The 46,341-nt window shown below is 57.0% G+C and carries 46 protein-coding genes and 1 riboswitch; of the genes, 32 read left to right on the forward strand and 14 right to left on the reverse strand.

What is annotated here, in order from left to right; genetic code table 11:
• Positions 1 to 1,420: copper amine oxidase N-terminal domain-containing protein (locus ABEV74_RS17400; RefSeq protein ID WP_430147932.1), on the forward strand; the 1,420-nt coding region annotated here is incomplete at its 5' end.
• Positions 1,421 to 1,439: 19 nt separating this feature from the next.
• Positions 1,440 to 1,787, forward strand: a complete 348-nt coding sequence (locus tag ABEV74_RS17405; protein WP_062491509.1) for a thioredoxin family protein — start codon at positions 1,440 to 1,442, stop codon at positions 1,785 to 1,787.
• A 119-nt stretch (positions 1,788 to 1,906) separates the two neighbouring features.
• Here ABEV74_RS17405 and ABEV74_RS17410 read toward each other — a convergent pair whose 3' ends face one another.
• Positions 1,907 to 2,074 carry a hypothetical protein gene (locus ABEV74_RS17410; protein ID WP_430147935.1) on the reverse strand — a complete coding sequence of 56 codons (168 nt, stop codon included), beginning with the start codon at positions 2,072 to 2,074 and terminating at the stop codon, positions 1,907 to 1,909.
• A gap of 405 nt (positions 2,075 to 2,479) precedes the next feature.
• Between ABEV74_RS17410 and ABEV74_RS17415 the strand changes: the two genes are divergently transcribed.
• The 3 genes from ABEV74_RS17415 to ABEV74_RS17425 are packed head-to-tail and all read left to right on the forward strand — an operon-like array spanning position 2,480 to position 4,970.
• A complete protein-coding gene (locus ABEV74_RS17415) occupies positions 2,480 to 3,394 on the forward strand; it encodes a COX15/CtaA family protein (RefSeq protein ID WP_430147937.1) in 915 nt (304 codons plus the stop codon).
• A gap of 41 nt (positions 3,395 to 3,435) precedes the next feature.
• On the forward strand, positions 3,436 to 4,143 hold the full coding sequence (locus ABEV74_RS17420) for a Cthe_2314 family HEPN domain-containing protein (RefSeq protein WP_062491513.1): 708 nt from the start codon (positions 3,436 to 3,438) through the stop codon (positions 4,141 to 4,143).
• 56 nt (positions 4,144 to 4,199) lie between these two features.
• Positions 4,200 to 4,970 carry an SDR family oxidoreductase gene (locus tag ABEV74_RS17425; RefSeq protein ID WP_062496591.1) on the forward strand — a complete coding sequence of 257 codons (771 nt, stop codon included), beginning with the start codon at positions 4,200 to 4,202 and terminating at the stop codon, positions 4,968 to 4,970.
• 88 nt (positions 4,971 to 5,058) lie between these two features.
• Here the strand turns inward: ABEV74_RS17425 and ABEV74_RS17430 are convergent, their stop codons facing one another.
• Complete coding sequence (locus tag ABEV74_RS17430; protein ID WP_062491515.1) at positions 5,059 to 5,304, reverse strand: NifU family protein; 246 nt, start codon at positions 5,302 to 5,304, stop codon at positions 5,059 to 5,061.
• Between the two features lie 80 nt (positions 5,305 to 5,384).
• Here ABEV74_RS17430 and ABEV74_RS17435 point away from each other — a divergent pair, with 80 nt between their 5' ends.
• A complete protein-coding gene (locus ABEV74_RS17435; RefSeq protein ID WP_062491517.1) occupies positions 5,385 to 5,657 on the forward strand; it encodes a YuzB family protein in 273 nt (90 codons plus the stop codon).
• 17 nt (positions 5,658 to 5,674) lie between these two features.
• On the opposite strand, the gene ABEV74_RS17440 is transcribed toward ABEV74_RS17435, so the two are convergent.
• Positions 5,675 to 6,742: an NAD(P)/FAD-dependent oxidoreductase gene (locus tag ABEV74_RS17440; protein ID WP_062491519.1), complete on the reverse strand. Its 1,068-nt coding sequence runs from the start codon at positions 6,740 to 6,742 to the stop codon at positions 5,675 to 5,677.
• 62 nt (positions 6,743 to 6,804) lie between these two features.
• The gene (mqnE, locus tag ABEV74_RS17445; protein ID WP_430147940.1) at positions 6,805 to 7,908 is read right to left on the reverse strand and encodes an aminofutalosine synthase MqnE; all 1,104 of its coding nucleotides are present in this window, start codon (positions 7,906 to 7,908) and stop codon (positions 6,805 to 6,807) included.
• Between the two features lie 243 nt (positions 7,909 to 8,151).
• Here mqnE and erpA point away from each other — a divergent pair, with 243 nt between their 5' ends.
• The 7 genes from erpA (at position 8,152) to sda (ending at position 14,738) form a co-directional block, all read left to right on the forward strand.
• Entirely contained in the window at positions 8,152 to 8,511 is a 360-nt protein-coding gene (gene erpA / locus ABEV74_RS17450) for an iron-sulfur cluster insertion protein ErpA (RefSeq protein WP_062491523.1), read from the forward strand.
• A gap of 209 nt (positions 8,512 to 8,720) precedes the next feature.
• Positions 8,721 to 9,434, forward strand: a complete 714-nt coding sequence (locus ABEV74_RS17455; RefSeq protein WP_062491529.1) for a response regulator transcription factor — start codon at positions 8,721 to 8,723, stop codon at positions 9,432 to 9,434.
• Positions 9,431 to 10,750, forward strand: coding sequence for a sensor histidine kinase (locus ABEV74_RS17460; RefSeq protein WP_430147944.1), 1,320 nt, complete (start codon positions 9,431 to 9,433; stop codon positions 10,748 to 10,750). Before ABEV74_RS17455 ends, ABEV74_RS17460 begins: the two co-directional genes overlap by 4 nt.
• Positions 10,747 to 11,523 (forward strand): ABC transporter ATP-binding protein, encoded by a 777-nt coding sequence (locus tag ABEV74_RS17465; protein ID WP_430147947.1) that lies wholly within the window; start codon positions 10,747 to 10,749, stop codon positions 11,521 to 11,523. The genes ABEV74_RS17460 and ABEV74_RS17465 overlap by 4 nt, the downstream gene beginning before the upstream one ends.
• A complete protein-coding gene (locus ABEV74_RS17470; protein ID WP_430147949.1) occupies positions 11,498 to 13,441 on the forward strand; it encodes an ABC transporter permease in 1,944 nt (647 codons plus the stop codon). Before ABEV74_RS17465 ends, ABEV74_RS17470 begins: the two co-directional genes overlap by 26 nt.
• Before the next feature lie 225 nt (positions 13,442 to 13,666).
• Complete coding sequence (locus ABEV74_RS17475; RefSeq protein ID WP_430147990.1) at positions 13,667 to 14,329, forward strand: YheC/YheD family protein; 663 nt, start codon at positions 13,667 to 13,669, stop codon at positions 14,327 to 14,329.
• Positions 14,330 to 14,594: 265 nt separating this feature from the next.
• Positions 14,595 to 14,738, forward strand: a complete 144-nt coding sequence (gene sda / locus ABEV74_RS17480) for a sporulation histidine kinase inhibitor Sda (RefSeq protein ID WP_062491536.1) — start codon at positions 14,595 to 14,597, stop codon at positions 14,736 to 14,738.
• Between the two features lie 370 nt (positions 14,739 to 15,108).
• Here the strand turns inward: sda and ABEV74_RS17485 are convergent, their stop codons facing one another.
• Positions 15,109 to 16,107 (reverse strand): NAD(P)/FAD-dependent oxidoreductase, encoded by a 999-nt coding sequence (locus tag ABEV74_RS17485; RefSeq protein ID WP_256364511.1) that lies wholly within the window; start codon positions 16,105 to 16,107, stop codon positions 15,109 to 15,111.
• 351 nt (positions 16,108 to 16,458) lie between these two features.
• On the opposite strand from ABEV74_RS17485, the gene ABEV74_RS17490 reads away from it, so the two are divergent.
• Positions 16,459 to 17,652: an NAD(P)/FAD-dependent oxidoreductase gene (locus ABEV74_RS17490; RefSeq protein WP_062491540.1), complete on the forward strand. Its 1,194-nt coding sequence runs from the start codon at positions 16,459 to 16,461 to the stop codon at positions 17,650 to 17,652.
• The gene (locus ABEV74_RS17495) at positions 17,652 to 17,915 is read left to right on the forward strand and encodes a hypothetical protein (RefSeq protein ID WP_062491542.1); all 264 of its coding nucleotides are present in this window, start codon (positions 17,652 to 17,654) and stop codon (positions 17,913 to 17,915) included. The genes ABEV74_RS17490 and ABEV74_RS17495 overlap by 1 nt, the downstream gene beginning before the upstream one ends.
• Before the next feature lie 100 nt (positions 17,916 to 18,015).
• Here the strand turns inward: ABEV74_RS17495 and hemQ are convergent, their stop codons facing one another.
• On the reverse strand, positions 18,016 to 18,768 hold the full coding sequence (gene hemQ, locus ABEV74_RS17500) for a hydrogen peroxide-dependent heme synthase (RefSeq protein WP_430147952.1): 753 nt from the start codon (positions 18,766 to 18,768) through the stop codon (positions 18,016 to 18,018).
• 176 nt (positions 18,769 to 18,944) lie between these two features.
• Here hemQ and ABEV74_RS17505 point away from each other — a divergent pair, with 176 nt between their 5' ends.
• From ABEV74_RS17505 to ABEV74_RS17545, 9 genes are all read left to right on the forward strand, one after another.
• Positions 18,945 to 19,232 carry a YuiB family protein gene (locus ABEV74_RS17505; RefSeq protein ID WP_430147954.1) on the forward strand — a complete coding sequence of 96 codons (288 nt, stop codon included), beginning with the start codon at positions 18,945 to 18,947 and terminating at the stop codon, positions 19,230 to 19,232.
• Between the two features lie 2 nt (positions 19,233 to 19,234).
• The gene (locus ABEV74_RS17510) at positions 19,235 to 19,438 is read left to right on the forward strand and encodes a hypothetical protein (RefSeq protein WP_430147957.1); all 204 of its coding nucleotides are present in this window, start codon (positions 19,235 to 19,237) and stop codon (positions 19,436 to 19,438) included.
• Positions 19,439 to 19,479: 41 nt separating this feature from the next.
• A complete protein-coding gene (locus ABEV74_RS17515; RefSeq protein WP_430147960.1) occupies positions 19,480 to 21,003 on the forward strand; it encodes a replication initiation and membrane attachment family protein in 1,524 nt (507 codons plus the stop codon).
• A 14-nt stretch (positions 21,004 to 21,017) separates the two neighbouring features.
• Positions 21,018 to 21,992 (forward strand): primosomal protein DnaI, encoded by a 975-nt coding sequence (gene dnaI, locus ABEV74_RS17520; protein WP_062491554.1) that lies wholly within the window; start codon positions 21,018 to 21,020, stop codon positions 21,990 to 21,992.
• 504 nt (positions 21,993 to 22,496) lie between these two features.
• Entirely contained in the window at positions 22,497 to 24,281 is a 1,785-nt protein-coding gene (locus ABEV74_RS17525; protein ID WP_430147963.1) for a cache domain-containing sensor histidine kinase, read from the forward strand.
• Positions 24,259 to 25,896: a response regulator gene (locus ABEV74_RS17530; protein WP_430147966.1), complete on the forward strand. Its 1,638-nt coding sequence runs from the start codon at positions 24,259 to 24,261 to the stop codon at positions 25,894 to 25,896. The genes ABEV74_RS17525 and ABEV74_RS17530 overlap by 23 nt, the downstream gene beginning before the upstream one ends.
• A 102-nt stretch (positions 25,897 to 25,998) precedes the next feature.
• Positions 25,999 to 27,321, forward strand: a complete 1,323-nt coding sequence (locus ABEV74_RS17535; RefSeq protein ID WP_430147969.1) for an ABC transporter substrate-binding protein — start codon at positions 25,999 to 26,001, stop codon at positions 27,319 to 27,321.
• 30 nt (positions 27,322 to 27,351) lie between these two features.
• Positions 27,352 to 28,299, forward strand: a complete 948-nt coding sequence (locus tag ABEV74_RS17540; RefSeq protein ID WP_430147972.1) for a carbohydrate ABC transporter permease — start codon at positions 27,352 to 27,354, stop codon at positions 28,297 to 28,299.
• A 9-nt stretch (positions 28,300 to 28,308) separates the two neighbouring features.
• Positions 28,309 to 29,142: a carbohydrate ABC transporter permease gene (locus ABEV74_RS17545; protein ID WP_430147975.1), complete on the forward strand. Its 834-nt coding sequence runs from the start codon at positions 28,309 to 28,311 to the stop codon at positions 29,140 to 29,142.
• Between the two features lie 76 nt (positions 29,143 to 29,218).
• On the opposite strand, the gene ABEV74_RS17550 is transcribed toward ABEV74_RS17545, so the two are convergent.
• Positions 29,219 to 29,371 carry a YqzM family protein gene (locus ABEV74_RS17550; RefSeq protein ID WP_145977158.1) on the reverse strand — a complete coding sequence of 51 codons (153 nt, stop codon included), beginning with the start codon at positions 29,369 to 29,371 and terminating at the stop codon, positions 29,219 to 29,221.
• A 160-nt stretch (positions 29,372 to 29,531) separates the two neighbouring features.
• On the opposite strand from ABEV74_RS17550, the gene uvrC reads away from it, so the two are divergent.
• A complete protein-coding gene (gene uvrC / locus ABEV74_RS17555) occupies positions 29,532 to 31,397 on the forward strand; it encodes an excinuclease ABC subunit UvrC (RefSeq protein WP_082655115.1) in 1,866 nt (621 codons plus the stop codon).
• On the opposite strand, the gene ABEV74_RS17560 is transcribed toward uvrC, so the two are convergent.
• The gene (locus ABEV74_RS17560) at positions 31,369 to 33,012 is read right to left on the reverse strand and encodes a CPBP family intramembrane glutamic endopeptidase (protein WP_430147980.1); all 1,644 of its coding nucleotides are present in this window, start codon (positions 33,010 to 33,012) and stop codon (positions 31,369 to 31,371) included. The two genes, uvrC and ABEV74_RS17560, sit on opposite strands and share 29 nt — an antisense overlap.
• Before the next feature lie 265 nt (positions 33,013 to 33,277).
• A riboswitch (cyclic di-AMP (ydaO/yuaA leader) is annotated at positions 33,278 to 33,472 on the forward strand.
• An 85-nt stretch (positions 33,473 to 33,557) separates the two neighbouring features.
• On the opposite strand from ABEV74_RS17560, the gene ABEV74_RS17565 reads away from it, so the two are divergent.
• Positions 33,558 to 34,901 carry a TrkH family potassium uptake protein gene (locus ABEV74_RS17565; protein ID WP_062491566.1) on the forward strand — a complete coding sequence of 448 codons (1,344 nt, stop codon included), beginning with the start codon at positions 33,558 to 33,560 and terminating at the stop codon, positions 34,899 to 34,901.
• Between the two features lie 16 nt (positions 34,902 to 34,917).
• Positions 34,918 to 35,583, forward strand: a complete 666-nt coding sequence (locus ABEV74_RS17570) for a potassium channel family protein (RefSeq protein ID WP_062496604.1) — start codon at positions 34,918 to 34,920, stop codon at positions 35,581 to 35,583.
• Between the two features lie 3 nt (positions 35,584 to 35,586).
• Here ABEV74_RS17570 and ABEV74_RS17575 read toward each other — a convergent pair whose 3' ends face one another.
• The gene (locus ABEV74_RS17575; protein WP_430147984.1) at positions 35,587 to 36,204 is read right to left on the reverse strand and encodes a C40 family peptidase; all 618 of its coding nucleotides are present in this window, start codon (positions 36,202 to 36,204) and stop codon (positions 35,587 to 35,589) included.
• Between the two features lie 268 nt (positions 36,205 to 36,472).
• On the reverse strand, positions 36,473 to 37,375 hold the full coding sequence (locus ABEV74_RS17580; RefSeq protein WP_062491568.1) for a LysR family transcriptional regulator: 903 nt from the start codon (positions 37,373 to 37,375) through the stop codon (positions 36,473 to 36,475).
• A gap of 198 nt (positions 37,376 to 37,573) precedes the next feature.
• Between ABEV74_RS17580 and ABEV74_RS17585 the strand changes: the two genes are divergently transcribed.
• From ABEV74_RS17585 to sdhB, 3 genes are read left to right on the forward strand one after another with little or no spacing between them, the layout of a single operon-like run.
• Positions 37,574 to 38,245, forward strand: coding sequence for a succinate dehydrogenase cytochrome b558 subunit (locus tag ABEV74_RS17585; RefSeq protein WP_062491570.1), 672 nt, complete (start codon positions 37,574 to 37,576; stop codon positions 38,243 to 38,245).
• A gap of 24 nt (positions 38,246 to 38,269) precedes the next feature.
• On the forward strand, positions 38,270 to 40,021 hold the full coding sequence (gene sdhA, locus ABEV74_RS17590; protein ID WP_062491572.1) for a succinate dehydrogenase flavoprotein subunit: 1,752 nt from the start codon (positions 38,270 to 38,272) through the stop codon (positions 40,019 to 40,021).
• Positions 40,022 to 40,041: 20 nt separating this feature from the next.
• On the forward strand, positions 40,042 to 40,800 hold the full coding sequence (gene sdhB / locus ABEV74_RS17595) for a succinate dehydrogenase iron-sulfur subunit (RefSeq protein ID WP_062491574.1): 759 nt from the start codon (positions 40,042 to 40,044) through the stop codon (positions 40,798 to 40,800).
• 118 nt (positions 40,801 to 40,918) lie between these two features.
• Here sdhB and ABEV74_RS17600 read toward each other — a convergent pair whose 3' ends face one another.
• The gene (locus ABEV74_RS17600) at positions 40,919 to 41,227 is read right to left on the reverse strand and encodes a winged helix-turn-helix transcriptional regulator (protein WP_062491576.1); all 309 of its coding nucleotides are present in this window, start codon (positions 41,225 to 41,227) and stop codon (positions 40,919 to 40,921) included.
• 225 nt (positions 41,228 to 41,452) lie between these two features.
• Here ABEV74_RS17600 and ABEV74_RS17605 point away from each other — a divergent pair, with 225 nt between their 5' ends.
• Together ABEV74_RS17605 and ABEV74_RS17610 are read left to right on the forward strand one after the other, a co-directional pair.
• On the forward strand, positions 41,453 to 42,169 hold the full coding sequence (locus ABEV74_RS17605; protein WP_062491578.1) for a pirin family protein: 717 nt from the start codon (positions 41,453 to 41,455) through the stop codon (positions 42,167 to 42,169).
• A 268-nt stretch (positions 42,170 to 42,437) separates the two neighbouring features.
• Positions 42,438 to 43,292 (forward strand): DUF695 domain-containing protein, encoded by an 855-nt coding sequence (locus ABEV74_RS17610; RefSeq protein WP_062491580.1) that lies wholly within the window; start codon positions 42,438 to 42,440, stop codon positions 43,290 to 43,292.
• Between the two features lie 12 nt (positions 43,293 to 43,304).
• Here ABEV74_RS17610 and ABEV74_RS17615 read toward each other — a convergent pair whose 3' ends face one another.
• From ABEV74_RS17615 to ABEV74_RS17625, 3 genes are all read right to left on the reverse strand, one after another.
• Positions 43,305 to 44,189 carry a DMT family transporter gene (locus ABEV74_RS17615; RefSeq protein ID WP_062491582.1) on the reverse strand — a complete coding sequence of 295 codons (885 nt, stop codon included), beginning with the start codon at positions 44,187 to 44,189 and terminating at the stop codon, positions 43,305 to 43,307.
• A gap of 180 nt (positions 44,190 to 44,369) precedes the next feature.
• The gene (locus ABEV74_RS17620) at positions 44,370 to 45,179 is read right to left on the reverse strand and encodes a histidinol-phosphatase (RefSeq protein ID WP_062491584.1); all 810 of its coding nucleotides are present in this window, start codon (positions 45,177 to 45,179) and stop codon (positions 44,370 to 44,372) included.
• Positions 45,180 to 45,205: 26 nt separating this feature from the next.
• The gene (locus ABEV74_RS17625) at positions 45,206 to 46,108 is read right to left on the reverse strand and encodes a LysR family transcriptional regulator (protein ID WP_062491586.1); all 903 of its coding nucleotides are present in this window, start codon (positions 46,106 to 46,108) and stop codon (positions 45,206 to 45,208) included.
• Positions 46,109 to 46,341: the final 233 nt, after the last annotated feature.

Consider the following 46,341-nt stretch of genomic DNA (forward strand, 5'->3'; position numbering starts at 1 on the left):
ACATTCCGATTTCATGTTGAAGGTAACCTCGGCGGAAGGGAAGCAAACCGTCGAGTTTCGGATGCTGCTTGACGAAGAGGAATTGGCCGGGCAAGACCCCGAGGACGTCCGGTTAATCCGTCTGCTGTCCGACATCCGGCTGGAGATGGACAGCTTCAGGATGGAGAACGAGAATCGGTTGTCGGCGCAAGGCTCGTTGTCGTTCGGAGACCGGCGCGTCGGATATTCGTTATATATTGACGATGAACGGCTGACCGTCGAGCTCGAAGGGGCCAAAAAGCCGTTCGTGCTCGATCTTTCGTCCCTGGAAGAGGACGTTGACGGCACGGCAGCCGATCAGGAAACGATGACCGAGCTGGCGCATCGGCTGATCGATGAGGCAAGCGGCTACTTGGTCGGCAATCTTCCGAATCCCGAGCGGCTGACGGTCGCTCCCGCGACGGAAACGATCGGCGGCGAACAGCTGTCATTGCTGCGCGCCGAGATGGAGATGAACGTACAGGAGCTGTGGCCGTGGTTGATGAAGTACTTCGACGCGCTCATTGCAGACAAGGAAGGGCTGCGCGACATGCTGCTGAGCGTCGTCGGGGCGATGCGGGATTATCCGGAGCTGTGGGGCGGCGAAAATCCGTTCGACAGCGACGGATTGAGCGACGAAGAAGCGGCGGAGCAAGCGGCCGACGAACTGATGGCCGTGTTGGAATCGCTGCGCGACGAGTTGAATGCGGCGAAGGAAGAAGGAATGTTTCCGCTGGAGATGTTTAGCGACGAGACGTATCTGAAAGCCGTCCTGTATGTCGACAGCAAGCTCGATATCCGCAAATCGGAGGTAGAGGCGAAAATCGCCCCGAATCTCGAAGATACGGGCGGCGTCAAGGCGATCGTCATCCGTTCCGTGTCGGAGATGTGGAACATTGGCGGCAGCGCGAAGGCCGATACGCCGGATTTGGCCGGCGGTTCGCTGGACGCCATGAAATTGGCGGACATGCAGCCGTATCAGCTGCTGCGCCAGTTCGACGAAGGCTCGACCCTGTACGGCCTGCTGAAAAACGATTTTCATATCGGCCGTCAGAGCGTGATGTTTTTCCCGTTCGACGACAATCCGCCGATCGCGCTGCCTTCCGGCGTGACGCTCGTGCCGTTGCGCGAAACGGCCAGACAGTTCGGAGCGACCGTAACGTACAAAAACAAGACCGTTACGGTAAGCGATGAGGCGACCGGCACGACGATCGCGATCAAGCCTGGGAGCAATCAGGTGAAGATAAACGGGAAGACCGTGAAATGGGCGGTGCCGGCAACGGCGGTCCAAGGCGCCATCTACGTTCCGGCGAGAGATCTTGCCAAAGCGCTTGGAGGTACGGTAAAATGGGAATCCTTATATGGTGATGAAAAGCTTCTCGTTCTGGAGCGGGAAGTATAATCGTACTGGAGGGATGACGATGCGCCGTATTCATACGGAAGAGGCATTCCGCGAAGCGATTGCCGGCGAAGGGGTGACGGTTGCCGTATTCAAGGCGACCTGGTGCAAGGATTGCCATTTTATCGAGCCGTTTATGCCGGAAGTGGAAGCGAAATATGAAGGGAAAATCGAATTTGTCGAAATTGACCGCGACGAACTGCCCGATCTGTGTTCGGAATTGAACATTCTGGGTATCCCGAGCTTTATTGCTTACCGGGACGGCAAGGAGCTGGTCCGTTTCGTCAGCAAGCTGCGCAAAACGCGCGAGGAGATCGAAGAATTCCTCGATCGGGCGCTGCAGGTTGCCGAAGCGTTGCCGCGTTCCTGAAATCAGGACCCGGAAGCGCACGAATTGACCGCAGGAACCGCAGGAAGCGGCTAACAGGCCGCTCCTGGCGGTTCTTGTTCACATTAGAGAAAGTATGAAACTCACTTCCTATTTGCTGTCTAACTGTCCGCGCTTTCCGTCAAATCGTCTCCCGTCCGTTGGCCCGCTCCGCCATTCGTCCAATCGTCCAGCGTCCGTCGATGCGCCTCTTTTTCCGTCAAAACGTCTCCGGTCCGTCGGTGCGCCCCGCCTTCCGTCATCGTCGCCCGTCTGGCGGTGAGTCCCACCTTCAGCGCCCCTGTCTCCCGGCAGATTGCTTTGGAGAAAATCCTGCAAAAGTGCAGGAATTTTGGCCCGAATAGATGACTATGGCGCAAAATTCTGCAAAAATACAGCATTTTTTGGAAATTTTCGTTTATCTGGCTTGAACGAATCAAAAAAACTGCACTATCGCAGCAATTTTCACATTTTGGTTATTTCCCCCCCGAAAATGCTGCACTTTTGCAGCTTTGTTCTTTTATTGGGTTTCTATGTCGGGACTGGTGTCAGTTCACCGCGGGAATGGTGTGAACGAATAAGGGCCGAAGTGTCACATTTTCAACATGGCTTTTGCCCGTATTTATCGCTATAATTGAAAGACAATTTGCAATCCTTCTGAATATAACCATTACGTAAAGCAAAAGGTGATTAAGATGATAACCAGTCGTTACCGAACCCTCGTCGTTGCGACATGTATCGGGATGCTGCTCGTGCTGCTGGCCGGCGCTCTCGTCACCAATACCAATTCCGGCAGAGGATGCGGAGACGACTGGCCGCTCTGCAACGGCAAGTTTATTCCGGCTTACACGCTCGAGTCGATGATCGAATATTCGCATCGTCTGATCAGCGGTATCGTCGGCATACTGGTGTTGGCCGCATTCGTCATGACGTTGCGCCGTTACAAGCAGCGCGAGCCTCTTACCTATGCCGGCGGGGCGCTGCTGTTCACCGTCGTGCAGGCGTTGCTGGGCGCTGCCGCGGTTCTGTGGCCGCAAACGCCGCCCGTGATGGCGCTGCATTTCGGCATCTCGCTGTTCGCGTTCGCCTGTACGCTGCTGCTCGCCGTCTGGGCGCACCGGACAAGCCGGGGCATCAGCGTCAAGCCCGCCTCGCCGGTGCCGAAATCCGTTTATCCGCGCGTCGTCGCCGTCGTCCTGTTTTGTCTCGTCGTCATCTATTTGGGCGCGTTCATCCGGCATACCGATTCGTCCGGCGGCTGCATCGGCTGGCCGCTCTGCAACGGGGCGGTCATTCCCGAGCTGGAAGGGGCGACGCTGATCGTCTTCCTCCATCGCGTTGCCGCGCTGCTGCTCGCCTTCGCCATTGCCGGCATGTACCTTCATATCCGCCGGACAAGCGAAGCATTGCGGAATGCGGCCGGTTGGGCGCTTGGGCTCGTCGTCGCGCAGGTGCTTAGCGGCGCGCTGGTGTCGTTTACCGTCACGAACGGCGATGTGTTTATTTTCACAAGCTTGCTGCACAACCTGATTATTGCCGGCCTGTTCGGCATTCTGCTGGATATCGCCATCCGTGCGCGGCGGTACCGGGAAGGAAGTGCCGCGGACTGACCTTGCGCCGGCGCTGCTGACACCGATGAAGGAGGCTGTCGATGCTGCGGATGATGTTCGGAGAGCCGCCCCGCCGGGCGGACGGCCCGCTCGCCGAAACGATGCGGGAGATGGACCGTTATATTGAAATATTGCAAAAGGCGATTGCCCGTGGGGAGGATCGGGATCGCAAGCTGCGGAAATATGAAATCTGGACGCAGGGACTGAAGCGTGCGCTCGACGAGCTGGAGCAAAGCCATTACGCGGCCTGCCGCTTCGGCTCGAAGGTGACGAGCGAATTCGAGGACGACATGTCGCCCGAGGAGCATCTGGACTATTGCCGCCACGTCTATTTTGACAAAAACGGGTTTATCCGCCTGTTTTCCATTCTCGACAAGCTCGGCACCTTTTTGAACGACTGCCTCGGTCTGGAAACAGAGCGGCTGAAGCCGCATTTCTCCTATTTTACGGTGCTGCGCCGCATGCGCCAGGAAGGACTGCATCCGAAGCTGCTGATGCCGCTCGACGAGCTGAAGAAACGGTACCGGCAGCCGGTCGACCGGCTGCGGGAGAGGCGGAACATCGAGATTCACAACATGAATGCGGAGCTGCAGGACGATCTTGTGCATAGCGTGCGCGCTTACGGCGAGGACGTCCGGCTGGAAAATATACGGCAGCATATGGAAGATTTGACCGAAGGTTTGACATTCGCCATCGAGTCGCTGCGCATCGCTTTTCAATATGTCGCCCGTTCGGCAAACGCGGAGTGAAAATGGTACAATAAACGGGATACCAGCATTCCACACGGGAGGGAGCGGGCTTGGAGCTGCAGGGTAAAACGGCTCTGATTACCGGAAGCGCCAAAGGGCTCGGCAAGCGCACCGCGCTGGAGTTGGCCGGGCAAGGCTGCAACATCGTGCTGAATTATGTAAGAAGCGAGGACGAGGCGCTCAGCCTGAAAGCGGAATTGGAAGGGCTCGGCGTTCGGGCGACGGCGATCCGGGCCGACATATCGTCGGAGGAGGATGTGAACCGGCTGGCCGAGCAGGCGACAGCCTGGTCCGGGGGCATTGACATTCTCATCAACAATGCCGGACCGTTCATTCGCGAGCGCAAGCGGTTTGCCGATTACGAGCGGGCGGATATCGTCCGCATGCTGAACGGCAATCTGGTCGGCGTGATGCTGCTCGATTATTTGCTGCTGCCGGGCATGCGCCGGCGCCGTTGGGGGCGCATCATCCATTTCGGCTTCGGCCATGCCGGAGAAGCGAGAGCGTGGCCGCATCGGGCCGCTTACGCGACGGCGAAGACTGGGCTCGTCTCGTTTACGAAGACGCTCGCGGTCGAGGAAGCGGAAAGCGGCATTACGGTCAATATGATTTGTCCGGGCGACATTAGGGGAGCATACAAGGAGAAGTCGATCGACGAGGTGGAAGGCGTGACCGACGAGGAGTCGCCGCGCGGCAGGCCGGGTACGGGCGAAGATGTCGCGCGCGTCATTGCGTTTCTGTGCGCCGAGCGGTCGGATTTTTTGACGGGCAACATTATCGACGTGACCGGCGGCTTCGACCCGATCAAGCCGTCGATCAAAGGGTAGCGCGAAACGCAAAAAAAGAATCCTGCCGCGTCATGTCTGGCAAGACAAGCGACTGCGGCAGGATTCTTATGTCTAAAAGAGCCGTTCCTTAAAATACTTGTACGACCTCTTGAATGCCTTCGACTTCTTCCAGCAGCGCACGCTCGATACCCGCCTTCAGCGTAATGGTCGAGCTCGGGCAGCTGCCGCAGGCACCCATGAGACGAAGCTTGACGACGCCGTCCTCGACATCGACCAGCTCGACGTCTCCTCCGTCGCGCTGCAGAAACGGACGAAGCTTGTCGAGAACGTCAAGCACCTCGTCGTACATGGACGTTTGTACGTTGTCGCTCATTGCAATCAACTCCTTTCTTCTCTATTATAATACAAAGCGGTCCGATTGAAAACGGACGGTTGAAGGCTGGGTGAAGCATCATGTACAAACCGATCATCGAGTTTTGCGCAAGCAATATGCATCACGGCACCGACAAGGTGCTCGAGAAGCTGGAGCAGCTGCCGGATGTCGATGTGATCGAATACGGCTGTCTCGGCCACTGCGGAGAATGCTTTATGTTCCCGTATGCGCTTGTCAACGGCGAATTCGTTTCGAGCGAAACGGCTGACGAGCTGTACGACCGGATTATGGAAGAGATCGAGAAGCAGCGCGCCGACCAGGAAGCGCTGGACAAGCTGCTGGACGATCTGTAAACGAAACCGGGCCGGCTTCAGCCAAAATGATTTTTCGACATCCAGAGCACGCCGCTCTTCAGCACGCGCGGCACCCGTCCCAAAATGGCGGTGCGGCCCATAAGACCGAAGCCGGCTTTTTTGCCGAGCGAGCCGAGAATGCCTTTGAGCTTGATTTTGCCAAGCCGGGGCGTTCTGCCTTCCCATATCGCCTGCAGCACTTCGGCCACCTGCCGTCCCTGGGCTTCCGCGGCCTGTCCGCTCGGCGAGAAAGGAAGCGAAGCGCAATCGCCGACGACGAACACATTTTCGTAATCCGGAAGCTGGTGGTAAGGATTAATGATCAGCCGCCCTTGCTTGTCTTTCGGCAGCTGCAACTTTTGCACGATCGGAACCGGCTGAATGCCGGCTGTCCAGACCGTGGCGTCGGTTGTAATCGGCTCCGGATTGTTGGCGTCGTGCAGCACGCCTTCCTCCAGCCGGAAAAGCGACACATGGCCGCGCATTTCCACTTCGTGCTCGATGAACCATTCCGCCACGTATCGCTGCAGCTTGTCGGGGAAGGATGACAGGATGCTCGGTCCGCGGTCGAGAATGCGGATGTTCAGATCCGGACGGCTCTCCCGCAGCTCGGCAGCGACTTCGACGCCGCTCAGTCCGCCGCCGACGATCGTAACCTGGCCGTAGGGCTTGACATCGTTCAGCCGCTGGTAGGTCCGGCGGGTCCCGGACAAAGTTTGGAGGCTCAAGGAATGCGCTTCGGCGCCCTCGATGCCGTGGTAATTGTCCGTGCATCCCAGCGCCAGAACAAGCCAGTCGTACGCTAACGGATCGCGGCCTTCGATATGAACGAGCTGCCGTGCCGGATCGACGGCGGTCACTTCACCGTATGTAACGGAAAGTCGCGGATCGACCGGAAAGGCGACGCGGATTTCCGATTCCGCGACCGTTCCGGCGGCAAGCGCGTAATATTCCGTCTTGAGCCCCTGAAAGGGCATCCGGTCGACAAGCACGAGCGAAACGTCGTCCGGCAGTTCGCCTTGAAGCAAATCGTGGGCAACGGTCAATCCGCCGTAACCGCCGCCCAAAATAACTACTGTTTTCACGTATATCCCAACCTTAGATGACACGTTTGTCGTTTTTACAGTATGCGTCGGCCGGAACCGGATTAGTCGTACACGCGAATCTCGTTGTAGAACGTGTCCCGTTCGACCGGTATGCGGCCTGCGCCCTTGACGAGCCAGATCAGCTCTTCGCGCGTTATTCCTTCCGGCGTCAACGCACCTGCGGCGTGGCTGATCCGCTCCTTGACGATCGTGCCGTGGACGTCGGAGGCGCCCATCGCCAGCGACACTTGCGTGAGCTGCAAGCCGATGTTGATAAAATACGCCTTGATATGATTGAAGTTGTCCAGCATAAGGCGGCTGATTGCGATCGTCTTCAAATCTTCGAAAGCCGAATTGCGGCGGCGAATGCCGGCTTTCGGACTTTTCGGCTGCATCGACAGCGGGATGAAGACGAGGAAACCGTTCGTTTCGTCCTGCAGCTCCCGCAGCTTCAGCATATGGTCGATCCGGTCTTCGTGGCTTTCGATCGCCCCGTACAGCATCGTCGTATGCGTGCGCAGACCGAGCTCGTGGGCCGTCCGGTGAACTTCCAAATATTGCGAAACATCGGCTTTGGTGACATGCATTTTTTTGCGGTAATAGTCGGATAATATTTCCGCGCCGCCGCCCGTCAGCGATTCGAGACCGGCTTTCATCAGCTCCTGCAGCACTTCCCGGTAGCTGAGTCCGCTGATTCGCGCGAAAAAGTCGATTTCCGCCGCCGTATAAGCTTTCAGCGTCACATTGGGATAGCGTTCCTTCAGCGCCTTGAGCGAATCGATATAATATTGGAACGGTACGTGCGGGTTGTGCCCGCCAACGATGTGGAACTCGCGCACGCCGGGATGGATGTGCTGCTCGACGTATTCGATCATTTCATCGCCGGACAGCGTATAAGCCCCTTCGTCACCTTGGTCTTTGCGGAAGTTGCAGAAAGCGCAGCGGGCTTCGCAAACGTTGGTGAAGTAGAGGCTCATATTTTCGATAAAATATACTTTTTTGCCATTTTTCTTCCGGTTCACTTCGTCGGCAAGCTGGCCGATCGTCAGCAGATCGTCGGATTGGTACAGGAATACGCCATCCTCGCGGGTAAGACGCTCTCCGCTGCGGACTTTCTCGACGATGCTCTGCATCTGTTTTTGTTCGGTCGGAATAGCGACGTTCATAGATGTAACCTCCTTACGGCTCTCGTGTCAGCCCGATGGTTGGCAGCAAGAAGCGTCCTGAAAATCGATCTTTGTGAAAAAAAGTACATAGTGATCCCGTTTAACACGCCGCACTGTAAAGCTTGAATTCATTATAAACCTCCCCGCCGGCGCGGGCAACTATAAAAAGAGCGGATCGGCAGCCCTTGAGCGCAGCAAGGGATGTGGAGTATACTAGAAGTACCACGATTGGAGGGATGAAGCATGATCGCAATCAGCGAATCGGCATCTGATAAAATAAAAGAAATGCTCGCTCAGGAGGAGACGCCGGGGCTGTTCTTGCGCATCGGCGTCAAGGAAGGCGGCTGCAGCGGCTTCTCCTACGGGATGGGTTTCGACGACGAACAGCATGACACCGACAAGGTGATGGAAATACAAGGCTTGAAAGTTGTCGTCGACGAGGACAGCTTCAAATATTTGAACGGTCTCGAAATCGACTTCAAGGAGTCGGCGATGGGCGGCGGATTTACGATCCATAATCCGAACGCGACGGTCACGTGCGGATGCGGGCAATCGTTCCGCACCGCAAGCGACGCAGGCAAGCCGAATCCGGAGCAGTGCTGAACCATAACAGCGCGGGACGAACGGATCTATAGCCTACCGCGCGTCAAACGGCCTTCGACGAAAAGTCATCCGGCGGATGTCTTTTCGGGAAGGCCGTTTTTTTGCTGCCGGCCGAGCAAGCGCAGCGCAGTGGAGGAATCTTTTTTCGGCCCCGAATCTTTTATGATAGTGGAAAGGCCGACTGGCATTGCGGAATGGGAGGAATTCGGATGTATCGCATTCTGATTGTGGAAGATGACGATAAAATCGGCGACCTGCTCAAAAAGTCGGTCGAAAAATACGGGTTTGAAGCATATCGGGCGACGCGGTTTCGCGAGTTGACGGAGGAACTGGACATGTATTCGCCCCATGTCGTGCTGCTCGATATCCATTTGCCTTACTATGACGGCTTTTACTGGTGCCGCCAGTTTCGGACGCGTTCCAAGGCGCCGATTATTTTCGTTTCGGCCCGCTCGGGAGAGATGGATCAGGTCATGGCGATCGAAAACGGGGGCGATGATTACGTCACGAAGCCGATCCCGATCGACCTGCTGATGGCGAAGCTGAAAAGTGTTCTCCGCCGCGCTTACGGAGAGTATGCCGGAGCCGGCTGGGCCGGCGCCGCGGCGGATGAAATCAGCGTCGGCGCATTGAAGTTGCATCGGGGGCGCTCCGAACTGGAGTGGCGGGGCCGCAAGGTAGAGCTGACGAAGAACGAGCGGCTGCTCGCCGAATGTTTGATGAAGCAGGCAGGCCGCATCGTCAGTAGGGAAGAACTGCTGGAGGCGTTGTGGGACGACGTGCAGTTCGTCGATGACAATACGCTCACGGTGAATGTGACGCGGGTGCGCAAAAAGCTGGAGGAGCTCGGGTTGTCCGGACTTATCGATACCGTGCGGGGGCAAGGGTACCGGTTGAACGCCCCTGAAGAGGTGGGAGCATGATCGGGGAACGCAAACGCGGCGTTCCCGCCGCTCGATCCGTCGCAGATCCGAACGAAAAGGACGGGGGGCAGCCGGGCGCCGCCGGCGCGAATCGCGGAGGGGAGACGACCACGACTGGTCAGGCCGCCGGCGCGAATCGCGAAGGGGACATGACCTCGACCGGACAGGCTACAAACGCATATCGCGAAGGGGAGATGGCGTGGACCGGGTGGGAATATTTGCGGGACCGTCTCCCGTTTCTCGGCGCTTTCGCCGTATCGACGGCGCTCGGCGTCTGCGTCCTGCTGCTGGACCGCTATATCGCGCCGGGCGCGCCGTCGCCGGAGAGCGTCATCTATGTGGCGGTGCTGGCCTGCTTCTGCATGGGAGTCTGGCTGCTGTCCGATTATATGCGCAAACGGGCGTTCTACCGCCAATTGAACGAAGCGCTGTCCAATGCCGACGGGCTGCGTTCCGCCTTCGCGCTGCACGACGCCGTCTCCCGGGAGCAGCTGGCGGTACAGCGGCTTGTCTATTTGCAGTACAAGGCTTATATGGACGAGCTGAGACGTTATCGCCGCCGGCAGGAGATGCACAATCATTACGTTCACCAATGGGTTCATCAGATGAAGACGCCAATATCGGTGATCGAGCTGCTGGCGCACGATGCGAAGCAGGCCGGGACCTTTGATGCGGACGAGACGAAACGGCTGTGCGAGAGCGTGCTGGAGGAGACGGAACGATTGACGCAAGGGCTGGAAATGATGCTGCATACGGCGAGGCTCGACAAGTTCGAGCTCGACCTGCACGTTGGCAGGGTGGCGCTGCACGAGGCGGCGCGGGAAGCGGTCAACGAGTTCAAGCGGCTGTGCATTCGCCACGCCATATACCCGCAGGTAATCGGGGAAGGTTGGGCGGAAACCGACCGCAAGTGGATCGGGTTCGTCATCCGGCAGCTGATCAGCAACGCGATCAAATATTCCAAGCTGAAGCCGGGATCGAAAAAGCTGGTCATCCGCCTTGTCCGGACGGAAGGGAGCGGCGGCTGCGAACTGACGGTGCGCGACGAGGGAATCGGCATGCCGCCGCAAGATTTGCCGCGCGTATTCGATCCATTCTTCACGGGGGAGAACGGCCGCGTTACCGGGGAATCGACAGGGATGGGGCTGTACCTGGCCAGGCAAATTTGCTCGAAGCTCGGGCACCGGCTCGCGATCGATTCCGTTCCGGGCGAAGGAACCGCGGTGACGATCGGATTTTCGTCCGCATCTCTGTACCATCAGACGGCCGGCGAATGGTCTCGCAGGGAAGAAGGCGGAAAGGAGGCGCGAATATGATCGTGCTGCATTGCAGCGGACTGGGGAAAGTATACAGCTCCAAAGGAAATGTGCAATACACGGCGCTGGACGGCATCGATCTGGATGTGGAGGCCGGCGAATTTATCGGGATCATGGGGCCTTCGGGCAGCGGCAAGACGACGCTGCTCAATGTGCTGTCGACGATCGACAAGCCGACCTCCGGACGGATCGAGCTGAACGGAATCGATCCGATGCGGTTGAACGACAAGAAGCTGGCGCTGTTTCGCCGCCGGGAGCTCGGTTTTATCTTTCAGGATTTTAATTTGTTCGATACGCTCACGATCAAGGAAAATATGATATTGCCGCTCGTGCTCGAAGGCGTTTCGCCGAAACGGATCGAAGAAGCGCTGGAGCCTTATGTCGAAATGCTGGGCCTTAAGGATATATTGGAGAAGCGGACGTACGAGGTTTCCGGCGGTCAGAAGCAGCGCGCCGCGATTGCCCGGGCGATGATTCACCGGCCTTCCCTGCTGCTTGCCGACGAGCTGACGGGCAATCTGGATTCGAAAGCGGCCCGCGACGTCATGGAGGCGCTCCGGCAGTTGAACGAACAGATGGGCGCCACGATATTGATGGCGACGCACGATCCGTTCTCCGCGAGCTACTGCAAGCGGATCGTCCTGATCAAGGACGGGCGGTTTTTCTCGGAAATCCGCAAGGGGACCGGACGGCAAAGCTTTTTTCAGCAAATTTTGGATGCCCTCAGCATGATGGGAGGACATTTCGATGACGTTCCGATCGCTCGCGCTTAGCAATATGAGAGGAAACTGGCGCTCGTACGGCGCTTTTTTTCTGAGCAGCGTCTTCTCGGTTTTCATTTTTTATTTGTATGCCGCCTTTATCTATCACCCGGAAGTGCGAAACGGTCAGATTGCCTCCGCCGAGAATGTGTCGAAAATGATGATCGTCTGCGAATATTTGATAGGCGTCTTTTCGTTTTTCTTCATTCTGTATGCGAACTCGGCGCTGCTCAAGACCCGCAAGAAGGAATTCGGCTTGCTCGCGCTTTTCGGCATGACCCGCTGGCAGCTGCGCCGGCTCATCTTCTATGAAAATGCTGCAATGGCGGCCGTATCCGCCGGCGTCGGGATCGGACTCGGCATTCTGTTCAGCAAGCTGTTCTTTATGGCGCTCTCCGTTCTGCTCGGAACGAAGGCGGCGATCCGGTTTCACGTGCCGCCGGAGGCGGTATGGCTGTCGGCAAGCGGTTTTATGCTGCTGTTCATGGCGATTACGGCGCTTTCGCTCGTCCGGATCGGCCGCACCGAAATAGCCGGTCTGCTCAAGGAAGCGCGCATGCCCAAGCCGGAGCCGTTTTTTTCCGGATGGCTCGTTGCGCTCGCGGCGGTCTGTCTCGGTAGCGGATACGGGCTCGCGGTCGCAGCCGACGAGCATACCGTCGGGGTGCTCATCCTACCCGTCACGGGACTGGTGACGATCGGAACCTATTTTCTGTTTACGCAGTGCAGCGTGGCGTTAATCCGTTTTTTGCAGAAGCGGAAACGGCTGTATTACGACCGGACGAATATGATCGTCGTCTCCCAATTGGCGTACAAGCTGAAGGACAATGCCCGCATACTGTTCTTGAACGCCATATTGGGCGCGGTTGTACTGACGGCGGCCAGCACGGTGTGCGTTATTCTCGGGATGAACAGGGACAGTCTGCTGTACGGCACGCCGTATACGATCGGCTATTATGAAGTCGGGGAGACGTCCCGGCTGGTGGCGGATCCGGAAATGATCAGGCAGATGATCGGGCAGGACGGAAGACAGCTGGCTTATGAGGCGCGCGCCGTCGCCGTGCCGATCCATCTGGACCGTTACGAGCTGCGAAATGGCGGCGCCATTACGCTGCAAAGCGCCGCTGTCGCCATTTCCGGGACCGATTACAACCGGCTGGCCCGGACGCTCGGCCGGGAGACGATTGCGCTCAGTCAAGGCGAAAGCTATTTGATCCTGCCTTACTATATGAACTGGTACACGCCGGAGAAGGTAACGGGAACGGCGGACGGCCGTACGTTCCATTATGCGGTTGCCGGTTTCTCGCACCGGCCGGTGCTGCCTCCGATCGGTCCTTTCACCTATACGCTTGTCGTCCGGGACGAACAATATGCGCAATGGCTGGCCGCCACGCCGCAGCATGAGCGGCTTGCGGCTTACGGATTCGAGATCAAAGACTGGAAGACGGCGGGAGAAACGGTGGACAAAATCAGGCAGTCGATCCCCGAGCAGTACCGGACCAAGCAGACGATGACGAGCCGTGTCGACGATTATGCCCAAATGCGGCAGCAGACAGGACAGGCCCTGCTGGTCGGCGTCTTTATTTGTGCGGTGTTCTTCATCGCATCCGGAAGCCTGATCTATTTCAAGCTGTTTACCGAGCTGCAAGACGATTTGGCGACATTTCGGGCATTAACCCGCATCGGCATGACGATCGGCGAAATCCGCCGCATCGCGGTGACGCAAATCGGCATTCAGTTTCTCGTGCCCGGTCTCGTCGGAGCCGTTCACACGTCGTTCGCCATGATTCCGCTCGGCAAGATTATGCATATCGACGCTTTGCGGTACGCCGCTGCCATTCTGCTGATCTATTTCACCTTGCAAGCTATCTATTTTGCGGTGACGAGCCGCAATTATATGAGAAGCATTCGGAGAAAATTGCCGGTGTAACCGGTACTGGACGCCCTCTTGCAATCTTGAATTCTAACAAAATAAGGATAAGGCTTCTCACCACGGCATTCATCCAAGAGGTGAGTGTCTCCGCGGCATAAGGTATAGTAGAGGACAATAGAAAGGGAGATGAAGGATATGTCTGATACGGTTGCCGATACCGGTGGAGAAACGATACTGCCCGCGGAGGAACCGAACGTAGCGGCGCATGCGGCGCCGGTTAAGGTGCAGGGTCGCCAGCTTGCGAGCAAATGGGCCAAAACGAAGGCGCTGCTGTCGCATCCCCGGATTGCGCCGCATATTCCGCCGACGAGAATGTATAATGCGGAAAATTTAAAGAGCATGCTGAAGACGCATGGGATGGTCGTCATCAAGCCGGTCCGGGGTGGCGGGGGCCATGGTGTCATCAAAGTGTCAGCGGAAGGCGGCGGCTATTCGTATACGCAGCATATGAAAACGCACCGCTTCTCCAGCTTCGCCGCGCTGGGCAGAGCGCTCGATTCGAAACGGAATGGCCGCAAATATTTGATCCAGAAAGGCATCTGGCTGGCGACGGTCGGCGGCCGTCCGATTGATTACCGCGTCAAATATGTCAAAGAGGGCGGCAGGTGGAAGTACCGTTCGATGGTGGGCAGGGTAGCGCGTCCCGGCTTGTTCGTCACCAACCTGTGCCAGGGCGGAACGATGCTGACGGCGGCGCAAGGCATTTCCCGCTCGTTTTCGAAGTCGATGGTCAAGAGTAAGAAAAGGGAAATGCGCAAGTTGACAGAGCTGTCGACCCATGTGCTGACGAGCCGGTTTCCCGGACTCAGCCAGTTCGGATTCGATTATGGAATCGATAAAAATGGAAAGATCTGGATATTTGAAGTGAATACGAGACCTCAATAACAGCATAGACGATTAAAAAGATTGATAGCATTGTTTGATAGTATTGAAGTTTTTTATGAAAATGGTCTGCAAACCCGATTGTGAATAACACTATCCACATTGTCCCCATTGTGATTCCTTATTTTTCGACGAATACCCACATCTTGTGCACAAGCTGTCCACATCATATTGTGGATAATCAGAACGCTTGTTCCGTCGTTTCGAGACATGCTAAGATGAGGATGGAAAAAGTTCAGGAATTGTTTTCCGGGAAGGGGTGGAGGAAATGGAGCTGCTTTCTGACGAGCTTCTGGTCGATACGTATTTCGCCGCGATTCAATACAAGCTGGATCCCGAATTTATTCGTCTTCTGGCAATCGAATTGAAGCGGAGAAAAATTAATCCGGAAGCTTATGAAATCGGCGCCTGACAAACGCCCTGACAACCGCTCGCTACATCAATCACATTTGCGAACTTGCAACCGATACCTCAAACCAATCGCGGCAGTGTGAACAATAGGCGATATGCCGGCATATACCGTCCGCAGACGCGGAAACGGGATCGTACTCGGCAATCGGCTCGTAAGGCGCATACGGCCCTGTCCAATCCGACGGGCGACCGCAATCATCCGCCATTTTCCCGCAGGATGCACACCTCACATTCAGTTGCTGAAATCCATTGCAGATCGGACATAACATAAGGGGTATCCTCCTAGCTGCGCTTCACATGGCAAAACGTTTAGGAAATAGTGCGGCAAGGTTAGGATACCCCATCATGCGTTATTCGGATTCAGGCGGATGTTACAGCTTCATATTGCTGCTATGTCCGGGCGACAGCCTCGCATCGGGATCGATATACACTTTGGCGTTGTTGATCGCGGTAGGCGCTTCGCCGAAGCCAACGGCGATCAGCTTGAGCTTGCCGGGATAAGTCGTAATATCCCCCGCCGCGAAGATGCCGGGGATATTCGTTTGCATTCGGGAGTCGACGACGATGGAGCCGCCTTCGATATTCAGTCCCCATTCGGCAATCGGGCCGAGCGACGAGACGAAACCGAAATTGACGATAACGGCGTCGACATCGATCGTCTGCGTCTCTTTCGTCTTGATATCGCCGATCGTGACCTGTTCGATCCGGTCGGTGCCGTGCAGCGCGGTAATCTCCTTCGGCGTCAGCACGTTGACGCGCGATTTCATCAAGTTCTCGACGCTGTGTTCATGCGCCCTGAACCGGTCACGCCGGTGAATGAGCGTCACGCTTTCCGCGATCGGCTCCAACATTAACGCCCAGTCGACCGCCGAATCGCCGCCGCCGCAAATCAGCACCTTCTGGCCTTTGAACTGCTGCAGGTCGCCTACGAAATAATGCAGATTTTTCTTTTCGAAAGCGGCCGCTTCCGGCAGCTCCAGCCTGCGCGGCTGGAAAGCGCCGACGCCTGCCGTTATGATGACGGCTTTGGCGTAATGGCGTCCTTTGTCCGTCACGACCTCGAACAGCCGCTCGTCGTGTTTGATAACTTGCACGACTTGCTCTTCCAGGCAAATCTCCGCATCGAAAAGCTCCATTTGCTTCTGCAGCCGGTTAACCAGTTCCTGAGCGGTAACCTTCGGAAATCCGGCCACATCGTAAATATATTTTTCCGGATACAGCGCGGCGAGTTGGCCGCCGAGCTGAGGCATGCTTTCGATCAGCTTGACGGACGCCTGGCGCATGCCGCCGTAGAAAGCGGCGAACATGCCAGCCGGTCCTCCGCCGATAATAATAAAATCGACAATTGAATCGGGTTGCGCATTCGACACAGGTGGCACCTCCACTTCTTTCTCTTTTGAATTTTCATTATTTTTCATTATAACGTTATGCGGCAGCCGAAGGAAATAAGAGTTTTGTATGTTATTCTAAACATTTTCGTATATTTTGCCCTTGATCTTTTATCCAAAACTTTGTATGATGTCAAAAGCAAACGGCAGAAGTACCGCTTTACGGCATTTTTGGCAACGTCATATGCCCTGATAGCGGGCCATTCATTTGCATAAGCTAACATAAAATAATTTCAACCGAGATTGTGTAATTTTTCACAAAGTGATGTTTTTTCACAGATGATTTAATGAAGAAACATAACAAAGATCAATTGGGAATGGAAGGGATACTGCATGAGCAATATACCGAAGATTGTCATTCTGGGCGCCGGCTACGGCGGCGTGCTGACCGCGCTTCGTCTGCAGAAGGAACTGAACTATAACGAGGCCGACGTCACGCTGGTCAACAAGCATGACTACCATTATATTACGACACATCTGCATATGCCGGCTGCCGGGACTGACAATCCGGAGAATGCGCGCGTTAGCATTTCCAAGCTGATCGACGAGTTCAAAATCGATTTTGTCAAGTCGACGGTCGTACAAATCCGTCTCCAGGACAAAAAGGTGATTCTCGAAGACGGCACATTGTCTTATGATTACCTGGTGATCGGTCTTGGCGGCGAACCGGAGACGTTCGGCATTCCGGGACTGGCCGAACATGCGATGAACATTCGCAGCATCAACTCGGTTCGGCTTATCCGCGAACATATCGAATATTGCTTTGCCCGCTACAAGCGCGAGCCGCACCGTACCGATTATTTGACGTTCGTCGTCGGCGGCGCCGGCTTTACGGGCATCGAATTCGTCGGCGAGCTGGCCGACCGCATTCCGGTGCTGTGCAAGCAATTTGACGTCGATCCTTCGCTCGTCAAAATTTACAACGTGGAAGCTGCGCCGACCGCGCTTCCGGGATTCGATCCGGAGCTTGTGGAGTATGCGATGGAAGTGCTGAGGAAAAAAGGCGTGACGTTCCGGATCGGGACGGCCATTAAAGAATGCACCCCCGACGGCGTTGTCGTCGGCGAGGGTGAAGAGATCCGTGCGCAGACGGTGATCTGGACCGGCGGCATCCGGGGCAACCGGCTGATCGAAGAAGCCGGATTCGAGACGATGCGCGGCCGCGTCAAGGTCGACGAGTTTCTGCGCGCCCCCGGCCACGAGAACATCTATATCGTCGGCGACAATTCGATCATCTTCAATCCGGAAGGGCGCCCGTATCCGCCGACCGCGCAAATCGCCATGCAGCAAGGCGTGACCTGCGCGCATAATCTCGTCGCTTCGATTCGCAATCAGCCGCTCAAAAAATTCGAGTTCCACAATAAAGGAACTGTCGCTTCGCTCGGCAAGGGAGAAGCGATCGGCATCGCGTTCGGGAAGAAATACAAAGGCCGCGTCGCCGCGTGGCTGAAGAAGCTGATCGATCTTCGCTATCTGTTCATTATCGGCGGCATCCCGCTCGTGCTGCGGAAAGGCAAGTTTTTCTGATGCGCCACTGCAGCGTACAAGTCAGGGGATTGCTGACGAGAGACGAGCTTGACCGGTACAACGCGCTCATGGAAGTCGGAGCGTTCCTGGAATCGGCGAACCGTTACGATCTGGCTTATACGGTGCAGCATGAGATCGACCTGCTCATTCAGCCGGCTATCGAACGGCTCAAGGAGAAGGGACGCGCCCGCGACCGCGCGACCCGGGAATATTTGGAGGCCAAAAGGCTGGAGACGGAAAGCGCGGAAGAGCGCGAAGACTGATTCGACGCGAAGACTTACTGACTCGAAACGAAAAGGCTTTGTACGGCCACCGCGCAAAAGGCGGCTGCCGTACAAAGCCTTTGTTGTCCCGCAGACGGGATTACCGCCGAACGCTCAACATCCGGCGCAGTCCTTCATCCGTCAGCAGGTTGCCGACGTAGAAATCGCCGAAATCGCCGAAGCGGGCGCTGACCTCGTCAAAGCGCATTTCATAGACGAGCTTCTTGAATTGCAGCGCATCGTCCGCGAACAGCGTGACGCCCCACTCCCAATTGTCGAAACCGACGGAGCCGGTAATGATTTGCTTGACCTTGCCGGCGTATTGGCGGCCGATCATGCCGTGGCTGCGCATCATGGCGCGGCGTTCATCCATGCTCAGCATATACCAGTTGTCCGCGCCGCTTCTGCGCTTGTTCATCGGGTAGAAGCAGACATGCTTCGTCTTGGGCAAAATCGGCTTCAGGCGGGCGGCCACTTCGGGAATTTCCAGCGGGTTGACGCCGGGTTGTCCCATGTAGTTGCTCAGCTCCACAACGCTTACATAGGAATACGCCGGCCGCGTAAAGGCGGCGAATGACGTTTTGTTGAACGCGGTTTCCAGCTCGTTCAGCTCCTCCAGCGTTTCGCGCAGATGCATGAGCATGAAGTCCGCCTTTTGTCCGACGATGGCGTAGAAAGCGGTGCTGCCTTGCTTTGCTTCTTCCGTGCCGGCCCACTCCCGTCTTAAGCTCTCCAGCTCCTCCGCCGCTTGCTGCCGCTCGCTTTCGGATGCGGAAGTCCAGGCCGTCCAGTCGATGGTGCGAAAATCGTGCAGCGCATACCAGCCTTCCAGCGTTTGTGCCGCTTCACTCATGTTCGTTCACTCCTTATCGATACCGGGTCGTTTGTACCGGATGGTTGCGTTGCTGTTATTGTAACGTAATGCGGCCGGCGGGAGCAAATGACGGTCTTGTGACAAAAGGATATCGCAAATTGACTTCGGCCAAGACATTCTTTAAACTGTACTGAGAAGCGAAAGGGGAAGACGACATGCTGCAAATCATTGTGGCGATGCTGCTGTTTTTTGTCATGATGTTCGGCATCGGATTCATATTGAATATGCTTTTGAAAACGACATGGTTTCCGATTTATTTGTTTGTTATCGTACTGCTGCCGCTCGGCATATGGGCGACCTGGAACGAGGACGCGTCTTTTGTCGAAAACTTTACGGCCTTTACGTTTGTCGATATGCTGCCGGCTATTGCCGCGCTGGTCGGCGCCTACTTCAGCGGCTGGACGATCCGTGCGCTGCGCCGCGGCGGGTACAAAATGTTTTGACAATGAACATGTTCGTTCGAAGCAAAGGCGTACGCCAACTTTTCAGCGGGATGCCGCAGGCGGTTGGCGTGCGCTTTTTTGTTGTGCGCGGTTTTGGGCGAGAACAGGCCGCGCAAAGGAGAAATTCGTCGAAACGCGCGAAGCCGGCCAGCGCCGGCGCGGTTATAAAACCTTTCCAGCGCATCGCTCCGGCCGCCCGTTTATGATAGAATAATAGAAAGTCTCATGGAGAAGTGGAGAAGATGCCATGCGCATCGCGAATTTGCATCATTTCACCGAGCATCACCGTTACTACATATTTCGGGGATTTTCGCTCAGTCCCCTCGACGAACATATGCTGTCCCACGTTTATCAGCCGATGATCGGAGCATCCGCGATTTCGCTGTACCGTCTTCTGTACCATCATGTGGCGGAAGGCCGCACAGGCTATTCGTCGCTGGAGCAGCAGCGCAAGTTGCTGCTCGGGCTCGGACTCGACATGAACGAACGCGGCCGCAAGCGGCTGATCGCGGACGCCTCCCGTTTGGAGGCGGTCGGCCTCTTGCAGACGTCCCGGCTGTTCGTGCCGGACAACGACGATTTCGTCTACGAATACGAGCTGATCGCACCGCTTTCGCCGGACGAATTTTTCCGCAACCAGCATCTGGCGCTTCTGCTGACGGACAAGGTCGGCAAATATGCCGTCATCGCGCTGCGGGAGTCGTTCGCGGCGAAGGAGCCGGACGAGCTGGCGCAAGTGAAGCTGGAGCGGGAGAACATATCCGTCCCGTTCTATGAGCTGTTCCGGCTTAACGCGCATGCGTACGACTCCGAGCTCGAACAGGCGCTCGCGGAGGTGGCGCCCGATCGCCAGGGCGCCGCGCCTCCGCCGCTTGCGACGGCGGGCATCGCATACGGGGACATCATTATGCGGTTCCCGCGCAATTCGGCCAACCGCCGGTATGTGGAACGGATGCGGACCGATGCGGACATGCTCGCGCAAGTGAATTACGTCGCCTACAAGTATTCGCTCGATGCGGCGGATCTGTGCCGGCTGCTGGACGAAGACGGCATGTTCGATGCAAACGGCGCTCTGCTCGTCGACGAGCTGCAGATGAAGGCGAATCAGCTGTACCGGCAGGACCGGAAGCGCGAAGAGGAACGCGAGCGCTATCTGGCGCGCACGCAGGGCAGGGGCGAGGCGGAGGCGGGTTCGTCCGATCAGGCGCCGGAGGAGTTCCCGGTCATGGCGGAGCATTATTTGCCCGTGCCGGCGCAGCTCGCCGGGCGTTGCGATATTCATCAATACAACATGTTGATGCGCAATGAGCCGCATACCCGGTTTATCCAGCGTTTTTTCCCCGGCGCCGTGCCGGAATGGCTTGACCGCGTGTTCGAGCGCATCGACCTGAATTATCGGCTTCCCGCGCCGGTCATCAATGTGCTCATCCATTACGTCATCGGCATGAACGACGCGCAGCGGGTTACCCGGGCGTTTATCGACGCGGTGGCGGCGAACATGCTGGTCAAGCGGATCGACACGTTCGAGAAGGCGGTCGGCTACGTGCGCGAGCAGATCGGGCTGGAAGCGGAGAAGGAGCGGCAGCAAACCGCGGCGAAGACCGGCGCCGCCGGAAGAAGCCGCGCAAGCAGGTCCGGCCGAAACGGGGGAACGGGGACGCGCAAGCCGGCGATCCCGATCGTTCAGGATACCGGCGATACGGCTTCGATTTCGCCGGAGCGGCTGGAAGAGCTGCGCAAGCTGGCCCGCAAGCTGGACGGACAATCCTGAGGAGGTGACAGCGAATGGAATCGCTGAGCGATTTGTTGAAGCAATGGCGGGGCGGAGGCGCCATCTCCGAGCGTACGGAGAAGAAGGTGGCGGAGCTGATGGCCGACCCGCTCGTCGCGAAGCTGCGCATGAAACATCCGGAGCTCGACGAGCATGCCATTCGCCTGAACCTGAACCGGGTTTATCAATATGTGAAAGAATACCGGCAATGCTCCGCCTGTCCGGGGCTCGATCGCTGTCCCAACGATCTGGAGGGCCACTATACGCTGCTTTCCTTTGAAGGGGGCGCGGGCGGTCCGGCGCAGCTCGTCGACCGCAAAGTCGCGTGCAAAAAGCTGCTGGCCCGCCGGAACGAGGAACGCATCCGCAGCCGGATACGCAGCTTCTACATGGACGACCGGGCGCTGCGGCAGGGCTACTCGGCGGACGAAATATTGACGGCGGACCTGAAGCGGAGCGAAGCGGTCGGGCGCATTTTGCGCTATATCGACAAGACGAAAGCGGAAGGGCTGCAGCAGGAAGGGCTGTACCTCGCCGGCCACTTCGGCACCGGGAAGACGTTTCTGATGTGTTATATGCTGCACGAGCTGGCCAAAGCGGGCTATTCCGGCATTATCGTCTACATGCCCGAATTCGTCGAAGATTTGAAGTCGATGCTGAACGAGCCCGGTCGTCTGCGGGAGACGGTCGAGCTGATGAAGCAGACCGATCTGCTCGTCTTCGACGATATCGGCGCGGAGAATCTGAATCCGTGGGTGCGCGACCACGTTCTCGGGCCGATTCTGAACTACCGGATGGAACGGAAACCGACGTTTTATACGTCCAATTATGATCTCGACGCGCTCGAGCGCCATTTCAGCTTTACCAATCGCGACGGCGACGAGCTGCACAAGGGACAGCGGCTGATGGACCGCATCCGCCCGTTCGTCGAGCCGGTCACCGTGAACGGCGAGAACAAGCGCTGGCGGAAGGAGCGAACCGCCGATTGAAACAAGAACGATCCGGAGCGGGGAAACGTTCGCCAAGAACGTTTCCTTTGCGTCCGGATCGTTTTGTGTCGCTATGTTGATCCCGATGTTCGTTCGAGCGGCCGGCAAAACAGTTGAACGCTCCCGGAACGAAGCGCCTTTGCCCGTTCGCGTATTCGCCATACTCGTCATCTACGCCATGCCAATCGATCTCCCCGTTTGGTCCTGCGAAGTAGCCGTCCAGCGAGACCAACTCTTGAACAATCAGTTTTCTCATTTTTATTCTCCTTCTGAAAGTTAAGATACCGCTATTCTATATCCCCTCCAAATAATAGAGTTTCTTTCCGATTGCGGTCTTGTTTTCCGCGATTGGTCCCTTACCCCGCTCTGCGATGCGATGGTGCATTTTTTTCCGATCTGCCGCTTTCTGATCCGGAATTTCCCATAGTATTTTGAAAGCGCTATCAGCTATGATTAAAATAAGAGCACGAGCTTACATCATCGCCAGTGGCAGGAGGGACGAATATGATGCGCTACCGTTTTCAGCTTCATTCCATTGTCGTGCAACTGTTCCTTTTTTTCTTCGCGGGAATGACGCTGCCGGTGCTGATCGGCGGTCTGTTATCCTACTCCGTTTCGTCTTCCGTCGTGCAGGAGCAAGTCGGGAAAGTGGCGGCCCTGACAATCACCCAGGTCAACGACAAGCTGAATCTTTTCTTCAAGAAGCTCGACGATACTTCGATGATGGTGCTCAGCAGCAAAGACATTCACGGCTTTCTCGAAGCCAAAAAGGAGATGACGCTGTACGAAAGGGAGCAGCTGCTCAAAGATGCCAAAGAGCTGCTCACTTCCATCATGATCAATTCCCCGGAAATTCTCGACATCAACATTTTTGACGTGAAAAGGCAAAACGCCGTGCTCAGCTCCGATACGCTCATGTCGACTCCCGACCAGTGGGACTCCGGCTGGTACAAGGCGATTGTGGAAGCCGAAGGGAGGACGGTCTGGTTCGGTCTTTCCCGCACCTCCTATATCAAGGGAACGAATACCGGGTTTCCGGTGTTCGGGATGGGCCGGGCGATCAAAAGCTGGGAGACCGGCGACATTATCGGGGTATTGTTCGCCGAAGTGATGGGCGATGTGCTTATCGACGAGCTGGACCGCGTTCAATTCGGCGATACCGGCTATACGTATGTCGTAAACGACGAAAACCGGTATTTCTATCATCCCGATCCGGCGTTGTACGGCGAAACGTCGGACATCGCGCTGCCGGACCGGGCGATCGAGCATATGTTCGGGAAAAATCGGATGCTGCTCATCCCTGAAATGCTGGACAACGGGTGGCATGTCGTCGGCGTCGTGCCGCTGGAGGAACTGAACGCCGATTCGTTGACGATCCGCAACATTACGGTTTGGATTACGCTCGGTTCGATTTTGCTGGCGATCGCCATGGGCTACTTTGTAACGCACAAAATCGGCAAGCCGCTCGTCGACCTCAGCCGGCTCATGCGCCGGGGAGAAGCCGGCGACCTGACCGTCCGTAGCCCGAACGTCGGACGGGGCGAGATCGGACAGCTCGGGCGGAGCTTCAACAAAATGATCAATCAGATCGGGTTGCTCATCGCCCGCATCGCGGAGGAGGAATCGGAGAAGAAGAAGGCGGAAATCCGGGCGCTGCGCTACCAGATTAATCCGCATTTTCTTTACAACACGCTCAATTCGATCCGCTGGCTGGCGAAGCTGGGCCGGACGAACGATGTCGACAATGCGGTAACTTCGCTCGTCCAGCTGCTGGAGGGCAGCCTCGAACGAAACGGCGTATTCGTCCGGCTGGGAGAAGAGCTGGATTTGCTGCAAAAATATATGATCATTCAGGAGTTTCGCTACGACAATCGCATCGAGCTGCGGATCGACTGCCCGGATCATCTGCTGAACGTGCCGATTCCGCGCATGCTGCTGCAGCCGATTGTCGAGAACGCCATCTTTCACGGCATTGCGCCGAAGGACGAGGACGGCGTCATCGATATCCGCGTCGAAGAGACCGAACGCGAGCAGATCCGCATCGCCATTCGGGACGACGGCGTCGGCATCGCCCCCGGCAGAATGGATCAGCTGCTGTCGACGGACGGGGAACGCGGCAGCCGCGGCATGACGAATATCGGCTTGCGCCATGTGCACCAGACGGTTCAACTTTACTACGGCGAGCAGTGCGGCATCAGCGTCGCAAGCGAGCAAGGCCGGGGAACGCAGGTGACGATCACGTTAACGAAATTGAAGGGGGATCATCATGTGCAGAGTGCTGCTGGTTGACGATGAGAAAATGGCGAGAATCGGCATACGGTCGGTGTTCGATTGGGAGAACGGGGGCTACGAGCTGGTAGGGGAAGCGTCCAACGGCCAGAAAGCGTTGAAATGGATTGAAAACGGGGAGGCCGACATTCTCATTACCGATATCGCCATGCCGGTCATGGACGGACTGGAGCTGACGCGCATCGCGAAGGCGCGGTGTCCGTGGATCAAGGTGCTGCTGCTCAGCTGCCACAGCGATTTCGAATATGTGCGCGAAGGGATTCGGCTCGGCGCCTCCGACTATATTCTGAAGCCGACGCTTACCGCGGAAGCGTTGAAGACGGCGCTTGACCGGATGCGGGCGAAGCAGGAGGAAGAGCGCGAGGAGCGGCGGATTATCGAACGCTTCAAGGATCAGAAGGAGAGCGAGGAGCTGAAGGAGCTGGAAAAAAGCCTGTGCAAGGCGCTTTGCGGCCATACGGAGGCGATGGCGCGAATGAAGGCGTATTTGGCGGACCGGCCGTACCGGATGCTCGTTTGCGGCATCGACGCGGCGGAAGCGTCCGCGCCGGAGGACGAGGATGCGCTCTCCGAACAGGGAGAGTCGCTCCGCCGGCGGTTCGGACAGCTGTTCCCCGGGGCGCTGACCGTCCAGCTGCGGCCGGATACGCTGCTTGCGCTCGTGCCCGCGGCGCAGGAGAGCGGCCAGCGCTTTCGCGAGCAAGCGGAGACGTTCCTGGAGCGGCAGGAAGGAGCCGCCGCTTATCCGTATTCGCTTGCCGCAAGCCGCCCGCACAGCGAGGTCGAGAAGCTGCGCCAGGCCTATACGGAAGCCAAGAAAGCGCTGGCCCTCGCCTTCTTCACCGGTCCGGGCCGGCTTCATCTGGCCGCACAACGGGATAAGGACGGCTTCCATGGCGCCGCCGGCTGCCGCGACAAGGGCGGTTCTGACGACGGAAGCGGCATGTCGGCGATGAACGCGCTGAAGGAAGCGCTGACCGCCGGGTTCCGCTCGAAAGCGGAGCGGGAGCTGGACGCGATGATCGCCAGATGGACGCCCGGAGAACGCACGCGTACGGGCGTCATGCGGGAAGCGGAGGAACTGCTGGGCCTGTTCGCGCTCTGCAAGGGCGCCGGGGCGGAGGCGGTCCGCCATATTTGCGAGCTGAGCCGTCTGCGCTACAAGGCGGATATCGAACGCCATATCCGGAACTGCTTCCGCGAGCTGTGGAGCTTCGACGACAACGCGCGGCCGAACCGGTCGCTGCACGAGCGGATCGTCATGCAGGCGCTGCAGTACATCGATGAGCATTACACCGAGTCGATCTCCCTGCAGCAGGTGGCCGACTGGGTATGCGTCAGCCGCAATTATTTCAGCGAAATGTTCAAGCGGGTAACGGGGCAAAACTTTATCGACTACTTGATCGCTTTGCGGCTGAAGCGGGCGAAGGAGCTGCTGCGCAACTCGTCGCTGCGCGTGTACGAGGTGGCGGAGCAGTCCGGATTCAACGATGTCAAATATTTCAGCAAGCAGTTCAAAAAAACGGTCGGCATGACGCCTGCGGAATATCAGGGGCTCTCCGGTAAAGGAAGAAATACGGACAGTCGGAAAACAAGACACGATTTCGGAACATAAGAAGTTAACGGAGGAGAGAACGTTTTTTTATAATTAAAGCGTTTACAACAGTAATGCGCATATGGCCGAAACCATTACGAATTCGAAACGGGGGAATAGGAGATGAAGAAGGTTAAAGGTACGTTGGCTGCGCTGGCGCTTGTGTTGGCCGTTCTGCTGCAGGCATGCGCATCGGGAGGAAGCGGCGGCGCCGCGGAAGGCGGGGAAGGCGGCAAGCAGGAGAAAGTGAAGATCAAATGGGCAACCTGGGGCAATCCCGGCGAATTGACAAGATTCCAGGATTTCACCAAAGAATTCAACAAGAAGCATCCGGACATTGAAGCGGAACTGATTCCGATCCCCGGCGAATACGAACAAAAAATATTGACGCAGTTAAGCGGCGGCACGGCGCCTGACGTGTTCTACGCGGGCGACGGCACGATCGTGAAGCTGATCGAAAACAAAAGCATCGAGGAATTGACGCCGCTCATGCAAGCGGAGAGCAGCATTATCAAGGAGGACGACTTCTTCGAAGGGCTGTGGGGAGCGGCCAAACGGGACGGCAAAATTTACGGCGTGGCGGTCGACAACAACCCGCTCATTCTCTGGTACAACAAGAAGGTGCTGAAGGAAGCGGGCGTTACCGAAATGCCGGCCGATTTGCAGGAGAGAGGCGAATGGACGTGGGACGCCTTCAAGGCGATGACCGACAAAATCCGCGAGGCCGGGAAATACGGCTACGTGCTGGATAACGGCTGGGGCAGCTATCACAGCTGGGTAACGTCCAACGGCGGTAAAGTTTACAACGACGAAGGCAAATTCGTCGCCTACGACGATCCGAAGGCGATGGAGGCTTTCAAATTTCTGTACGACAACGTCCAGTCGAAAAACATTACGTTCTCCGGCACGCTGCCGAAAGGGCAGGGCGGGGATGCGATGTTCATGTCCAACCAGGTCGGCTTCGTCGCCGCAGGACGGTGGTACTTGCCGCTGTTCAAGCAGAACACCGGTCTGGAATACGACATCGTCACCTGGCCGACCAATACCGGCAACCGCATTGAGCCGGCCGGCATCGCGACCGCCTATATGGTCATGAACAAGGCGACGAAGCATAAGGAAGCGGCGTACACCTTCCTGTCCGAATTCGTCAGCCGCGAAGGGCAAATTTTCCGCCTCCAGGGCGGCGGCAACGCCGTACCGTCGATAAAGGGCGCGGATGAGGTCGTCTTGGAAGGCAACTTGCCGGAGCATGCGCAGTTCTTCCTGGACGCGCGTGAAATCGGCTATGCGCTGACGCCGTTCGAAGCGGGCATTCCGGGGCTCAGCTCGGAAATTACGTCGAAGTTCGAGGCGCTCTGGCTCAAGGGCGGGGAGCTCGATGCGGCGTTGAAGGAAATTCAGGATATGGCCAACCGGATGATCGAGGAATACAACAGCGGCAAGTAGCGCTTCGGGCAAACGGAAAGGGGAAGCGATATGAACGAAAGAACGGCGGCGGGGACCGGAGCCCCGCCCTCCTTAACGCCGGACGCCGGAAGGCCGGCGATCAAGGCGAAGACGGCGGACAGCCTGTGGGGCTTCCTGTTCATCACCCCCCAATTGATCGGCTTGCTGCTGTTTTCGCTCATCCCGCTGGTATCGTCCTTTGTGCTCAGCTTGATGACATGGGACGGCTTCGGGGAACGGAAATTTATCGGCTTCGAAAATTTCATGATGCAGTTCAAGGACGAGGAGTTTCGCATCGCGCTTGTCAATACGCTCTATTATACGGTGCTGACGGTGCCGACCGGCATTCTGCTCGCGATGCTCGTCGCGATCGGGCTGAACCGGGTGCGGGGAAAAATTTTGTACCGGCTCATCTATTTCATGCCTAACATTACGATGTCCGTCGCCGTCGCCGTCGTCTTCATGTGGCTGTTCAACGCCGATTTCGGCCTGATCAATCTGTATTTGAAGGAATGGTTCGGCATCGAAGGGCCGCGCTGGCTGACCGATACCCGGTTCGTCATGCCGTCCATCGCGATCCTGAGCATCTGGATGGGGATCGGCGGCAACATGGTGCTGTTTCTTGCCGGTCTGCAGGGCATTTCGGCCTCCTATTACGAAGCGGCGCAGATCGACGGCGCCAGCAAATGGCAGCAGCTGAGACATATCACCGTGCCGCTGCTGTCGCCTACAACCTTCTTCGTGACCATTATGACCATTATCGGCTCGTTCCAGGTGTTCGACCAGTCGTTCGTCATGACGTCCGGCGGACCGGCCAAAGCGAGCTATACGATGGTGTTTCATATATACGAAACGGCATTCGTCGACTTTACATTCGGCAAAAGCACGGCGGCGGCCGTTACCCTGTTCATTATCATTTTGTCGCTGACGCTGTTTCAGATGCGCATGTCGCGGCGTTGGGTTCATTACGAAGACTAGGAGGTTGCCATGCAGACCAGAGGTATACGCCTGTCGGCGATCGCGCTTCATCTTGTGCTGATATTGGGAGCCTGCCTGATGGCGCTGCCGTTCGTATGGATGGTGCTCAGCGCGCTCAAAGATTTGTCGCAAGTGTTTATCGTACCGCCGAAGTGGATTCCCGATCCGTTCATCTGGACCAACTTCAAAACGTCATTGACGGCGCTGCCGTTCGGCCGCGCTTACTTCAACAGCTTCTATATCAACGTCATCGTCGTCGTCATGCAACTGCTCACCTGCTCGATGGCGGCCTACGCTTTCGCGAAAATCCGGTTTCCGCTGCGCGAGCCGCTGTTCATCCTGTTTCTGGCGACGATGATGGTGCCGGGGCAAGTGACGATCATTCCGCTTTACCTGATGCTGAAGGAATTCGGCTGGCTCGATTCGCATTTGTCGATCATCGTGCCGGCTTCGATGCTGAATGCGTTCGGGGTGTTCTTGCTGCGGCAGTTTTTCAAAGGGATTCCGAAGGAAATGGAGGAGGCGGCGATCGTGGACGGCGCGCATCGCTGGACGATCTACTGGCGCATCATGCTGCCGCTGATCAAGCCGGCCTTGTCGGCGCTCGGCATCTTCACCTTCCTCGGCATGTGGAACAGCTTCTTTTATCCGCTCATTTTTCTGAACAGTCCGGACAAGTTCACCGTGCCGATGATGCTGAACCTGTACCGGGGCATGTACGCCACGGACTGGACGCTTATGATGGCCGGCGCGTCGATCGCGCTCATTCCCGTCCTGATCGTATATATTATCGGCCAGCGTTATATTATCGAAGGCGTGACGCTGTCCGGCATCAAAGGCTGAACAGCCGGATACAACAAGAAGCTCCGCACCGGTCCGGAAAGGACGGTTGCGGAGCTTCTTGCCTGTGCGCTGCCGTTCAGGAAATAATAAATTTCACGATGACAGCGACAGTGAACACGACGACCATAAACGTGGCCATGCCGCCGAAGCCGACGACGAGGTCGAGGAAGTCGTTGCGCGGTTCCTCATTCACATGCTGCCGAGGATCGGATACGTTGGCGTTCTGCATGGATGACAGCTCCTCCTTCAGTCAATCGCTTCCCTTAGTATACCCAAACGAACGGATTATTGTAAAGATAAACGGATTTCGGGCACAGAGATTTCGACCGATTCCGGGCGGCTGTGGTACAATAGGTTACAGATTCTCTACGGAAAGGAACGGAAGTCAAATGGAAGAACGGCCGGTTCATGAAGAAGCGCCGCAATCGGAAGAAGCGCGCAAGCAGTCGGCCGAACATATCCGGCACAAGCTGGCGCTGCTCCCGGATCAGCCGGGATGTTATCTGATGAAAAACGCCGAAGGCAAAATTATTTACGTCGGCAAGGCGAAAGTGCTGAAAAATCGCGTCCGCTCCTATTTCAACGGCAGTCATGACGGGAAGACGCAGCGGCTCGTCTCGGAAATCCGCGATTTTGAATATATCGTTACCGCGAACAACATGGAGGCGCTCATCCTCGAGTGCAATCTGATCAAGAAACATCACCCTCGCTATAACGTGCTGCTCAAGGACGACAAGTCGTTCCCGTATATCAAAATTACGAACGAGCGGCATCCCCGTCTGGAGGTGACGCGCCGCGTCGTCAAGGACAAGGGGAAATATTTCGGACCGTATCCGAACGCTTTTGCCGCACAGCAGACGAAGAAGCTGCTCGACCGGATTTATCCTTTGCGCAAATGCAAGACGCTGCCGGACAAAGTATGCCTGTACTATCATCTCGGCCAATGCATCGCGCCGTGCGAGTTCGAGGTCGAGCCGGACAAGTACGAGAAGATGGTGCAGGAAATTACCCGCTTCCTCGCCGGCGGTCATGACGAAGTGAAGGCCGAGCTGCAGCGCAAGATGGAGGCGGCGGCCGAAGCGCTCGAATTCGAGCGCGCCAAGGAGTTCCGGGATCAGATCGCGGCGATCGACGCCGTGATGGAGAAGCAGAAAATTACGCTCACCGACTCGCTTGACCGGGACGTGTTCGGCTTCGCCGTCGACAAAGGCTGGATGTGCGTGCAAATTTTGTACATGCGCCAAGGCAAGCTGATCGAGCGTCATACGACGACGTTTCCTTTCTACGGCGAGCCGTATGACGATTTTATGACGTTCGTCTCGCAATATTACAGCGAAAATCCGGCGCTGCCGCGGGAAATTTTTCTGCCGCTGCCGGCCGGAGACGACGAAGCCGGAACCCATGCGGAAGAAGTTTGCGCGGCGCTGCAAAATTGGCTGAACGTCAAGGTGTTCATGCCGAAGCGCGGCAAAAAGCGGGATGTCGTGCGGATGGCCGAAGAAAACGCCAAAGTGGCGCTGGAAGAGAAATTCCGGCTCATCGAGCGGGATGAGGAACGGAGCGTCAAAGCCGTCCAGGGGCTCGCGCAATGGCTCGGTCTGCCGTACATCCGGCGCATCGAGGCGTTCGACAACTCCAATATCCAGGGGACGAATCCGGTATCGGCGATGGTCGTCTTTACCGACGGCAAGCCGGACCGGAAGGAATACCGGAAATACAAGGTGCGCACCGTGAAAGGGCCCGACGATTACGAGACGATGCGGGAAGTGGTGCGGCGCCGTTATGAGCGCGTGCTGAAGGAAGGATTGCCGCTGCCGGAGCTGATCGTCGTCGACGGCGGCAAAGGTCAGATCGCGGCGGCGATCGACGTGCTGGAGAACGAGCTCGGGCTGTCGATTCCGGTCTGCGGTCTGGCGAAGGACGCGAAGCACCGGACGTCCCAGCTGATCGTCGGCGAATCGGCGGAAGTGGTGCCGCTGCCGCGCGACAGCCAGGAGTTTTACCTGCTGCAGCGCATTCAGGACGAGGTGCACCGCTTCGCGGTCACGTTCCACCGGGAGCAGCGGGGCAAGTCGATGATCGCCTCCCGGCTGGACGCGATACCCGGCATCGGCGAGAAGCGGCGCAAGCTGCTGCTGAAGCATTTCGGCTCGATCAAAAAAATAAAAGAGGCCAGCGTGGAAGATTTCCGGCCTCTGTCCATCGGCGACAAGCTGGCGAAGCAAATTATCGAGGCGCTTCGGGAGGAACCGTAAATTGCGGATGCCTCCCGCTTTTTTTGTCGTGAAGCCGCTTGAGGACCCAGGCCACTGCGACCGGCAGCGCCAAATAAACGGCCGCCGTCGCCAGATTGGCGGCCGAACCGAGGAAGACAAGCGACACCGCCATCAGAATGCTGTTCATAATCGCATGCGTAAATACGGCGGCAATAAAGCCGTAGCGAAGGAACAGCCAGCTCATGGCGAGCCCGATGACGGTCAGCTCGATCAGGCGCGTCGTCGCCGGATAGATCGGATACGCGACATGTCCGAGCGCCCAGATGACGGTCGGCACGAGCGCCGCGGCGAAGGTGCTGCGCAACCATTTGCGCAGCAGTCCGATGCCGAACAGCCGGTACACCGCTTCTTCGGATATCGCCGCCGCCCAGGCGAGCAGCGGATACAGCCATACGATGCGGAGGTTATAGGGCGATTGCGCAGGGTCGCTCGTCGACCATGCGCCGGTCGAACGTTCCAGCGCGAACAGAATGACCGTCTGCGCGCCGAGCAGGATCAGGGCGAACAGATAGGACATCTTCATGCTCTGCCACACATGGGCGCCGAAGCCGGCTTCGCCGAATTTCGGCCACAGGCCGCAGCCTTGCGCCCGCCACAAGCCGTCGCCGGCAACGAGCGAGAAGTAGACGGCGAAGCCGAGCAGCACAGTCAGCACGACGGTCAGCGCCATCCCCCCCGTATAGAGAAGCTCTGCCCGCGGGTCCTCGCCGAAGCTGGCGCGCATGCCGTCCGCCATATTGAACTGGTTGACAAGATAACATGCCAGAAACAGCAGTGTCAGCACGACACCCCTTCCAAACGAGATGCGCTTCCGGTACAGGACGGCGATGACGGCAGCCACAATCGCCATGACCCCGCTGATTAGCAGGTTGCCGAACAGCGTCAACCGGGAGGCCAGCCGATCCTGCCCGGCGACGTACGCCTGGTAACGTTCGGGAACCTCGAACACCGCTTTATATTTCGTGACGACCGGCTGGCCTTCGTCCGACGTTCCGATTCCGATCACAAGACGCAGCCGCGCCTCGCCGATCCGGTAGCCTTGGGGCTCCAATACCGCTTCTCCCGCCCGGTTGACGTACCCCTCCCGCAGTTCTTCGGCCCGGAAGCCCCGCGTTTCGGCGAAAGCTCTCGCCATGTCCAATGTCTTCGATTCCTCGAGTGCTGCCGTTTCCTCTGCCAGCGAATCGTTGAACAGCCGCCAGCCGACGATTTCGCCGGATGTCATATGTACGTGGACGAACAGCGTTTTCTTGTCCGGCAGGCGCAGCGTCGCCTGATAAGTGTCGGTCGGAAAACGGGCTTCGTAATCGTGCCTGAAAGGTTCGTACAGCTTTTCTTTCATCAAGTATCCGTACATGAGCCGGTCGGACTGGTGCACGGCGTGGGCCGAAAGGGGAGCTGTGCCGAAATGCCGGGAAGCAAAATCGGAGGCTTGCCGTTCGGCCTCGCGCTTCGCGATGACCGGTTCCGTCTGATCGCGGAAGGAGGAATCCGATGTGGCGGGCAGCACCTGAAACAGGACAAACAGCAGCGCGCCCGCCGCCCCCAGCCAGGCCCAGCGCCTCCATTCCGCCTGATGCCGAATTTCGTTCATATGTCCGCCTCCTGTCGCGTTTTTTCCGAAATAAACCGCATACAAGTACTTTATCATAAGCTTCCCTAATTGTACCAACGCAATCCGCAGACAGTCGCCGCGTTGACGAGCTTTTGTTTCAAATCTATGCCGAAACAGCCCATTATGCCGGCGCCATTTCGGTTTTTGTATCAAAAACGGCTGCAATTTCGGAATGGAGCGATTTGTAACGGTAACGGGAAAGCGATTATAATCGGATTCGAGCTCCTGCCGCGGAGCGATAAACCGAATAGAACAGCCGAATTTCCAAGTGAAAACGGGGGAACCATACGTATTGTTGCCGCTGACGCGCCGCTCGTATCCGGGCGCCGGCTCAGCCGCAACTTGGGGTGAATTTCGAGACGTTTGCCGTCATTCGAATAGGGCCGCCTGTCCGGCCCGAACCCGACAGCTAACCTCGCAGGCTGACGGACTAGGACTCATCGCTGACAGCATTGGGTTTCCAGTGCTTTTTTTGTTGCACAAAAAAGCCGGAACGGGCTGCAGCGGTGGAAAGGAGCGTTTATATGGGCAAACAACGAATGAGCTTGTGGAACGGGTCGCCTCCCCGCGTCCTCGTATGCGGCTTTGCGCTGATCATTCTGCTCGGGACCGTTCTGCTGTCGCTGCCGATCGCTGTCGAGGGGGAGCAGCGGCTGCGTCTGATCGACGCGTTTTTTACGGCCACTTCCGCAACATGCGTAACCGGGCTCGTCGTCGTCGATACCGGCACGTTCTTTACGCCATTCGGGCAGATCGTCATATTGGGTTTGATTCAAATCGGCGGACTCGGTTTCATGACGATGGCAACGCTTTTCGCGCTCATTCTGCGCAAGCGGATATCGTTCCGCGAACGGCTCATCTTGCAGGAAGCGATGAACCAGGCGACGACGGAAGGCATCGTGCGGCTTATCCGGAAAGTCGTGCTTTATACGGTTACGATCGAACTGGCGGGGGCGGTCTTGTTCACGATCCGTTTTCTGTTCGAGATGCCGCCCGGCCAAGCCGCATATTACGGCGTTTTCCACGCTGTGTCGCTGTTCAACAATGCCGGCTTCGACCTGATGGGCGGATTCAACAGCCTGACGTCCTACGCGGCGGACCCGGCGGTCAATATCGTTTCGATGCTGCTCATTATCCTTGGCGGGGCGGGCTTTGCCGTTCTGGCGGATGTGATGGAATACCGCCGGAGCAAGCGGTTGTCGCTGCATTCCAAAGTTGTGCTGACGACGACGGGATTGCTTATCGCGGTCGGCGCCGCGGTCATTTTCCTGTTCGAGTTTACGAATCCGAATACGCTCGGGCAGCTTGGCTGGGGCGGCAAAGCGCTGGCTTCGTTCTTCCAGTCGGTCACCCCCCGGACGGCCGGAGCCAACACGCTGCCGATCGGAGAACTGAGACAGGCGACGCTATTTTTTATCATTATTCTGATGTTTATCGGCGCATCGCCCGGATCGACCGGGGGCGGCATCAAGACGACGACGTTCGCGACGCTGGTGTATGCCGTTATCGCCATGATTCGCGGACGCGAAGACATCGTTATCTTTCGTTATCGGCTGGGCCAGGAACGGGTCTTTAAGGCGCTTGCCATTACGATGCTGTCGCTCGCGCTCGTCATCGGCGTCACGATGATTTTGACGGCAACGGAAGACCAGCCGTTTCTCGCCATTTTATTCGAAGCGACGTCGGCGTTCGGAACGGTCGGATTGTCCGTCGGGCTGACGCCCGAGCTGACCGACATCGGGAAAGCGATCATCTCGCTTACGATGTTCGCCGGACGTCTCGGGCCGCTGACGCTCGCTTACGCGCTCGGAACGCGCACCGACAAGGAACCGTTCCGGCATCCGGAAGGGAAAATTACGATCGGATAGGAGAATGGACGTTACGATGAAAATGAATCAATTCGTCATTATCGGACTGGGGCGCTTCGGCTCCAGCCTCGGGCGGGAGCTCGTGGAGCTGGGATACGAGGTGCTCGGCATCGACAAGGATGAAGAGGCGGTCGAGGAGATGAGCGACGTGCTGACCCATGCCGTTGTCGCCGATTCCACGGATGAAGATGTGCTCCGCTCGCTCGGCGTCCGCAACTTTGACTGCGCGGTCGTCGCGATCGGGAACGACATCCAGGCCAATATTATGACGTCCATCCTGATTAAAGACCTCGGCGTGAAGCAGGTCGTCGTCAAGGCTTTGGGCGAATTGCACGGACGGGTGCTGGAGAAGATCGGCGTCGACCGGATCATCTATCCGGAGCGGGATATGGGCGTGCGCGTGGCCCATCAGCTCGTATCCCCCAATTTGCTCGATTATATCGAGCTGTCCAAGGAATATACGATAGCGGAACTGGCCGTTCCGAAGGAGATGAGCGGCAAGACGCTCAAGGAGCTGAATCCGCGCGCACGCTACGGCTGCAGCATCGTCGCGATCAACAAGCTGCGGGGCGGCATCATTATCGCGCCGACCGCCGCCGACGTGCTGGAGGAGAAAGATATAATGGTCGTCATCGGCACGAACGAGCAGATCGAAAATTTCGAAGCGGCGGTAAGCCGTTGACCGTCAGTCGGATGACGGCCGGTCATCATCGCGATCGTGGCCGCGGCTGTCAGAAGCTCCGCCGAAAAGAGGCGCGCCGACACCGGGATCCGTTGCGGCGTCGCCCTGGACGCTCTCTTGGGGAAGCACGCGGCGTGCGGTAACGAACGTCTTGTCCCAGGTGCTGCCTTCAAAATCGGACACGGTTACGCCGATTCCGGCTCTGTAAGTGTGCAGCAATTTGCCGTCACCGGCGTAAATGCTGACATGGTTGATGACGCCGTCGCGGTTCGTATCGGAGAAGACGAGGTCCCCTGCCTGCAGCTCGTCTTTCGCCACGGCCGTTCCGACCTCGGCCTGCTGTCTGGACGAGCGCGGAAGCTCGATGCCGTTCTGGCGGAATACATATTGGGTGAAGGAGGAGCAATCGAAGGCGTCCGTTTGCCCCGATTTGGCGCCGAACACATAAGGAGTGCCGATCAGCTGCATGCCTGTTGCGATGATTGCCTCGGCTTTGCCGGACGAAGGCTGCACGGCCTCGGCCTGTGCGGTCAAGCCGGCAGGCAATACGGCCGAAAACGTCAGGCAAACGGCCAGCGCGATCCGCATCGTTCCGGTTTTGACAGTGTTTATCGTCATCATCGTCACAACCTCCCATGACTTTGAATCGGTCTTCTGTTTCCACCGTAACATAAATCCGCAGGCCCACCCATTACCAGGGAGGGACGAATCCGACCGTTCCTGCGGCTTGCGGCCGGTTTATTAAAAAAAGATGAAAAAAACTTAATGCATTCCGCCTTGATTTCGAGGCGGATTTCAATTATATAAGCGCGAATGCCTGACGATCCGATTTGGGAGCGGCGGATTTGGGATAAGCTATAGATAGCAAGCGTATCCAACGCCCGTCCGTCTAGCGGCCGATGCCGCGCGTATAACGGGCCGAAACCTCGTTAATCCACATTCGAATCGACGGCGCAAAATCGAACGATTCGGAATAAATCAGCGATGTCGTACGCTTCGTCTCTTCCAGCTCGCGGATCGTCACGACAGTCAGTTCGTTGTTTTCGAGCAACTGCGGGCGCATATACGAGCGGGGCAGCAGTGTGCCCGCGCGGCAAGTATGAAGCAGCCGCAAAATCGCTTCGAACGAATCGATCTCCATTTTGACATCCGGTTGAAGGTGATATTTGTCGAACAACTCGTCGGTCAGAATGCGGTACCATGTCCCGCGCGAGAACAGAATCATCGGAAAGCCGTCGAGATCTTCGATCGTCATCATGCCGCGGTCGGTAACGACCTGATTGCGCGGCAGCACGAGCAGCAGATGATCGTCGAACAGCGGCACGCAGCGGAGCAAAGGATCGTCGATCGCAGAAGCGACGATGCCGATTTCCGCCTTGTGCTCCCGGACAAGCGTCACGATTTCGTGGGTTTTGCCGGTAATGGCCTTAATGTCGAATTCGGGATGGCTGGCCGTCAGCGCCTGTATAATATCGGGAAGTGTCGTCTGCAGCGTCGTCAGACTGGCCCCGATTGTCAGCGGCGTGCGGCCCGCCTTTCGAAACTCTTCGACTTTCTGAAGGTAACGGCGGTGGGCTTGCCTCAGTTCCAGCGTATAATCGTAGGTGAGCTGGCCGACCCGCGTCAATTCGAGCCGTTTGCCGATCCGGCGGAACAGTTCGACGCCGAGCTCTTCTTCCAGTTTGGCGATTTTGCGCGATAGCGCCGGCTGCGAAAGATTGAGGGCGGCAGCCGCCTTGTTCATGCTGGAATGTTCGACGACAGCGGCGAATACGTGCAAATTTTCGAGCACCGAGATCAACCCTTCTTATGCACAGTAGTTATAACGATTTATACGGAATAAGCAATTCCATTATAAGCGCAAAAGGGGTACGATATAAAGTGTGACTATTTTGTGTCGACTGTTGTTGACGGCCTGCAGGCCGGGGGGTAAAATGGTAAAGGTTTGTTTAAAGGTATCCACAGTCTGGAAAGGAGAAAAGCAACGATTATGAATGGGAACTCGTATTACTCGCGCAAGCTTCACTCTCTGCTTGGCGTGATCCCGCTCAGCCTGTTCCTCGTGGAGCATGCCATTACGAACTACACGGCATTCGAGGGCGGCTTGGAAGGATTCAACAGGAGCGTCTCCTTTTTGCAAGGGTTGCCTCTTGTGCTCTTCCTCGAGATTTTCGGCATTTTCCTTCCGCTCATTTTCCACGGCGTTTACGGGCTGTACATCGCGTACCAGTCCGACCTGAACGTCGGACGGTTCGGATACGGGCGGAACTGGGCTTTTGCGCTGCAGCGGATAACGGGGGTCATTACATTTATTTTCGTTTTCTGGCACGTCTACGAGACCCGTTTCCAGGTGGCGATCGGCGCGATTTCCCATGAAGAGCTCGGGGCGACGATGCATCAGATCTTCAGCAACCCGGCGATGATCGTACTCTATACGATCGGCGTACTGTCGGCGGTGTTCCATTTCGCCAACGGCATGTGGTCGTTCCTCGTCGCATGGGGCATTACGGTCGGCCCGCGGGCGCAGCGCATCTCTTCTTATGTATGGATGGGCGTATTCGTAATTGTATCGGCGTTGTTCCTGCTGTCGATCGTCGCCTTCCGCGGCGATGAGTTCAAGGAAGCTGCAGACGCCGCAGCGGCGCTGATCAGCATCGGATAGTACGAGGACAAGGAGCGAAACGAAATGGCTAAAAATAATATCATCGTAGTCGGCGGCGGTCTGGCCGGATTGATGGCGACGATCAAAGCGGCGGAAGCGGGCATACATGTCGAGCTGTTCTCGCTTGTGCCGGTTAAGCGGTCCCATTCGGTTTGCGCGCAAGGCGGCATCAACGGCGCGGTCAACACGAAGGGAGAAGGCGACTCGCCGTGGGAGCACTTCGACGATACGGTGTACGGGGGCGACTTTCTGGCGAACCAGCCGCCGGTTAAAGCGATGTGCGAAGCGGCGCCGGGCATTATCCATCTGATGGACCGGATGGGCGTCATGTTCAACCGGACGCCGGAAGGGCTGCTCGATTTCCGCCGGTTCGGGGGGACGAAGCATCACCGCACCGCTTTCGCGGGAGCGACGACCGGCCAGCAGCTGCTTTACGCGTTGGACGAGCAAGTGCGCCGTTGGGAGACTGCCGGTCTTGTTACGAAGCGCGAGCATTGGGAGTTTCTCAGCGCGGTGCTCGACGAAGAGGGCGTATGCCGCGGCATTACGGCCCAGGACCTCCGCTCGATGGAAGTGCATACTTTTGCGGCCGATGCCGTCATTCTGGCGACCGGCGGACCGGGCATCATTTTCGGCAAAACGACCAACTCGGTTATTAATACCGGTACGGCGGCGAGCGCCGTTTATCAGCAAGGCGTGTATTACGCCAACGGCGAATTCATTCAAATCCACCCGACCGCGATTCCCGGCGACGACAAGCTGCGGCTGATGAGCGAATCGGCGCGCGGCGAGGGCGGACGGGTCTGGACGTACAAGGACGGCAAACCGTGGTACTTCCTGGAGGAGAAATATCCGGCATACGGCAACCTGGTGCCGCGCGATATCGCGACCCGGGAAATTTTCCATGTGTGCGTGGACCTGAAGCTTGGCATCAACGGCGAAAACATGGTTTATCTCGACCTGTCGCACAAAGATCCGAAGGAACTGGACGTGAAGCTCGGCGGCATCATCGAAATTTACGAGAAATTTATGGGCGACGATCCGCGTAAAATTCCGATGAAAATTTTCCCGGCCGTTCACTATTCGATGGGCGGCATGTGGGTCGACTACAACCAGATGACGAATATTCCCGGCCTGTTCGCCTGCGGCGAGTGCGAGTATCAATATCACGGGGCCAACCGTCTCGGCGCGAACTCGCTGCTGTCGGCTATTTATGGCGGCATGGTGGCCGGTCCGAAGGCGGTCGAATATATTAAAGGACTGTCCAAGTCGGCCGAAGATATTTCTTCTGCCGTATTCGATCGGGAGAAGAAGCGTCAGGAAGACAAATATGCGGACATTCTCGCCATGGACGGCAACGAGAACGCCTATGTGCTGCATAAGGAGCTCGGCGAGTGGATGACGAACAATATGACCGTCGTCCGGTTTAATAAGAAGCTGGAAGAAACGATCGACAAAATCAAAGAATTGAAGCAGCGTTACCGGAAGATCAATATTAACGATACGGCAAAATGGAACAATGCCGGCGCATCTTTCACCCGCCAGCTGTGGAACATGCTGGAGCTGGCCGAGGCGATGACGAAAGGCGCGCTGCTGCGTAACGAAAGCCGCGGCGCTCACTACAAGCCGGAATTCCCCGAGCGCAATGACGAGCAATTCCTGAAAACGACCAAAGCGAAGTGGACGCCGGACGGACCGGAAATTTCGTACGAAGATGTCGATGTGTCGCTGATTCCGCCGCGCAAACGCGACTATACGACAGATAAGAAGAAGTAAGCGGAAAGGAGAGACAAGCGATGGCGGAAACTGCACAAAAAACGGTAAAGCTGATCATTAGACGTCAAGATACGCCCGATTCGCAGCCGTATACGGAAGAGTTCGAAATTCCGTATCGTCCCAATATGAACGTAATCAGCGCCCTGATGGAGATTCAACGCAACCCGGTAAAAGCGGACGGTCAGAAAACGTCGCCGGTATGCTGGGAATCGAACTGTCTGGAAGAAGTGTGCGGCGCTTGCTCGATGGTGATCAACGGCAAGCCGCGCCAGGCATGCAGCGCCCTCATCGACAAGCTGGAGCAGCCGATTCGCCTGGAGCCGATGCGCACGTTCCCGGTCGTTCGCGACCTGGTCATCAACCGCGAGCGGATGTTCAACGCCCTCAAACGGGTAAAAGCGTGGATTCCGATTGACGGCACGTACGATCTCGGACCGGGACCGCGGATGGCGGAAACGAAGCGGCAATGGGCGTATGAGCTGTCCAAGTGCATGACGTGCGGCGTCTGTCTGGAAGCTTGCCCGAACGTGAATGAGCGGAGCAGCTTCATCGGCCCGGCGGCCATTTCGCAAGTTCGGCTGTTCAACGCCCATCCGACCGGCGAGATGAATAAGGAAGAGCGGCTCGAGGCGCTGATGGAGGATGGCGGCATCGAAGGATGCGGGAACTCGCAGAACTGCGTCCGCTCCTGCCCGAAAGGCATTCCGCTTACGACATCGATCGCGGCGATCAACAAAGACACGACGAAGCACTTGTTCCGGAAATGGCTGGGGATGTAACGATAGAAAATGCCGGGGCCCGATCAGGGCTTTCGGCATGCGAACCCTAGAAAAAGAGACTGCCGGGAAATGAATCCGGCAGTCTCTTTTTCTGCGCTGACCGCTAGGCCGGCGCTTCCTACATCCAATTTTCTCCCCATGTCTGAATGGAGCAAATGACCGGCTCGAGCGCCTTTCCTTTTTCGGTCAGTTCGTATTCGATCCGAACGGGCATTTCAGGATAGACGGTACGTTTGACGATCTCCATCTGCTCCAGTTCCTTCATGCGGTCGGTCAACATTTTATCGCTCATTTCGGGAATTTGTTCTTTAATTTCCTTAAAGCGTTTCGGGCCGCCCAACAGCACGCGTATGATCAAACCCGTCCATTTCTTGCCGAGCAATTCGATAGCCGATTCGTATTTTGGGCACATTCTTGAATAGTCCAACCGTATCACCCCGCTTTATAACTATATTGTAACATATGAACTAACAAAACGTAAGCGCTAATCATACCGGATGCATTTTTCCGCGCTTCTAATGCTTATTATTTGCCTATAACTAATTAATTAATACCAACTTGACAAAGGTAAGTTAATTGATTATGATGAATGCAGCCAGAAAAAGTGACGAATACAACCTGGTGCTTATAGACAGACAAGGAGAGATCGACGATGATTCAGCGTTTTCCGGCTGAAGGACGCTATCGGACGAATCATGGGTGGCTTCGTTCCAGCTTCAGCTTTTCGTTTGCGGAATACTACGATCCGCACAATCTTCAATTCGGGCCGATGCGCGTTCTGAACGACGACTGGATTGCGCCCGGAACCGGATTCGGCATGCACCCGCATAAAGAAATGGAAATTGTTACGGTCGTGCTTTCGGGCCGGCTGCAGCACCGGGACAGCATCGGCAATGCGGCGCAGACCGGCTGGGGAGGCATTCAGCGGATGTCGGCCGGCACCGGCATTTTTCATTCCGAGCATAATGCGTCCAAGGACGAGCCGCTGGAACTGCTGCAAATGTGGTTTATACCGGAGAAAAACGGACTGACGCCGTCTTACGAGACGACGCAATTCGACACAGCGTCGCTGCAAGACCGGCTCGTACCGGTCGTCAGCGGGGATGAACATGTCGCGGAAGCCGGCAAGGTGGCGCGCATTCATCAGGATATGACGATCTATCTGGCCGAGCCCCGGAACGGTGCGACATTGACGCACACACAACCGGAAGGAAGACGCGTATTTCTGTTTGTGATCGAAGGCGGCATCCGTCTTGGCGACGGAACGGTATTGAAGCGCAGGGATTCGGCCCGTATCGAGAACGAGCCGGAGCTTGCGCTGACGGCCGAGGCGGACGGCAGCCGGATCATGCTGATCGATTTGCCGTGACGGATATAAACGGGCAAAACCGGGGTAATCCCCCGGTTTTTGGCTGTTTTCGGTAACTTTTTGGTCGTTGCACTCGTTGGATATGCTTCTGGAGGCGATCATTCCGCAACTTCTTGCCCTCCGATCGCGTCCAAGGATATGGGATGCGCCGCTGCCGTCGGACGATTTTATCCGATAAATATTGAAAAAACCATTGGTTGCAGACGGAGTCGACGGTATAATAAGGGCTGATCCACCACTTTTGTGCAATACTTCTGAGAGGTGCTTCATGACCGAAGATTGGGGTTTCTTCGAACGCCGAACCGACACGGAACTGATGCGAATATTGATTAACTGCGAATGGAGAACGGACGCGCCGCTTGAGCGTCTGCCCGAGCTGCTGTCCGTCACGGTCAATCTGTATTCGGTCGGAAAAAGCAGGGCGGCCAGACAGGATGCGGTCGCCCGGCTCACCCGGCTCGAAGCGGAACTGGAGCAGGCGCTGACGGATGCTGTATATATCGGCCGAATCAATACGCCGTCCCGGCTGGAATATTACTATTACGGACGCGAAGGGACCGGCGGGCTTCCGCAGCTGCGCGAAGTGCTCGGCCGTTATCCGGATTTGCGGATTCAGGCATACAGTAAGCTCGATTCCGATTGGTCGTTTTACCGTTATTTGCTTCCGAATGACCTGGAGGAATTATTGATTCATAACGCCCAGATGGTGTATGCGCTCGTTCATAAGGGCGATAAAATCGAAAAGCCCCGCAATGTATACCATTGGTTGTTGTTTAAAGATTCCGGAAACCGGGACCATATCGGCCAGAAGCTTAAAAGACTCGGTTACCGGATCGAGGAGATGAAGCCGGACGAGACGAAGCTCGGCGAGACGAAGCCGGGATTTCCTTACCCGCTCGTCATTAGCCGGTATGAGGACGTCAAGCTGGAGACGATTAACGGCAGGGTGCAGGAACTGTACAGTCTTCTGCGCGGTAGCGGGGGAATCTATGACGGATGGGGCTCCGTCATGAAGCATACCGCCCTGCAGCGGCTGCGGATCGGGGGCAAAAGGCTGTTCGACGCGCTGCTGTCCGTCTTTCGCAAGGATACGGCGGGCAGCGGCAGCGTCAAACGGCAATAAGCCGGGCCGCGTTCAGAGCCGGATAACCGCCAGCCCGGCGATCATGCAGGCGAAGGCGAGCCACTGCGTTCGCGTCAGCCGCTCCCGGTAGACGATAATCGCGCCGGCCGCCACGACGAGGCTGTTGGTGGCGAATATCGGCGCGGCCAAATTCGCTTTGCCGGTCTGCAGCGCGACGGCGTACAATTGCAGTCCCGCATAGGAGAACAGCCCGGCGAGCAGTCCGTATCGCATACCGGTCCGCAGCGCGCCGCCGCTCAAGCCGCGCTCTGCCGAAGTTTCGTTGCGGAGGCGCCGCTGCCGGATCATGCCGGCCGCGGCGAACCATAGCAGCGAAAGCGCGTACCCGACAAGCAAAATCGGCGTGTCGGCCAGTCCGAGCTCGCCCGTCACTTTAAGGCCGCCGTTGCGGAAGGAGAACAGCACGATCGCCAGCGCGACGTAGGCGAACCAGCGCTTCTCGCGGATCGTGAGCGGTTCATGGCGGCGGATCGAGATCAGGATGACCGCTGCGAACAGAAGCGCGATGCCGGCGGCTTCCGCGATGCCGAGCGGTTCGTCGTAGAGGAGAACGGACATCGCGACGACGGCGGCGATATTGAGATTGGTCAGCGGCGAAGTCAGACTGGCGGGCCCGTATGCCAGCGCCTTCATAAAAACGGCGTTGCCCCAGGCCGAACCGGCTCCGATAATCGCGCCCGCGAGCCATATCCGCCAGTCTCCGAGCGCCGGCCACGATCCGGCAAGCGAGGCGTGGACGGCGAATCCGGCCGTTCCGGAAGCGTACAGGCCGAGGAGCAGCGTCGTGTTGTCGCCGCCGTTCATTTGCGAAGCCTTCATCCACCAGCCCGCCAGCCCGAACAGCACGGCGCTGCCGACGGCGATGACGAGCCACATCAAACGGCCGCTCTGCCGGCAGGGCGGCAGGCCAATTTGTTACACAACTGAAACACTTCTGTTATCGTCCTTTCATATTGTCGGGCTATTATAATAAACAAGACCCCCTTTTTTATATAAAGCTTTTGGACCCGCGCATTTGCGGGTCCCTTTTTTTGGGGTCGCGGCAGTGGACACTTGTTATAGCGGGACCCGCACAGGCTGCTTGCGGCGGTAGTACACCCAGTGGTCGAAGCCGATTTCCTTGAGCCTGGTCCGGACTTCCTCCCATTCGTCCCCGACTCTGGACGGCTTGTGGGCGTCGGAGCCGAACGTCACATTGACGCCGAAATAGCGCGCCCGCTCCAAAATCTCATCGGACGGGTACCAGCCGCCGGCATCCTTCGTTTTGCCGGAGGTGTTGACCTCGATCGCGATGCCGCATTCGGCGATCACGCGAAGCGTCTCGTCAACCGCCTCATGGGCCGGGATGTCGGAGAATGCCGGATAATACCCTTTCATGGCATCGATATGGCCGAGTATCTGGAAAATCCCGGAGCGCGCGGAATCGCGGATCAGCTCGTAATAATGCACCTTCTCCTCGATTTGGCGTTTCTCGTCAAGCCCCTTCCACCGTTTGCGGTTGAAAATGCTGACGCCTCTCGTCTGGTGAACGGAGCCGATAATGTAATCGAACGGATACGGTTCGTATGCCGCGCGGTAAATCTCCGCATGCTCGGGGAAGAAGTCGGATTCCACGCCGAGCAGCACTTCGATCCGGTCCTTGTACACTTCCTTCAGACGAAGCACCTCGTCGACGTAACGGGCGAATTCGCTGCGCGCCATCGCAATGCCGGGATGCGGCTGCTCGTCCGGATGGGCGAAGTAAGGGGAATGATCGGAGATGCCGATCGCTTGCAATCCGGCTTCGATCGCGGCGAGAATGTAATCCTCGATGCAACCTTCGGCATGTCCGCACCGGATGTGATGGGTGTGCAGATCGAATTTCAAAACGGAATCCCTCCTCAAGTCACGTTTTACTCGCTACTGATAAACTGGTCTTGCGGCATCCCCTTGAGATCGCTCAAAAATTGCTGCATCGCGGAATTCAAATAACGTCCGGATTTGTATACGACGCCGACGGGATGGCTGATTTCGAACTCGTTGACCTTGATCATCTTCAGCGTGCCGAGCCGCAGTTCGTTGGCGATCGTCGATTTGGATACGACGGCGGCGCCGAGATTGATTTCGACCATCCGCTTCACTTCCTCGCTGCTGGACAATTCCATGACGATGTTGGGCTCGATATTATGTTTGCGGAACACCTGATCGACAAACCGGCGGCCGATCGTGTCGGGAGCTAGCATGATCATCGGAATACCGCGTAGCGATTCGATGGTTGTATGGCGCAGATGGCTCATGGGATGGTCGGGCGATACGACCAGTTCGTATGTGTCGTAGTAGAGAACCGAGGAGGCGAGGTGCGGATTGCGTTCCGTCAGGTACGTAATGCCGAGATCGACCGTGCCGTTCTCCACGCAGGCCATAACCTGTGAGGATGGCATCGAATGGATCGTCGTTTTGATCAATGGAAACTGGTTTTGGAAATAGGACAGGACGCGCGGCAATATCTGGATTGCGATCGATGTGGTCGTACCGAATACGATATGCCCTTGCGGCGTCTGATTCAGATCGTACAGCTTTTGCTTCAGTTCCTCGACAATTCCGAGTATCCGTTCGGCGTGCTCCAGGAACACCTGCCCGCGATCGGTTAGCGTAACCGGCTGGTTCCGGTCGATCAGCACCGTCTTGAATTCGTCCTCCAGGCTTTTGATTTGCGCAGATACGGCAGGCTGTGTCAGGTTGAGCAGTTCGCCCGCTTTGCGGAAGCTCATCGTCTTGGATATGGTAATCAGCGTCTCCAGCTGGTTGATGTTCATGGAGTCCCCCCCTTGTCGATTGATAGAACATTTTTATCATCAGTTCTTTCATTATAAATGAAAAATGATATGACCGCAAAACGTTCATCACTTTACCAAGGGAGAAGCTCTTTTTGTATGTTCGCTTTTTCCAGTTCCTACACCCACGGAGATTTTACACTAACCCGACGTATGGGGGAGGGATAAAGGCCGGCCGGAAGTTCGGGAAGCGATCGAGCAGCGCGCCGAGGGCG

Origin of the sequence: Paenibacillus cisolokensis (assembly GCF_050481165.1) — a bacterium.
In the GTDB taxonomy this organism is placed as follows: Bacteria; Bacillota; Bacilli; order Paenibacillales; family Paenibacillaceae; genus Paenibacillus_AH; species Paenibacillus_AH cisolokensis.

What these genes read in the sequence shown, in the direction of transcription:
- ABEV74_RS17405 (WP_062491509.1), top strand. Translation starts at nt 1,440, where the DNA reads ATGCGCCGTATTCATACGGAAGAGGCATTCCGCGAAGCGATTGCCGGC.
- ABEV74_RS17415 (WP_430147937.1), top strand. Translation starts at nt 2,480, where the DNA reads ATGATAACCAGTCGTTACCGAACCCTCGTCGTTGCGACATGTATCGGG.
- ABEV74_RS17420 (WP_062491513.1), top strand. Translation starts at nt 3,436, where the DNA reads ATGCTGCGGATGATGTTCGGAGAGCCGCCCCGCCGGGCGGACGGCCCG.
- ABEV74_RS17430 (WP_062491515.1), bottom strand. Translation starts at nt 5,304, where the DNA reads ATGAGCGACAACGTACAAACGTCCATGTACGACGAGGTGCTTGACGTT.
- ABEV74_RS17435 (WP_062491517.1), top strand. Translation starts at nt 5,385, where the DNA reads ATGTACAAACCGATCATCGAGTTTTGCGCAAGCAATATGCATCACGGC.
- mqnE (WP_430147940.1), bottom strand. Translation starts at nt 7,908, where the DNA reads ATGAACGTCGCTATTCCGACCGAACAAAAACAGATGCAGAGCATCGTC.
- erpA (WP_062491523.1), top strand. Translation starts at nt 8,152, where the DNA reads ATGATCGCAATCAGCGAATCGGCATCTGATAAAATAAAAGAAATGCTC.
- ABEV74_RS17455 (WP_062491529.1), top strand. Translation starts at nt 8,721, where the DNA reads ATGTATCGCATTCTGATTGTGGAAGATGACGATAAAATCGGCGACCTG.
- ABEV74_RS17460 (WP_430147944.1), top strand. Translation starts at nt 9,431, where the DNA reads ATGATCGGGGAACGCAAACGCGGCGTTCCCGCCGCTCGATCCGTCGCA.
- ABEV74_RS17465 (WP_430147947.1), top strand. Translation starts at nt 10,747, where the DNA reads ATGATCGTGCTGCATTGCAGCGGACTGGGGAAAGTATACAGCTCCAAA.
- ABEV74_RS17470 (WP_430147949.1), top strand. Translation starts at nt 11,498, where the DNA reads ATGACGTTCCGATCGCTCGCGCTTAGCAATATGAGAGGAAACTGGCGC.
- sda (WP_062491536.1), top strand. Translation starts at nt 14,595, where the DNA reads ATGGAGCTGCTTTCTGACGAGCTTCTGGTCGATACGTATTTCGCCGCG.
- ABEV74_RS17490 (WP_062491540.1), top strand. Translation starts at nt 16,459, where the DNA reads ATGAGCAATATACCGAAGATTGTCATTCTGGGCGCCGGCTACGGCGGC.
- ABEV74_RS17495 (WP_062491542.1), top strand. Translation starts at nt 17,652, where the DNA reads ATGCGCCACTGCAGCGTACAAGTCAGGGGATTGCTGACGAGAGACGAG.
- hemQ (WP_430147952.1), bottom strand. Translation starts at nt 18,768, where the DNA reads ATGAGTGAAGCGGCACAAACGCTGGAAGGCTGGTATGCGCTGCACGAT.
- ABEV74_RS17505 (WP_430147954.1), top strand. Translation starts at nt 18,945, where the DNA reads ATGCTGCAAATCATTGTGGCGATGCTGCTGTTTTTTGTCATGATGTTC.
- ABEV74_RS17510 (WP_430147957.1), top strand. Translation starts at nt 19,235, where the DNA reads ATGAACATGTTCGTTCGAAGCAAAGGCGTACGCCAACTTTTCAGCGGG.
- ABEV74_RS17515 (WP_430147960.1), top strand. Translation starts at nt 19,480, where the DNA reads ATGCGCATCGCGAATTTGCATCATTTCACCGAGCATCACCGTTACTAC.
- dnaI (WP_062491554.1), top strand. Translation starts at nt 21,018, where the DNA reads ATGGAATCGCTGAGCGATTTGTTGAAGCAATGGCGGGGCGGAGGCGCC.
- ABEV74_RS17525 (WP_430147963.1), top strand. Translation starts at nt 22,497, where the DNA reads ATGATGCGCTACCGTTTTCAGCTTCATTCCATTGTCGTGCAACTGTTC.
- ABEV74_RS17530 (WP_430147966.1), top strand. Translation starts at nt 24,259, where the DNA reads ATGTGCAGAGTGCTGCTGGTTGACGATGAGAAAATGGCGAGAATCGGC.
- ABEV74_RS17535 (WP_430147969.1), top strand. Translation starts at nt 25,999, where the DNA reads ATGAAGAAGGTTAAAGGTACGTTGGCTGCGCTGGCGCTTGTGTTGGCC.
- ABEV74_RS17540 (WP_430147972.1), top strand. Translation starts at nt 27,352, where the DNA reads ATGAACGAAAGAACGGCGGCGGGGACCGGAGCCCCGCCCTCCTTAACG.
- ABEV74_RS17545 (WP_430147975.1), top strand. Translation starts at nt 28,309, where the DNA reads ATGCAGACCAGAGGTATACGCCTGTCGGCGATCGCGCTTCATCTTGTG.
- ABEV74_RS17550 (WP_145977158.1), bottom strand. Translation starts at nt 29,371, where the DNA reads ATGCAGAACGCCAACGTATCCGATCCTCGGCAGCATGTGAATGAGGAA.
- uvrC (WP_082655115.1), top strand. Translation starts at nt 29,532, where the DNA reads ATGGAAGAACGGCCGGTTCATGAAGAAGCGCCGCAATCGGAAGAAGCG.
- ABEV74_RS17560 (WP_430147980.1), bottom strand. Translation starts at nt 33,012, where the DNA reads ATGAACGAAATTCGGCATCAGGCGGAATGGAGGCGCTGGGCCTGGCTG.
- ABEV74_RS17565 (WP_062491566.1), top strand. Translation starts at nt 33,558, where the DNA reads ATGGGCAAACAACGAATGAGCTTGTGGAACGGGTCGCCTCCCCGCGTC.
- ABEV74_RS17570 (WP_062496604.1), top strand. Translation starts at nt 34,918, where the DNA reads ATGAAAATGAATCAATTCGTCATTATCGGACTGGGGCGCTTCGGCTCC.
- ABEV74_RS17575 (WP_430147984.1), bottom strand. Translation starts at nt 36,204, where the DNA reads ATGATGACGATAAACACTGTCAAAACCGGAACGATGCGGATCGCGCTG.
- ABEV74_RS17585 (WP_062491570.1), top strand. Translation starts at nt 37,574, where the DNA reads ATGAATGGGAACTCGTATTACTCGCGCAAGCTTCACTCTCTGCTTGGC.
- sdhA (WP_062491572.1), top strand. Translation starts at nt 38,270, where the DNA reads ATGGCTAAAAATAATATCATCGTAGTCGGCGGCGGTCTGGCCGGATTG.
- sdhB (WP_062491574.1), top strand. Translation starts at nt 40,042, where the DNA reads ATGGCGGAAACTGCACAAAAAACGGTAAAGCTGATCATTAGACGTCAA.
- ABEV74_RS17605 (WP_062491578.1), top strand. Translation starts at nt 41,453, where the DNA reads ATGATTCAGCGTTTTCCGGCTGAAGGACGCTATCGGACGAATCATGGG.
- ABEV74_RS17610 (WP_062491580.1), top strand. Translation starts at nt 42,438, where the DNA reads ATGACCGAAGATTGGGGTTTCTTCGAACGCCGAACCGACACGGAACTG.
- ABEV74_RS17615 (WP_062491582.1), bottom strand. Translation starts at nt 44,189, where the DNA reads ATGTGGCTCGTCATCGCCGTCGGCAGCGCCGTGCTGTTCGGGCTGGCG.
- ABEV74_RS17625 (WP_062491586.1), bottom strand. Translation starts at nt 46,108, where the DNA reads ATGAACATCAACCAGCTGGAGACGCTGATTACCATATCCAAGACGATG.